This is a genomic window from Streptomyces sp. NPDC048106 (assembly GCF_040706415.1).
In the GTDB taxonomy this organism is placed as follows: domain Bacteria; phylum Actinomycetota; class Actinomycetes; order Streptomycetales; family Streptomycetaceae; genus Streptomyces.
The window spans coordinates 1-57671 of sequence record NZ_JBEZND010000054.1 but is presented as its reverse complement, the minus strand read 5'-3'; the positions used below and the strand labels follow the sequence as shown (position 1 = coordinate 57671).

The following is a 57671-nucleotide window of genomic DNA, read 5'->3' as shown; positions in this document are numbered from 1 at the left end:
CGCCGCCGTGGCGAGCAGCGCCACCGGCGCGCCGGGGCGCCAGGTCAGGACGGCGAGCAGGGCCAGCAGGACGCCGTAGACGAGCGCCATGGGGCCGAGGGCCCGGCGGGGTCCGTGCCGGTCGATCAGGGCGCCGCGCACCGGCATCAGGAAGACCGACGCGGCGCCGAACAGGGACATCACCGCGCCGGAGACGGCGTAGGAACCGGTGGCACGCGTGACGGACAGCAGCACCGAGATCGACACGGTGCCGTAGGAGAGGCGGGCGGTCAGGGCCGCGACGAAGGTGCGGCGGGCGTGCGGAAGACGCAGGACGGCGGCGTACGAGGGCCGCGCGGGAGCATGCGTGGACATGCGGGGGTTCCTCTGGTGGAGGCGGAAAAGGGCATACCGGGGCACGCGAGCGCCGGAATCGTCATCGGCCTCGCGTGCGGGGTACGCCCTATGCCATGAGGAGGAACATGGCACCCAACTTAGCCGCCCGGTACGGGCGTTGGCCAGGCCGCGTCCGCCCGGCCCGGCTCAGCCCGCCGTGAGCCCCGCCACCAGCTCGTCCGCCGCGCGGTACGGGTCGAGCTCACCGGCGACGATCCGCTCCGCGAGCGCGCCAAGGCGCCGGTCGCCGTGCAGGTCCCCGATGCGCTCGCGCAGGGCGGTGACCGCGATGGTCTCCACCTCGCGGGCCGCGCGGGCGCGCCGGCGTTCGGCGAGGACCCCGTGCTCCTCCATCCAGGCGCGGTGCTTGTCCAGGGCCTCGACCACCTCGTCCACGCCCTCGGCGCGGGACGCGACCGTCTTCACGATCGGCGGCCGCCACTCGCCGGGCTTGCGGGCCTCGCCGAGGCCCAGCATGTGGTTCAGCTCGCGGGCGGTGGCGTCGGCGCCGTCCCGGTCCGCCTTGTTGACGACGTAGACGTCGCCGATCTCCAGGATGCCCGCCTTGGCGGCCTGGATGCCGTCGCCCATGCCCGGGGCCAGCAGCACCACGCTGGTGTCCGCCTGGGCGGCGATCTCCACCTCCGACTGGCCCACGCCCACCGTCTCGACCAGGATCACGTCGCAGCCCGCCGCGTCCAGGACGCGGATCGCCTGCGGGGCGGACCAGGCGAGGCCGCCGAGGTGGCCCCGGGTGGCCATGGAGCGGATGTAGACGCCGGGGTCGGAGGCGTGCTCCGACATGCGCACGCGATCGCCGAGCAGGGCGCCGCCGGAGAAGGGCGAGGACGGGTCGACGGCCAGGACGCCGACCCGCTTGCCCTGCTTGCGGTAGGCCGCGACGAGCGCGGAGGTGGAGGTCGACTTGCCGACGCCGGGCGAGCCGGTCAGGCCCACCACACAGGCGTTGCCGGTCAGCGGGGCCAGCGCCGCCATGACCTCCCTGAGCTGCGGGGACGCCCCCTCCACCAGGGAGATCAGCCGGGCCACGGCCCGCGGCCGGCCGTCCCTGGCCTGGGCCACCAGAGAGGAGACGTCCTGCATCACACAGCTCCGTTCACTTCACCGACCTGACGAAAAGGACTCAGGCCTTCGGTACCCGCACGATCAGCGCGTCGCCCTGGCCGCCGCCACCGCACAGCGCGGCCGCGCCGACGCCGCCGCCCCGGCGCTTGAGCTCCAGCGCCAAGTGGAGCACGAGGCGGGCGCCGGACATGCCGATCGGGTGGCCGAGCGCGATCGCGCCGCCGTTGACGTTCACCTTTTCCGTGGAAACACCGAGGTCCTTCATTGACTGCACGGCGACGGAGGCGAAGGCCTCGTTGATCTCGATGAGGTCGAGGTCGGCGACCTCCTTGCCCTCCTTCTTGAGGGCGTTGAGGATCGCGTTGGACGGCTGGGAGTGCAGCGAGTTGTCCGGGCCCGCGACATTGCCGTGCGCGCCGATCTCGGCGAGCCACTCCAGACCCAGCTCCTCGGCCTTGGCCTTGCTCATCACGACCACGGCGGCGGCGCCGTCGGAGATCGGCGAGGAGGTGCCGGCCGTGATGGTGCCGTCCTTGGCGAAGGACGGGCGCAGCTTGGCCAGGGCCTCCACGGTGGTGTCGGGGCGGATGCCCTCGTCCTTGCTGAACAGGATCGGGTCGCCCTTGCGCTGCGGGATCTCCACGGGGGTGATCTCCGCCTCGAACACGCCGTTCTTCTGCGCGGCGGCGGCCCGCTGGTGGGACAGGGCGCCGAACTCGTCCTGCACCGCGCGGCCGATGCCGAGCCGGGTGTTGTGGCGCTCGGTCGACTCGCCCATGGCGATGTGCTCGAAGGAGTCGGTCAGACCGTCGTGCGCCATCGCGTCGATCATCTCGATGGCGCCGTACTTGTAGCCCTCACGGGACTTGGGCAGCAGGTGCGGCGCGTTGGTCATGGACTCCATGCCGCCCGCCACGACGATGTCGAACTCGCCGGCGCGGATCAGCTGGTCGGCCAGGGCGATGGCGTCGAGCCCGGACAGGCACACCTTGTTGATGGTGAGGGCCGGGACGCTCATCGGGATGCCACCCTTGACGGCGGCCTGGCGGGCCGGGATCTGACCGGCGCCGGCCTGCAGCACCTGGCCCATGATCACGTACTGCACCTGATCGCCGCCGATGCCCGCGCGGTCCAGGGCGGCCTTGATCGCGAGGCCGCCCAGGTCGGCCGCGGAGAAGGACTTGAGGGAGCCCAGCAGTCGTCCCATGGGCGTACGGGCGCCCGCGACGATCACCGAGCTGTTCGTTCCAGAAGACATGAGGGTGCGATCCCCTTCCAGCTACGCAGAGCCGAGGAGTGAACGAGGGTTTACTTCGAATGTACTGAGAGTCACTCAGTGCCGTCATCGTCCTGTCGGTGTGATCGCGCGCACGTTGCGTAACCAACGTCGTGGCGCTCCACTGAAACCATGCTGACGCGAATCGACCACATCGGGATCGCCTGCCACGACCTCGACGCCACCGTCGAGTTCTACCGGGCCACATACGGATTCGAGGTGTTCCACACCGAGGTCAACGAGGAACAGGGCGTGCGCGAGGCCATGCTCAAGATCAACGAGACCTCGGACGGCGGCGCCTCCTACCTCCAGCTCCTGGAGCCGACCCGCGAGGACTCCGCGGTCGGCAAGTGGCTGGCCAAGAACGGCGAGGGTGTGCACCACATCGCCTTCGGCACGGCGGACGTCGACGCCGACTCGCAGGACATCCGGGACAAGGGCGTCCGGGTGCTCTACGACGAGCCGCGGCGCGGTTCCATGGGGTCCAGGATCACCTTCCTCCACCCCAAGGACTGCCACGGAGTCCTCACAGAACTGGTGACTTCGGCCCCGGTTGAGTCCGCCGAGCACTGACCGCCGTACATAAGGGCCGGTAGGGTTGGGGGCGGTCGTCCCTGAACGTCTGGGGGCGGCCGCATGCCGGGGTCCGGGTTTCGGGGGACGTGCGTCGGGGCAGCTGACCGTGCTCCGCCGTTGATCTGACACCATTTCCCCGGGGGCCCCGTTCGGCGGTTGGACGTGGCTCGTTGGAGAAGCTGACCAGGGGACGGATGGGACCGCGCAGTGCGGGGCTACGAGAGCCAGGAGCGAGAGCCGGCGGCTGACGTCGACCACCTCTCTCGGTTCGAGGCCGAGATGAAGCGGCTGAGGACCGAGCGGGAGAAGGCGATCCAGCACGCCGAGGACCTCGGCTACCAGGTCGAGGTGCTGCGCGCCAAGCTGCACGAGGCGCGCCGCACCCTGATGACCCGTCCCGCCTTCGACGGCGGCGACATCGGCTACCAGGCCGAACAGTTGCTCCGCAATGCCCAGATGCAGGCGGAACAGCTCCGGCAGGACGCCGAGCGCGAGCTGAGCCAGGTCCGCGCGCAGACCCAGCGGATCCTCCAGGAGCACGCCGAGCAGGCGGCCCGGCTCCAGGCCGAGCTGCACCAGGAGGCGGTGACCCGGCGCCAGCAGCTCGACCAGGAGCTGGCCGAGCGCAGGGCGACCGTCGAGTCGCACGTCAACGAGAACGTGGCGTGGGCGGAGCAGCTGCGCTCCCGCACCGAGCAGCAGGCCCGCCGGCTGCTGGACGAGTCCCGCGCCGAGGCCGAGCAGGCGATGGCCGCCGCCCGCGCGGAGGCCGAGCGGCTGACCCGCGAGGCCCGGGACCGGCTGCGCGGCGAGGCCGAGGAGGCCCGCGCCGAGGCCGAGCAGATCCTGCGCCGGGCCCGCACCGACGCCGAGCGGCTGCTGAACGCGGCGTCCGCACAGGCGCAGGAGGCCACCGAGCACGCCGAGCGGCTGCGCACCACCACGGCCACCGAGTCGGACACCGCCCGCCGGCAGGCGAGCGAGCTGAGCCGGGCCGCCGAGAAGCGGATCGCCGAGGCGGAGGAGGCGCTGCGCAGGGCGCAGTCCGAGGCCGAGAAGCTGGTCACCGAGGCCGAGGAGGCCGCCGCCAGGACCCTGGCGAGCGCCGAGGCGGCCAACGAGACCCGCACCCGCACCGCCAAGGAGCAGGTGGCGCGGCTGGTCGGGGAGGCCACCAAGGAGGCGGAGACCACCCGCTCGGAGGCCGAGCAGCTGGTGGCGGACGCCCGCGCCGAGGCGGAGAAGATCGTCGCCGAGGCCGCCGAGAAGGCGCGTACGGCCACCGCCGAGGAGACCGCGACCCAGCTGTCCAAGGCGGCCAGGACCGCCGAGGAGGTCCTCAACAAGGCGTCGGAGGACGCCCAGCGGACCACCAGGGAGGCCGCCGAGAAGGCCGAGCGGATCCGCAAGGAGGCCGAGGCCGAGGCGGACCGGCTGCGCGCCGAGGCGCACGACATCGCCGAGCAGCTCAAGGGCGCGGCGAAGGACGACACCGAGGAGTACCGCGCCAAGACGGTCGAGCTCCAGGAGGAGGCCCGCCGGCTGCGCGGCGAGGCCGAGCAGCTGCGTTCCGACGCGGTGGCCGAGGGCGAGTCGATCCGCGCGGAGGCCCGCCGGGAGTCGGTCACCCAGATCGAGGAGGCGGCCAGGTCCGCCGAGGAGCTGCTGGCCAAGGCCAAGGCGGACGCCGACGAGCTGCGGCAGAAGGCGACCGCCGACAGCGAGAAGGTCCGCACCGAGGCCATCGAGCGCGCCACGGCGCTGCGCCGGCAGGCCGAGGAGACTCTGGAGCGCGCCCGCGCGGAGGCCGAGCGGCTGCGCGCCGAGGCCGACGAGCAGGCCGGGTCCGTCCGGGCGGACGCCGAGAAGGCGGCCCGGGAGCTGCGCGAGGAGACCGACAAGGCGGTCGAGGCGCGGCGCGCGGAGGCCGCCGAGGAACTGACCCGGCTGGGTGACGAGGCGCAGGAGCGGCTGACGTCGGCCGAGCAGGCGCTGACCGAGGCCCGCGAGGAGGCCGCGCGGATCCGCAAGGAGGCCGCCGAGGAGGCCGAGCGGCTGCGCGCCGAGGCCGCCGAGCGGATCCGGGCGCTCCAGGAGCAGGCCGAGGCCGAGGCGGAACGGCTGCGCACCGAGGCGGCGTCCGACGCGGCCGCGTCCCGCGCCGAGGGCGAGAGCGTCGCCGTACGGCTGCGCGGCGAGGCCGCGGCCGAGGCGGAGCGGCTGAAGACCGAGGCGCAGGAGAGTGCCGACCGGGTGCGCGCGGAGGCGCAGGCCGCCGCCGAGCGGCTGGCCGCCGAGGCGTCCGAGACGCTGGCCGCCGCCCAGGAGGAGGCCGCCCGGCGCCGCCGCGAGGCCGAGGAACTGCTGGGCGCGGCCCGCGAGGAGGCCGACGAGGAGCGCCGGCGGGCCCGCGAGCAGAGCGAGGAGCTGCTGGCCTCGGCGCGCAAGCGGGTCGAGGACGCGGGGGCCGAGGCGGTCCGCCTGGTCGAGGACGCCGAGCGGCGCGCCGGTGAGATGGTGTCCGCCGCCGAGCAGCACGCGCAGCAGGTGCGGGACTCCGTGGCCGGGCTGCACGAGCAGGCGCAGGAGGAGATCGCCGGGCTGCGTTCGGCCGCCGAGCACGCGGCGGAGCGCACGAAGCGGGAGGCCGAGGAGGAGGCCGAGCGGCTGCGGGCCGACGCGCACGCCGAGCGGGAGCGGGCGAGCGCGGACGCGGGGCGGCTGCGGCAGGAGGCGCAGGAGGAGTCCGAGACGGCCCGGTCGCTGGCCGAGCGCACCCTCGCGGAGGCGACGGCGGAGGCCGAGCGGCTGCGTTCGGACGCGGGCGAGTACGCGCAGCGGGTGCGCACCGAGGCGTCCGACGCGCTGGCGGAGGCCGACCAGGCGGCGGCGCGGACCCGGGCGGACGCCCGCGAGGACGCCAACCGCATCCGGTCGGACGCGGCGACGCAGGCGGACACGCTCATCACGGAGGCGCGCAAGGAGGCCGAGCTTCTCCAGACGGAGACGATCGCGGAGGCGGAGCGGCTCCAGACGGAGTCCGTGGCGGAGGCCGAGCGGGTGCGCGCCGAGGCGCGGACGGCCGCCGATCGGCTGGTCGGCGAGGCCACCACGGAGGCGGAGCGGCTGCGGGCCGAGGCCGCCGAGACCGTGGGCTCCGCGCAGGCGCACGCCGAGCGGACGCGGGCCGAGGCCGAGCGGGTCAAGGCGGACGCGGAGGCGGAGGCCGAGCGGCTCGTCGGTACGGCGCGCGAGGAGGCCGAGCGGACCCTGGACGAGGCCCGCAAGGACGCCAACAAGCGGCGTTCGGAGGCGGCCGAGCAGGTCGACAGGCTCATCGGCGAGACCACGGCCGAGGCCGACAAGCTGCTCACCGAGGCACAGCAGCAGGCGCTGAAGACCACGGCGGACGCCGAGGCACAGGCCGACACCATGGTGGGCGCCGCCCGCAGCGAGGCCGAGCGGATCGTCTCCGAGTCGACCATCGAGGGCAACTCCCTGGTGGAGAAGGCCCGGACCGACGCGGACGAGCTGCTGGTGGGCGCGCGCCGGGACGCGACCGCGATCCGGGAGCGGGCGGAGGAGCTGCGCGAGCGGGTCACCGCGGAGATCGAGGAGCTGCACACGCGGGCCCGCCGCGAGGCCGCCGAGACGATGAAGTCCACCGGTGACCGCTGCGACGCGCTCATCAAGGCCGCCGAGGAGCAGCTGGAGAAGGCCCAGGCGAAGGCGAAGGAGATCCTCTCGGACGCCGACTCCGAGGCGGGCAAGGTGCGCATCGCGGCCGTCAAGAAGGCGGAGGGCCTGCTGAAGGAGGCCGAGCAGAAGAAGGCGCGGCTGGTCAAGGAGGCCGAGGAGCTCAAGGCGGAGGCGATCCGGGAGGCGCGGCACTCGGTCGAGGAGGGCAAGCGCGAGCTGGAGGTCCTGGTGCGCAGGCGCGAGGACATCAACGCCGAGATCTCCCGCGTCCAGGACGTGCTGGACGCGCTGGAGTCCTTCGAGGCGCCGGGCGCCGGCAAGGACGGCTCGGTCAAGGCGAGCGCGACGGTCGGCGCCCCCCGTTCGGGTGGCAAGTCCTCGGACGGCTAGCATTCGAGGGGTGTTTCGGTGTCGACTGAGGGCTTTGCCCTGCTTGTTGGCAAGCCCTCTGGCGGTCAGCCACTCAAAAGAGGTGTCATTCTCCAGATCAAACACGTATCCGCTCGATGACACACCGCTTCGGCGCCTAGGATTCCCCCTATCACCTCACCGGTCTCAGTTGACAGGAACCCCATGAGCGACACTTCCCCCTACGGCTTCGAGCTTGTGCGGCGTGGGTACGACCGCGCTCAGGTGGACGAACGCATCTCCAACCTCGTCTCCCAACGTGACCAGGCCAACGCCCGCATCACCGCCCTGGAAAAGCGCATCGAGGAGCTGCACCTCGAAACGCAGAACGCCCAGACACAGGTCAGCGACGCCGAGCCGTCGTACGCGGGTCTCGGCGCCCGGGTCGAGAAGATCCTGCGCCTGGCCGAGGAAGAGGCCAAGGAGCTTCGTGAGGAGGCCCGCCGCGCGGCCGAGCAGCACCGCGAGCTGGCCGAGTCGGCCGCCCAGCAGGTCCGCAACGACGCCGAGTCCTACGCCTCCGAGCGCAAGGCCAAGGCGGAGGACGAGGGCGCCCGGATCGTCGAGAAGGCCCAGGGCGAGGCCTCTCAGCTTCGTGCCGACGCGCAGAAGGACGCGCAGTCCAAGCGGGAGGAGGCGGACGCCCTCTTCGAGGAGACCCGCGCCAAGGCCGCGCAGGCCGCCGCCGACTTCGAGACCAACCTGGCCAAGCGCCGCGAGCAGTCCGAGCGCGACCTGGCCTCGCGTCAGCAGAAGGCGGAGAAGCGGCTGGCGGAGATCGAGCACCGCGCCGAGCAGCTCCGCCTGGAGGCCGAGAAGCTGCGCACCGACGCCGAGCGCCGCGCCCGCCAGACGGTGGAGACCGCCCAGCGCCAGGCCGAGGACATCGTGGCCGACGCCAACGCCAAGGCGGACCGCATCCGTTCCGAGTCCGAGCGCGAGCTGGCGGCCCTCACCAACCGCCGCGACAGCATCAACGCCCAGCTGACCAACGTGCGCGAGATGCTGGCCACGCTGACCGGCGCCGCGGTGGCCGCCGCCGGCACGACGGGCGAGGACGAGCCGGTCTCCCGTGGGGTTCCGGCGCAGCAGTCCCGGTAGGCGCGATCGCCCCGCGTCCCCACAGGGCGCGCCTGTGAGCCCCCTGCTCCAAGTGGCAGGGGGCTTTGTCCCGTTCTAGCGTGGCCGCATGATCGAGCTGGACGGGCTGACCAAGCGGTACGGCGAGAAGACGGCCGTCGACGGTCTGACGTGCACCGTGCGGCCGGGCATCGTGACCGGGTTCCTCGGGCCCAACGGCGCCGGGAAGTCCACGACCATGCGGATGATCCTCGGGCTCGACCATCCCACCGCCGGTGAGGTGCGGATCGACGGCGGACCCTACGACCGGCTGACGGATCCGCTGACGTACATCGGCGCCCTGCTGGACGCCAAGGCCATGCACGGCGGGCGCAGCGCCTACAACCATCTGCTGTGTCTCGCGCAGAGCAACGGCATTCCGCGGCGCCGGGTGGGCGAGGTGCTGGAGACGGTGGGGCTGGTGGCCGTCGCGCGGCAGAAGGCCAAGGGGTTCTCGTACGGCATGGCGCAGCGGCTGGGGATCGCGGCAGCGCTGCTCGGGGATCCGCGGATCCTGATGTTCGACGAGCCGGTGAACGGGCTCGACCCCGAGGGCATCCACTGGATCCGGAACCTGATGAAATCGCTGGCCGCGCAGGGGCGGACGGTGTTCGTCTCCAGCCATCTGATGAGCGAGATGGCGCAGACCGCCGACCACCTCGTCGTGATCGGGCAGGGCCGGCTGCTCGCGGACACCTCCATGGCGGACTTCATCCGGCAGCACGCGCGCAGCTACGTCCGCGTCCGCTCGCCCCAGCGGGAACGGCTCCTCGACGCGCTGCACGAGGCCGGGATCACCGCGGTCTCGGCGGCGGACGGGGCGCTGGAGGCGGAGGGCGACAAGGCCGGGCGGATCGGGGAGCTGGCCGCGCGGCACGGGATCGTGCTGCACGAGCTGAGCCCCCGGCAGGCCTCCCTGGAGGAGGCGTTCATGCGGCTGACGGCGGGGTCGGTGGAGTACCACGCGCAGACGGAGGCCGTCCCCAGAAGCTGGGGCTCCGACTGGCCAGGGGGTACGCCATGACGAGCGCCCAGGATGAACGGGGCGCCCGGACCGATCCGACCCGGCGGACCGCCCAGGTCCTGCGCTCCGAGTGGACGAAGATCCGGTCGGTGTCGTCCACGGGCTGGACCCTCTCGGTCGCCGTCGTGGTCACCATCGGCATCGGCATGCTCATCTCCGCGCTGACCCGGAACGAGTACGACTCGATGCCGCTCCGGGAGCGGCTGACCTTCGACCCGACCTTCATCAGCTTCGCCGGCATGACCCTCGGCCAGCTCGCCATGATCGTGTTCGGGGTGCTGGTCGTCACCAACGAGTACAGCACCGGCATGATCCGGGTCTCCCTGGCCGCCGTGCCGCGCCGCGGCACCTTCCTGTTCGGCAAGATCGCGGTGGCGGGCGTGCTCGCCCTGGTCGTCGGGATGGTCACGAGCTTCGCCACGTTCTTCCTCGGGCAGGCCATGCTCGGCCCCTACCGCGCCGGACTCGGCGACCCCGGGGTGCTGCGCGCGGTGGTGGGCGGCGGGCTGTACCTGACCCTGATCTCGGTGTTCTCCATGGGGGTCGCCGGCATGCTGCGCTCACCGCTGCTGTCGCTCGGCATCCTGATGCCGTTCTTCTTCCTGATCTCCAACATCCTCGCCGCCGTCGACGCCACCCGGAAGGTCGGCCGGTTCCTGCCCGACCAGGCCGGCAGCCGGATCATGCAGGCGGTGCCGCGCGCCGACGACGTCCCCTACGGGCCCTGGGGCGGGCTCGGGATCATGGCACTGTGGGTGATCGCGGCGCTCGCGGGCGGATACGCGGTGCTCAGGCACCGGGACGCGCAGTAGCGCCCGCGACCCACGCGGCGCATTGCCCAAGCTTTACCTTTCTTTGGGCGGAACCGTCAGCGCCCCGATATCCTCCTAACCCTTACGGGGGCGGGTCCCCGCTGTCCTGAACCTTCCGATGGGTGCGGAGCATGATCGAGGCTGTAGGCCTGACGAAGCGGTACGGCGACAAGACCGCCGTGTACAACCTTTCCTTCCAGGTGCGACCGGGAGCCGTGACCGGCTTCCTCGGGCCCAACGGCTCGGGCAAGTCCACCACCATGCGGGTGATCCTCGGACTGGACAACCCCACGTCCGGCCAGGTGACCATCGGCGGCCACCCCTACCGGGGGCTGCCCAACGCTCCCCGCCAGGTCGGCGCGCTGCTCGACGCCAAGGCCGTGCACGGCGGCCGCTCCGCCCGCAACCATCTGCTCAGCCTCGCCCAGTTGTCGGGCATCCCGGCCCGCCGCGTGGACGAGGTGCTGGGCGTGGTCGGCCTCCAGGAGGTCGCCAGGAAGCGCTCCAGGGGCTTCTCGCTCGGCATGGGCCAGCGCCTCGGCATCGCCGCCGCGCTGCTCGGCGACCCCCAGGTGCTGCTCTTCGACGAGCCGGTCAACGGCCTCGACCCCGAGGGCATCCTCTGGGTGCGCAACCTGATGAAGGCGCTGGCGGCGGAGGGCCGTACGGTCTTCGTCTCCTCCCACCTGATGAGCGAGATGGCGCTGACCGCCGACCACCTCATCGTGATCGGGCGCGGCCAGTTGCTCGCCGACATGAGCGTGAAGGACTTCATCTCCGCCAACTCCGCCGACTTCGCGCGGGTGCGCACCCCGGACACCGAGCCGCAGCTGCGCGAGAAGCTCGGGGCCGCGCTCACCGGGGCGGGCGGCCATGTGCTGCCGGAGCAGGACGGCGCGCTGCGCGTGACCGGGCTGCCGCTGCCCCGCATCAGCGACCTCGCGCACGAGGCGGGCGTCCGGCTGTGGGAGCTGTCGCCGCACCAGGCCTCGCTGGAGGAGGCGTACATGCGGATGACCCAGGGCGCGGTGGACTACCGCTCCACCACCGACCAGAAGGCGGGCCTCCAGCAGCCGCTGCCGCCCGGTGCCGAGCCGCCCGTGCCGGTCCCCGGCCAGGGCCAGCCCGGCTGGTACGCCCCGCCGCCGCCCCAGCAGGGCGGGCAGCCCTTCGCCATGCCGGCGGGCGGCCCCGGCGCACCCGCGGGACCGTACGGCGGCGCCCCGGCGGGCGCGTACGGCGCTCCGGGCGCCCCCGCGGGCCCCGGCGCCGCGAACCCGTACGCCCAGCCGGCACCCCAGGCCCCACAGGCTCCGGCCCCGCAGGCCCAGCCCCCGGCCCCCGCCGCCGCCCCCGTTTCGTCCCCCGCCTCCTCCCCCGCCGCCGACCCGACCCAGCCCGAGGACGCCCGATGAGCACCCACCAGCCCCCGATGCCGCAGGCCCCCGCCGCGCCCGACTGGCAGGCGGCGCCCGGCGGCTCGTACCCCGGCTACACCTCGCCGATCCCCGTCGTGCGCACCCACCTCGGGCACGCGGTGGCCTCGGAGTGGACGAAGATCAGGTCGGTCCGCTCGACCATGTGGACGCTCAGCGTCTTCGTGTTCCTCGTCGTGGGCATCGGCCTGCTGACCGGAGCGCTGGTGTCGTCCAACGCCAGTGAGTCCTCGCTGAGCGGCACCAACCCGCTCTCCCTGGGCTTCTTCGGGCTGCTCGTCGGCAACATGTGCGTCATCACGCTCGGCGTGCTGACCACGGCCTCCGAGTACGGCACCGGCATGATCCGTACGACGATGACGGCGTGCCCGAGCCGGGGCCGGGTGCTGGCCGCCAAGGCGATCGTGTTCTTCCTGGTCGCCTTCGTGGTGACGCTGGTGTCGGTCACGTTCGTGGCCGTGCTCCAGACGTCCATGCTCTCCGGCTCCGGCGCTCAGTCGCCCTCCGGCGGGGACTGGTTCCGGGCCACCGTCGGCGTGAGCCTCTACATCGCGCTGCTCGGCCTGCTCGCGCTGTTCGTCGGCTCGGTGATCCGGCACTCCGCGGGCGGCATCACCATCATGATCGGCCTGGTGCTCGCCCCGCTGGTGCTCGCGCTGTTCATGGCCACGGACTCGCTGCACCCGGTGCGCGACTTCCTGTTCGAGTACAGCTTCCCGAGCCAGCTCAGCGTCCTCTACGACAACACGCTCAGCGGCTCCGGGCCCACCGGCTGGGACCCGCTGTGGATCATCGTGGGACTGGCCGCGGCGGCCGGCGCGGGCGCGTACGCGCTGCTGCGCGTCCGGGACGTGTAGCCGGGCCCCCGGAACCTCAGAACTTCGGCGCGTTACGAGACCGCTGCACCCGCGTGGTGCGGCGGTCTCGCGCGTTCCAGCACGCCTTGTGCCAGTGGCGGCGGTCGTCCACGCCCGCGTGTTCCGGCCAGGCCACCACGTGCGGCACCGCGGAGGGGATCATCTGGTCGCAGCCGGGGCAGCGGTAGGTCTTGCCCTCGGCGCTCGCGCCCGCGACATGGCGCACGCTCCACTCCTCGCCCTGCCAGTCCTCCGTGGACTGGAAGCCCCCGTACCGCCCGCTGCGGTCGTCCTCGGCGCTGCCACCGGACGAGTCGGCGGCCTTCGGTCGGTTGCGGCGCGGGGACACGGGACACCTCTCGGGGCTCGGCGGCACTCTTGGACTGCGCCCAGCGTACGCGCCGCCGGGTGGGGTACGCGAAGGCCGCCAACCGGCGCAAGTCCCCCTCCTGAACGGCTGATTCTCCAGACAATCGGCAAATTACCTCGCCGGGCCGTGTCCTGGGCACGTGTCAGACGGTTATGCCGGTGTGGGGGAGCTCCGGGTCGGAGCCGAGAAAGCGGGAAACGCGATGTACGTAGGAACCTTTGTGGTGGGCGCCCAGTTCCCGGGCCAGGCCCAGGGGGAGGCCCTGCACCGGGCGGTCCGCTCGGCGGAGGTCGCCGAGGAGGCCGGTCTCGACTCCGTGTGGCTGGCCGAGCACCACTTCGTGCCGTACGGCACCTGCCCCTCGGCCGTCACCCTGGCCGCCCTGCTGCTCGGCCGCACCCGCCGCATCCGGGTGGGCACCGCGGTCAGCGTACTGCCCACCGCCCATCCGGTCGCCCTCGGCGAGCAGGCCGCGCTGCTGCACCTGACGAGCGGCGGCCGGTTCACCCTCGGGGTGGGCCGCGGCGGTCCCTGGGTTGACCTTGAGGTGTTCGGCACCGGCCTCGACGCGTACGAGAACGGGTTCCCCGAGTCACTCGATCTGCTGCTGCGCTGGCTGCGCGAGCCCGCGGTGGGCGCCCGCGGCGAGCGGTTCGCGTTCCGCGAGGTACCCGTCGTACCCCGTCCCGCGGAGGCCCTGACGGACTCCCCGGGCCCGGAGGTCGTCGTCGCGTGCACCTCGCCGAAGACCGTACGGCTCGCCGCGGAGCGCGGGCTGCCGATGCTGCTCGGCATGCACTCGGGCGACGAGGAGAAGGCCGAGATGGTCGCCCTGTGGCAGCGCTGCGCCCGCGCGGCCGGCCGGCCGCCGGCGGAGATCGCGGCGGCGGCCCATGTCGCGGCCGGGGTCTGCCAGCTCGCCGACCGCCGCGAGGACGCGGCGGAGACCTTGCTCAAGGCGATGCCGGGTTGGCTGAAACAGGGTCTCGACGCGCATGTCACGGTCGACGGGCGCCGGCGCGCGATGCGCGATCCGTACGGCTACACCGAGATGCTCTGCGGGCTGCACCCCGTGGGCACCCCGCGGCTCGCCGGCGACCGGCTCGCGGCCACCGCCGAGCGGACGGGCATCTCCCGCTTCGCCCTGCTGGTCGAGGGCTCAGGCGACCTCGCGGCGACGGAGGAGACCCTGCGGCGCCTGGGCGCCGAGGTACTGCCGCAGCTTCGCTGACAGAAGCCGACAGACAGACCGAGGCACAGACTCACAGACTCACAGACGGACTCACAGAAACACAGACATAGGCGGACGGACACGCACAAGACAACTGGCAAGCCTCCTGGGGGCTTGCCGCCCCAGCACCGAATGCACCTCCCGCGGGTGGAGCGGCAAGCAGGCGACGCGCCGCCCCGGACGCACCGGGGCCACGGGTCAGCAGTCCCGAAGCTCCGGCGACTGGTTCAGCAGCTGGGCCCGCACGGAGGTGAAGCGGGTCAGCGTCTCGTCCACCGAGGCGTCCAGCGGGAACACCGCGACCCGGTGGCAGTTCTGGAAGGCCAGCCGCACGCCGAAGTGCCGTTGCAGCGCGCCGCGGATGGCGTCACTCGCGAGGGCACGCAGCAGCTGGCCACGCGCCTGCTCGTCCGGCGGGGGCGTCTGGTTGTCGGCGAAGGGACCGCCGTCCACCTTCAGCTGGGCCACCAGGGAGCTGATCATCTCCCACGCGTAGGGCAGGGAGGTCCGGACGCAGTCGACGAAGTCTGCTTCGTCGACCTCGCCTCGCTCGGCCGCGTCGAGTAGGGCCGGTGAGACGTCGAGCGACATGGGTTCTCCTCTCGCACCCCCGACGAGCAGGGGTTGCCGGACGGATAAAGGGAGTTCACGCCGACAAACACGCTGAGTACATGGACCGCGACCTCCCGTTCCCTACGGTAGGCAACCGTCGGTGACCACACCACCAGAATGCGTATATGGAACGGTCGGGTTACCCCCACAATCGGCCAAGGATGAACAAGAGTTTCCAGGGACAAAGCAGTGACAAGTGGGGCGATCCACAGGGAGCGGGGCGGGCGAATCGCGAACGGCGGCGGGTGTCGAGTAGCGTTGCCGACCATGCGTCTCGTCATTGCCCGGTGCTCGGTCGACTACGCCGGCCGGCTCACCGCCCACCTCCCCTCGGCGCCGCGCCTGATCCTGGTCAAGGCGGACGGCAGCGTCTCCATCCACGCCGATGACCGGGCCTACAAGCCCCTCAACTGGATGTCGCCGCCCTGCACGCTGAAGGAGGGCACGGGCGAGGACGAGGGGGTGTGGACCGTCGTCAACAAGGCGGGCGAGAAACTGATCATCACGATGGAGGAGATCCTCCACGACTCCTCGCACGAACTCGGCGTGGACCCCGGTCTGATCAAGGACGGCGTCGAAGCGCACCTCCAGGAACTGCTCGCCGACCGCATCGAGACGCTCGGCGAGGGGTACACGCTGATCCGGCGCGAGTACATGACGGCCATCGGCCCGGTGGACATCCTGTGCCGTGACGCCTCCGGCCAGACGGTCGCGATCGAGATCAAGCGCCGGGGCGAGATCGACGGCGTGGAGCAGCTGACCCGCTATCTCGACCTGCTCAACCGCGACCCCCACCTCGCCCCCGTCCGGGGCGTCTTCGCCGCCCAGGAGATCAAGCCCCAGGCCCGCGTCCTCGCCACCGACCGCGACATCGCGTGCCACATCCTCGACTACGACGCCCTGCGGGGCATCGAGGACGACAAACTGCGGCTGTTCTGAGGGCCGGCGCGACGACCGGCGGCGCCGGACCGGCCTCGGACCGGTCCGGCGCCGCCGTTTCTACAGAGGGCTCGGCACCGCCGGATCCGTGTCGGCCGGGGACGCCGTCTCCGTCGCCTCCGTGCTCTGTACCGCCGTCGCCAGGTCCGAGGACTGGGACGAGCCGGTCGAGGGGTCCGTCTCCGTGGGCGTCGGCGTGGTGGGCGTCGGCTTCGTCGGGGAGGGGGAGGACGGGGACGGGCTCGGCGTGGCCGGCCTCGTCGGCCTGGCCGGCCCCGTCGGCGGGGCCGGCGTCGTCCTGGTCGGCGTCGGGGACGCGCCCCCGGTTCCCGTGCCCGTACCCGACGTGCCGCTCGTGCCGCTGGTGCCGGCCGAAGGGCTCGCCGACGCCGGCACCGGGGCGTTCGGCTCGGTGTACGTGCCCCCCGGGGCCGGGGTCGAGGAACTCCCCGCCGGCTGCTGCGGGGGCGCGCCCGTGTCCTGCGCCGGGTCCGCGGTCGTGTCACCCGCGTCCTGGCTCGCGGAGGGGTTGACGTCGGCCCGTCCGGCCGGGTTCTTGTCGTCGGTGTCGTGCGACGTCATGCCCAGCGTCACCACCGTGCCGAGCACCGCCGCGAGCACCGCGCCGGAACCCGCGGCCACCAGGTTGCGGCGGGCGAGACGCCGTATGCCGAGGCCCTTCGCGGAGGGCGCGGCGACGATCTGGGGGGTGACCAGGGTGTTCCGCACCGGCGGTGCCGACAGGACCGGCTCCCCCGCGACCACCGGCACTCCCGGCAGCTCCCCCGCCCGGTCCGCGACCAGCGCCAGCGCCCGGCGGCCCGCGACGGTGCCCCGCTTGTCGGCGAGCGCGCCGCGCAGCCCGATCGACGCCTCCAGCTCCGCGCGGGCCCGGTCCAGCCGTCCCCCGCACAGCGCCAGGATCCCCAACTCATGGTGGAAATAGGCTTGTTCGGGCACCTCGCCGGACTGCAGCGCGGCCTGCGCACCGTAGCGCAGGGCCCGTTCCCAGGCGCTCCAGCGCAGCGCGGCGGCGAACGCGGGCGCGGCCGTGCGGGCGAGCCGTACCGCCTGACCGTCGTCGCCCTCGACCGGCCGCACCACGGCCGCGAGCGCCGCGAGCACCGCGTCGGCCTCCGCGCTCACCCGCTCCGGGGTGACGGAGGGATGCCCGGCCCACCAGGCGTAGTGCTCCGCGGCGGTGCGGGCCCGCTCCGGCGCGTCGTCGCCGTAGCCCGCGGCCTCAAGCTGGGTGCGCACACCCGCCGCGAGCCGGTACCGGGAGCCCGCCGGGGAGACCAGCCCGCAGCTCGCCAACTCCCCCAGGGCGGCGTCGGCGTGCGTGTCGCCGACCAGCGCGGGCAGATGCGCCTGGTGCGGGACCTCGCCCCCGAGGGCGACCGCGAAGCGCAGCGTGGCGCGGGCGGACGCGCTGAGCCGGGAGGCGAGCAGCGGCGCGGGCGCGGCGGCCTCGCCGAGCGAGGGCAGCGGAGCGCTGTCGTCCGCGAACTCCTCCAACGTGTTCACGACGGGCCGGACGTCCTCGAAGACGCCGTACTCGTCCACCGCCCCGGTCTCGGCCCGCAGTTGGTCCCGCTGCCGCAGCAACGCGCCCGCCTGGACGAACCGCAGCGGCAGCCCCTCGGACTCGAACCACAGGTCGCCCGCCCAGTTGGCCTCCTCCTCGGTGAGCACCCGCCCGGCCGCGCGCTCCAGGACGTCCACCCCGCCGGCCCGGTCGAGCCCGCCGAGGACGACCTCCTCGACGTCGGCGTCCGCGGACGGCGCGGGCACGTCCGGGGTGGCGGAGACCAGGAAGGCGCACTCGGGCGTCGCGTCGAGCAGCTCCTCCAGCTCGGCGCCGCCGAACTCGATGTCGTCCACCACGACGACCGCGCCGATCGCCGCGAGCGGCGCCCGCAGTTCGAGCCGCTCGGGGCGGTGGCCGGGGGCGTCGTAGACGGTGTGGAAGAGCTCGTACAGCAGGTCCTCGGCGGTGCGGTGGAGGCCGTCGAGGCGGACCACGCCGTCGGGCGCGAGGTCGTCGCAGTCGTCGGCGACCAGGTCGAGCAGGGCGGTACGGCCGGACCCGCCGGGCCCGGTGAGCCGCACGGTGCGGCCGCGCGCGAGCAGCCGGACCAGCCGCTCCCGCACGTCCTGACGCTCCAGCAGGGGCAGCGGCTGCTGGGCGGGGCCCGGCGGCACCGGGGGCCTGGCCGCGCGCTCGGCCTCGGCGCGCTCGTCGGCGCCGCGCTTGCGGGGGCTGCCCGGGCGCTCGGCCGGCGGGCAGGGCTCGATCTCGCTGCCGTCCACGGGGTTGACGGTCAGCAGCAGATCGCCGGAGACGAGGTGTGCCGTGCGGGCGGGCGCGGGCACGCTCGGGCCGAAGTCGGCGGTGAGGGGGTCCCGGAGCGGGCGTCGGCCGCCCGTGTGTCCGTACTCCTCGGGTCCCGGGCTGATCGGGTCCATGGGTTCAAGCCCCCCATAAGCGTCGTGTGCTCGTGTTACGGCCCCCTCCCGGCCTGCCGCACACCGCACTGTCGCTCCGGTCCGGACCCGCTCGGTCGAGGGCTGCGCGTCAGGCGGGCGACCGAACCCTAAACCTTCGCCAGTATCCACGACAGGGCGGGGTGCCCCGCGGCCCGAGACGTCACGGTCCGACGCGGATTGCCCCTCCGGCCCTGCCTGATCCCATGAACGGCGGCTCACACCCGCGGCAGCGACTCCACCCCGATACCGCCCTCGATCGCGAGGATGCGGTGCAGCCGGGTGGCCACCAACAGGCGCTGCATCTGCGGCGGTACGCCGCGCAGCACCAGGCGGCGACCGCAGCGGCCGGCCCGCCGGTGGGCACCCATGATCACTCCGAGCCCGGTGGCGTCCCAGGAGTCCAGTTCGGACAGGTCGAGCACGAGGTCGCCGGCGCCGTCGTCGACGGCCGAGTGCAGGGCCGTACGGGCGTCCGCCGCGCTGCGGACGTCGAGGCGCCCCCCGACGACCAGCTCGGCGTGGTCGCCCCTGATGTACATATGCGCTCCCCGTTGAGTGCGGTTGTGGCCTACTCCGTATCGATGGTGTGCACCGTCTGACTGAATGCGTGGCGGTGCGGTTGCTGCTTGTAAGCGAACCGATACCGAATTCACCCCTGAGGGTGATGCTCCGGGGGTGAATTCGGTGCCGGGACGCCGCCGGGCGCCGGTCAGTACGTGTAGAAGCCCTGCCCGCTCTTGCGGCCGATGTCACCGGCATCCACCATCCGGCGCATCAGCTCCGGCGGGGCGAACTTCTCGTCCTGGGACTCGGTGTAGATGTTCCCGGTGGCGTGCAGCAGGATGTCCACGCCGGTCAGGTCGGTGGTGGCGAGCGGGCCCATGGCGTGCCCGAAGCCCAGCTTGCAGGCGAGGTCGATGTCCTCGGCGGTCGCCACGCCCGACTCGTAGAGCTTGACGGCCTCCACGACGAGCGCGGAGATGAGGCGGGTGGTGACGAACCCGGCGACGTCGCGGTTGACGACGATGCAGGTCTTGCCGACGGACTCGGCGAACTCCCGCGCGGTGGCGAGGGCTTCGTCGCTCGTCTTGTAACCGCGGACCAGCTCGACCAGCTTCATCATCGGCACCGGCGAGAAGAAGTGCACGCCGACGACCCGCTCGGGACGCTCGGTGACCGCCGCGATCTTGGTGATCGGGATGGCGGAGGTGTTGGAGGCGAGCACGGTCTCCGGGCGCACGATCTTGTCGAGCGTGCGGAAGATCTCGTGCTTGACCTCCAGCTTCTCGAACACGGCCTCCACGACGATGTCCGCGTCCGCGGCGGCGTCCAGGTCGGTGGTCGGGGTGATGCGCCCCAGCGCGGCCTCGGCGTCGGCCGCGTCCAGTTTGCCCTTGCTCACGAACTTGTCGTACGACGCCTTGATGCCGTCGGTACCGCGTCCCAGCGCCTCGTCGGTGACATCGCGAAGGACGACCTCCCAGCCCGCCTGTGCGGCGACCTGAGCGATACCGGACCCCATGAGACCGGCCCCGACGACGGCGAGCTTCCCTGCCACTCCGACTCCCTCTTCCCGCTGTTACCCGCTGTGGACATGTGTGCCTTCGGCGGACGATAGCGCTCCGAAGCGGCCGTGTGACCAGTAAGTAACGCGCGTCACGTCTCATTTGACGGACGTCACATCGGTTCGACTCGCCGGGCGGCCGGGCGGCGCCCGAACACCGATCGACACGTTGCGTGTTCGGACCGATACATATCAGCCACCGGCCGCGGCCGCCATCGCGAGGGGCGCCACCGGTGCGCCGCAGGCGGCCTGACCCCTCGTCAGTACCGCGCCGCCGGAACGGCACGCTCCAGGTGACGAAAAGCCCCCGGCGCCGCCCTGTCGGGACGGCGCCGGGGGTGTGTGGACTGCCCGCTGGGTCTCAGCGGCCGGTGTGCCGCTTCTTGTGGTTGTCGTCGCAGCCGTACTTGCAGGGCTTCTCGGGCTTCTGCTTCTTGTTGACGGTGATGCCGGCCTGAGCCGGTTCGCTCACGACCTGGTTGCCGTCCGCGTCGGTGCCGTGCGCTCGGGCCACGTTGGTGATGACGCACTCCTTGCCGCCGTCACGGCCGTAGCCGTCGCCACCCTTGCCGCTCTTGCCGCTCTCCTTGCACTTGTCGAGGGAGGCGTCGGTGATGGTGAACGTGCCGTGGCAGGTGGTGGAGGCGCCGGGCGCGAGCGTGGTCTCGTCACAGGTGACGCCGGAGACCAGGTCGTCGCTCACCTTCACGTCGTGCAGGGTGGTGGTGCCGGTGTTGGTGACCGTGTAGGCGTACTCCACCTTCGAGCCCACCTTGAACGGGCCCTGGGAGACCACCCGCTTGTGCAGGGTGAGGTGCGACTCCCCGAGGGGGACGGTGACGCTGGCCGCGACGGGCTCGCTGACGGTCTCCTGCCCCTGCGGGTCGGTGCCGTGCGCCCGCGCGACGTTGACGATGACGCACTCGGTGGTGTCGCCGCTGTTCCGGCACGCGTCGATGTCCGCCTGGGTGATCGTGTACGAGCCGTGGCAGGTCGTGGACGCGCCGGGGGCCAGCGAGGTCTCGGCACACGCGACGTCGGTGACCCGGTCGTCAGTCACCCGCACGTCGTGCAGGGTGGTGTTGCCGGTGTTGCGGACGGTGTAGGCGTACTCGACGCGCGATCCGACCCGGAACGGGCCCTCGGAGACCACGCGCTTGTCCAGCTCCAGCCGGGGCTCCGCGATCGGCACGGTGACGCTGGCCCGGGCGGGGTCGCTGACGATCTCCCGGCCCTGCGGGTCGCGCCCGCCCGCCTGCGCCACATTGGTGATGACGCACTCCGTGGTAAACCCGCCCGCCCGGCAGGCGTCGATGTCCGCCTGGGTGATCGTGTACGAGCCGTGGCAGAGCGTGGACCCGTTGGGGACAAGCGTGGTCTGGGCACAGATGACGTCACGGGCGTGGTCGTCCAGGACCATCACGTCGTGCAGGTCGGTGGTGCCGGTGTCGGTGACGGTGTACGTGTAGTCGACCCTCGACCCGACCTCGTACGGGCCGGTCGATGTCACCCGCTTCGTCAGGGTGATGTGGGGCCTCCCGACGGGCAGGGTCGCCTCGGTCTCCGGAGAGGTGATCGTCTGATCGTCCGTCGTGCCCGTCGCCGTGGCGGTGTTGGTCACCGAGCCTTCCGTGCCGTCGGCCTCGGTGATGGTGTAGGTGCCGGTGCAGGTGGTGGTGTCGCCGGGCTCCTCCGCCGGGGCGAGCGTGGTCGCCTCGCAGCTGATGCCGGTGACGCGGTTGTCATGCACCGTGACGTTGTTCAGTCGCGTCCCGCCGGTGTTGCGGACGGTGTAGCGGTAGGTGACCGTCTGCCCGACGGAGTAGGGACCGGGCGTCTGCACCTGCTTGTCGACCTCGATGGCGGGTGGCCGCTGGATCGGCACGTTCTCCGAGGACGGCGGCGAGGTGACCGTCTCGCCGTCCGAACTGCCCGTCGTGATCGCCGTGTTGGCGATGACGCCGGCGGCCGCGTCGGCGGCGGTCACGGTGTAGGTGGCGGTGCAGGTGATGGTCTGCCCGACCGCGAGGTTCGTCGTGGGGCAGGACACCGGGCCGATCTTCGGGTCGTTGACGGTGAGACCGGTGATGTCCGTCGTGCCCGAGTTGGTCACCACGAAGTCGTACGGCACCTGCGAGCCGGGCGCCAGGTCGCCGGGCAGCGGCTGCCTGACCTGCTTGACCAGGTTCAGCCGGGGAAGCGGCGCGGCGCTGTTGACGACCACGTTGCGGATGAGGTGGACGTCGGTGTTCGCTCCGGTCGAGGAGGCGAAGCCGAACTTGAAGGTGGACGGCATGGGCTGCGGCGCGGGCGCGGACAGCACCTGGTGCGGGCCGGTGCCGTCGTTGAAGTCGACGGACACGGTGACCACCGGGTTGGGCGCCGGGGAGATGTGCACGTTCACCCGGCGGCGGTCAGGCTCCAGCAGTTGTTCGGCCTCCTGCGGGGTGACCCCCGGCGGCAGCTCGGTCGTCGGGCCCTGGAGTTGTCCCGGAAGGGTCGACGGGTAGGGCCCGGTGCTGGTGAAGTTGTTGGTCGTGGCGGTCATGAAGCAGTAACCGATGTCGCCGTTGCCCGGTCCGCGCAGGGTGATGACGTTGGGTGCCGGCGGCGGCCAGGACTCCATGGACGGCGAGCGGACCGCGCAGCCGTTGCCGCGGCCCTCCCCGTCCCCGAAGTAGTTGCCGTACACGTCGAGGCCGACGCCCAGATAGCCGTGGTCGACGCCGGGGTGGAAGGGCAGGGCCGGGTTGTTGTTCTCGCGGAGCTGGGCGTAGCCGAGGCTGCCGCCGAAGGCGCCCGGGTGGGTCAGCGAGGCGGCACCGTCGACCAGGAAGAAGGAGATCCCGTCCGCGGGACGGGCCGGGGTGGTACTGCCGTACTGGTACTGGTCGAACGTGGCGTCCAGGCCCTGCCCCGCCGGGATGGCGTGGTTGTACAGCACGGCCGAACTCTGGAAGTGGGCGGCGTCGGTCAGCCGCAGGAAGCCGTGCGGCGCCGCGTTGTTCGGCGGGACCGGTCCGACCGTGTCCGCCGCGCAGCCGCCCAGTGGGTGATTCCCCGACGGCGGCGGCGCGGGCGCGGTCGGCGCACCGGTGAGGCAGGATGCCCCCACGCCCGTGAACTCCGGGGCCGTGGCCTGCGAGAACGTCTCGTTGACCAGGGCGAGCCGACAGCCCGGGGCTGCGGCTGGGCACTGGCCCTGGCACCGGGAGCGGCACTGGCACTGCCGCCCAGCGCCAGGGGCACTCCCGCGCCAACGACGAGGGCCAGCGTCGCCGCGGCGAGTCGTGAAGCGCGCCCGCGCGGCACGGGCCGACCGGGCGACGAAGCGGATCGTTTTCTCCTCATGAACCGCATCAGTAGCAGTCATTTGGCGCACATCTCCGGTTGACAAACTGTCATATGCCTCCAATGGCCGCCGCAACCGACTCCTCTGCCGTAGCCCGGCCAGGACCGGCCGAGACCTGGGACTGTCCGCGCGCCGGGCGCTGGGATCCACCTCCTTCCTCACCCGTCCGACTGAATGCGCCCTAAGTGAGCGCGCGCATACTCTGTGCACTCCTCCTGACCGTCGGCTTCGCCGGGGTGGCCGTGACGGCGGGCACACAAGTGTTCCGGACGGCCGGGGCGAAACTACGCTGAGAACATGGTCAATCTGACGCGCATCTACACCCGGACCGGCGACAAGGGCACCACGAGCCTCGGCGACATGAGCCGGGTGCCCAAGACGGACCTCCGGATCTCCGCGTACGCGGACTCCAACGAGGCCAACGCGGTGATCGGCACCGCGATCGCCCTGGGCGGCCTGGACGAGGAGGTCGTCAGGGTCCTCACCCGCGTGCAGAACGACCTGTTCGACGTGGGCGCGGACCTGTCGACCCCGGTGACGGAGAACCCCGAGTACCCCCCGCTGCGGGTCGAGCAGTTCTACGTCGACCGGCTGGAGGCGGACTGCGACCGCTTCAACGAGCAGTTGGAGAAGCTGCGCTCCTTCATCCTGCCCGGCGGCACCCCGGGCGCGGCCCTGCTCCACCAGGCCTGCACGGTGGTCCGCCGCGCCGAGCGCTCCACCTGGACGGCGCTGGAGGCCCACGGCGACCTCATGAACCCCCTCACCGCCACCTACCTCAACCGCCTTTCCGACCTCCTGTTCATCCTGGCCCGCATCGCCAACAAGGCCACCGGCGACGTGCTGTGGGTGCCGGGCGGCGAGCGCTGAGCAGCGTCTCAGCGGGGCCTGCGGCGGCCCGCTAGCCCGCCGACTTCACCGTCAGGTCGCCGTTGGTCGTCGACAGGTCCAGGCGGTACCGGCCCGCCGGGTCGTCCGAGAAGGCCAGCTTCTTGTCGCCGTTGGTGTTGTCCGCCGATATCCGGTACTTGGCGGGCGGCACCGTGACCGTGAGGCTTCCGCTGGAGGTGCGGGCCTTGATGTCCTGCGGGGTGGCGGCCTGGATCGTCACCCCGCCGTTCGACGTCTTGGCGTCGACGCCGCCCTTGGCGTTCTTCACGGTGACTCCGCCGTTGGACGTGCGCAGCTTCACCGCGCCCGACGCGTCGCGCACCGCTATCCCGCCGTTGCTGGTGTGCACGTCGACCGCGCCGACGCCGTCCAGCGTGAGGCCGCCGTTGGACGTGCCGCCCGTCACGGGGAGACCGGCGGGGACCTTGACGTCGTAGTCGACGCCGCAGTTGTGGCCGCAGCCGGCGAGGGTCAGGACGCCGTCGTCCACCCGGAAGGACGTGCCGCTCGGCTTGTCGCCGTGGTAGTTCACCTTGCGGTGCACGGAGATCGTGGACACGTCCGCCGATGCCTCCACCTTCATTCCGCCGTTTCCGCTGTCGAGGCGGATCGACGTCACCTTCTGGGACACCTTGGCGTCGTCCTCGAAGGTCTTCTGGTCGAGGACCGAGCACGCGGACAGCCCGCCGACGGTGAGCGCGGCCAGAGCCAGGGCAGCAAGAGAACGCACGCGTCGCATGAAGGGTCCCCCGTATACAGCGCATCGAATTCGTTGATCAGTCACAGCGATCGTACGCAGCCCGCCGCCTGGTCTTCGCTGGGGAAAACCCCCCAAAACCCCGGGGGTAAGCAGGAGTTGGATTGGTCCAGACCTATTGACCCGTGGTCCAGACCTTTCTACCCTCGCAGCACCGTGGGCATGAAGGCTCAGTCATGCCCCTGTCACCCCCACCTACCGAGGGAGGCGCGGAATGCGCTTCAGACACAAGGTCGCGGCAGGGCTCGCGACCCTGGTACTCCCCCTGGCCACGCTGGTCGGTCTCGCGAGTCCCGCGCCCGCCGCCCAGGCGGCCGGCGGCGTCACCGCGAGCTTCACGAAGTCCAGCGACTGGGGCACCGGCTTCGGTGGCCAGTGGACCATCAAGAACACCGGGTCGGCCGGCATCAGTTCCTGGACCGTCGAGTGGGACTTCCCCTCCGGCACGTCCGTCACCTCCGCCTGGGACGCCGACGTCACCAGCTCCGGCAACCACTGGACGGCCAAGAACAAGTCCTACAACGGCACCCTCGCCCCCGGCGCCTCCGTCAGCTTCGGCTTCAACGGCGCCGGCCCCGGCAGCCCGAGCAACTGCACCATCAACGGCGGCAGTTGCGACGGCACGTCGGTCCCGGGCGACACCGCCCCGAGCGCGCCCGGCACCCCGACCGCCTCCGGCGTCACCGACACCTCGGTGAAGCTCTCCTGGAGCGCGGCCACCGACGACAAGGGCGTCACGAACTACGACGTGCTGCGTGACGGCAAGACCGTCGCCACCGTGACCGGAACGTCGTACACCGACACCGGGCTCACCGCCGGCACCGACTACTCCTACTCCGTGCAGGCCCGCGACACCGCCGGCCAGACCGGCCCGGTCAGCGGCGCGGTCGCCGTGCACACCACTGGCGGCGGCTCCACCACTCCCCCGCCCACCAGCGGCAAGGTCAAGCTCGGCTACTTCACCGACTGGGGCATCTACGCCCGCAACTACAACGTGAAGAACCTGGTGACCTCCGGCTCCGCCGCCAAGATCACCCACATCAACTACGCCTTCGGCAACATCACCGGCGGCAAGTGCGCCATCGGCGACTCCTACGCCGACTACGACAAGGCGTTCACCGCCGACCTGGCGGTCAACGGCACGGCCGACACCTGGGACCAGCCGCTGCGCGGCAACTTCAACCAGCTCCGTGAGCTGAAGGCCAAGTACCCGAACCTCAAGGTCATCTGGTCCTTCGGCGGCTGGACCTGGTCCGGCGGCTTCGCCGACGCGGCCAAGGACCCGGCCGGCTTCGCCCAGTCCTGCTACGACCTCGTCAACGACCCGCGCTGGGCCGACGTGTTCGACGGCATCGACATCGACTGGGAGTACCCCAACAACTGCGGTCTGACCTGTGACACCAGCGGGCCCGAGGCCTTCAAGAACGTGATGGCCGCGCTGCGCGCCAAGTTCGGCAGCGGCAAGCTGGTCACGGCCGCGGTCTCCGCCGACGGCTCGACCGGCGGCAAGATCGACTCCGCCGACTACTCCGGCGCCGCGCAGTACGTCGACTGGTACAACGTGATGACGTACGACTTCTTCGGCGCCTGGGACGCGCAGGGCCCCACCGCCCCGCACTCCCCGCTCACCTCGTACAGCGGCCTGCCGAAGGCCGGCTTCACCACCGCCGACGCGATCGCCAAGTACAAGTCGGCCGGCGTGCCCGCCTCCAAGCTGCTCATCGGCATCGGCTTCTACGGCCGCGGCTGGACCGGCGTCACCCAGGACACTCCGGGCGGCACCGCCACGGGACCGGCGACCGGCACGTACGAGCAGGGCATCGAGGACTACAAGGTCCTCAAGACGTCCTGCCCGGTCACCGGCACCGTCGCGGGCACCGCGTACGCGCACTGCGGCAGCAACTGGTGGTCGTACGACACCCCGTCGACCATCGCCGGGAAGATGAGCTGGGCCAAGACCCAGGGCCTGGGCGGCGCGTTCTTCTGGGAGTTCAGCGGCGACACCAGCAACGGCGAACTGGTGAACGCCATCAGCAGCAACCTGTGAGACCGCGATAAGTCCTAAGCGACGTTGACGCGCTGACCGGGCGGGGCTGCCTCCAGCCACGCGAGGAAACCGGTCAGCGCGTCTTCGCTCATGGCGAGTTCGAGGCGCGTGCCCCGGTGGACGCAGGCGAGGACCACCGCGTCGGACAGCAACGCCAGTTCCTCCTCGCCCTCGGGCAGCCGGCGCCCGGCCACCTCGATCTGGGCGCGTTCCAGGACGCGGCGGGGGCGGACGGCGTAGGAGAAGACCCGGTACCACTCGATGCGGTCGCCGTTGTAGCGGGCCACGCCGTAGCTCCAGCCCTTGCCGCCCGTATCGGGTTTGTCGGCCACGTCCCAGCGCAGGGAGCAGTCGAAGGTCCCGCCCGAGCGCTGGATCAGCCGGCGGCGCAGCCCGAACAGAAACAGCCCGACCACCACGAGCGCGACCACGATCCCGCACACAGTCAGAGCGAGGACCATCGGCACCGACCTCCTCGTCTCCTAGGTAGGGGAACTGCTTCTACTACTGAGTAATGAAACGGAAAAATCACCTACATCTGCCTCAGCCGCGACCGGCACCGGATTGCTCCGGGCCGGCCGCGGCTGAGTGATGTCAACGTACCGCGCGGCTGGTTCAGCGCGCGGCCGCCGCACGAAGTCGGACGTCCGCGCGACGCTCGGCGGCGGCGTCGCCCTCCGCCTTCGCGCGCTCGAGTTCCCGCTCCGTGCGCTGGACATCGATCTCGTCCGACAGTTCGGCGATCTCGGCCAGCAGGGACAGCTTGTCGTCCGCGAACGAGACGAAACCGCCGTGCACCGCGGCGACGACCGTTCCGCCATCACTCGTACGGATGGTCACCGGGCCCGACTCCAGCACACCGAGCAGCGGCTGGTGACCGGGCATGACGCCGATGTCGCCGGAGGTGGTGCGCGCGACGACCAGGGTGGCCTCGCCGGACCAGACCTGGCGGTCCGCGGCGACCAGCTCGACGTGCAGCTCAGCAGCCAAGGGTGGCTCCTCGGGTCACCACCCGGCAGGGGTGCCGGGTGTTGGGGTCAATTCTAGGGGGCGTTGCGGAGGGGGCGGGACGTGCCCGCCCCCTCAGCCGAGCACGAGGCTCAGGAGACGCCGAGCTCCTTGGCGTTGGCCTTGAGGTCCTCAAGGCCACCGCACATGAAGAACGCCTGCTCCGGGAAGTGGTCGTACTCGCCGTCGCAGATCGCGTTGAACGCGGCGATCGACTCGTCCAGCGGCACGTCCGAACCGTCCACGCCGGTGAACTGCTTGGCGACGTGGGTGTTCTGGGACAGGAAGCGCTCCACGCGACGGGCACGGTGGACGACGAGCTTGTCCTCCTCGCCGAGCTCGTCGATACCGAGGATCGCGATGATGTCCTGCAGGTCCTTGTACTTCTGCAGGATGTTCTTCACGCGCATGGCCGCGTTGTAGTGGTCCGCGGCGATGTACCGCGGGTCCAGGATCCGGGACGTGGAGTCCAGCGGGTCCACGGCCGGGTAGATGCCCTTCTCCGAGATCGGACGGGAGAGAACCGTCGTCGCGTCGAGGTGGGCGAAGGTGGTGGCCGGGGCCGGGTCGGTCAGGTCGTCCGCGGGGACGTAGATCGCCTGCATCGAGGTGATCGAGTGACCGCGGGTCGACGTGATGCGCTCCTGGAGGAGACCCATCTCGTCGGCCAGGTTCGGCTGGTAACCCACCGCGGACGGCATACGGCCGAGCAGGGTGGAGACCTCGGAACCGGCCTGCGTGAAGCGGAAGATGTTGTCGATGAAGAACAGCACGTCCTGCTTCTGGACGTCACGGAAGTACTCGGCCATGGTCAGGCCGGCCAGCGCGACGCGCAGACGGGTGCCCGGGGGCTCGTCCATCTGACCGAAGACGAGGGCGGTCTTGTCGATGACGCCCGAGTCGGTCATCTCCTCGATGAGGTCGTTGCCCTCACGGGTGCGCTCGCCGACACCGGCGAACACGGAGACACCGTCGTGGTTGTTGGCGACACGGTAGATCATCTCCTGGATGAGCACCGTCTTGCCGACGCCGGCGCCGCCGAACAGGCCGATCTTGCCGCCCTTGACGTACGGGGTGAGCAGGTCGATGACCTTGACGCCCGTCTCGAACATCTCGGTCTTGGACTCGAGTTCGTCGAAGTTCGGGGCCTTGCGGTGGATCGGCCAGCGCTCGCCGTCGTACTGCTCGTCGACGTTCAGCACCTCACCGAGGGTGTTGAACACCTTGCCCTTGGTGAAGTCGCCGACCGGCACCGAGATCGGCGCGCCGGTGTCGACGACCGGGGCCTGGCGGACCAGGCCGTCGGTCGGCTGCATGGAGATGGTGCGGACCAGACCGTCACCCAGGTGCTGGGCGACCTCCAGGGTCAGCGTCTTCTTCTCGCCGGCGTTGGCCGGGTCGGCCACCTCGACGTGCAGCGCCTGGTAGATGTCCGGCATCGCGTCGACGGGGAACTCCACGTCGACGACCGGGCCGATGACCCGGGCGACGCGGCCCGTAGCCGTCGCGGTCTCAACAGTGGTGGTCATTTATCGGTCACTCCCCGCGGTCGCGTCGGCCAGGGCGCTCGCGCCACCGACGATCTCGCTGATTTCCTGGGTGATTTCGGCCTGGCGGGCCGCGTTGGCAAGGCGGGACAGCGTGTTGATCAGCTCGCCCGCGTTGTCGGTGGCCGACTTCATCGCGCGCCGCGTGGCGGCGTGCTTGGAAGCGGCCGACTGAAGCAGCGCGTTGTAAATTCGGCTCTCCACGTAGCGCGGCAGCAGGGCGTCGAGGACGTCCTCCGCCGAGGGCTCGAAGTCGTAGAGCGGCAGGATCTCGCCCTCGGACTTCGTCTCCTCGGCGACCTCGTCGAGGCGCAGCGGAAGCAGCCGTGCGTCGAGCGCGGTCTGCGTCATCATCGACACGAACTCGGTGTAGACGATGTGGAGTTCATCCACGCCGCCGTCGGCCGTGTCCGTCTCGATGGCCTCGATCAGGGGCGCCGCCACCTTCTTGGCGTCGGCGTACGTGGGCTCGTCGGTGAAGCCCGTCCACGACTCCGCGACCTTGCGCTCGCGGAAGTTGTAGTGGGCGACACCGCGCCGGCCGACGATGTACGTGTCGACCTGCTTGCCCTCGCGCTCCAGGCGCTCGGTCAGCTGCTCCGCCGCCTTGATGGCGTTGGAGTTGAAGGCGCCGGCCAGACCGCGGTCGCTCGTGAGGAGCAGGACCGCGGCACGGGTCGGGTTCTCCGCCTCCGTGGTGAGCGGGTGCTTGGTGTTCGAACCCGTACCGACCGCCGTGACCGCGCGCGTCAGCTCGGTCGCGTACGGCGTGGAGGCCGCCACCTTGCGCTGCGCCTTGACGACGCGCGAGGCGGCGATCATCTCCATCGCCTTGGTGATCTTCTTGGTCGCGCTGACGGATCGGATGCGACGCTTGTAGACCCGGAGCTGGGCTCCCATGAGTCAGGTCCCTTCCTTACGTCACTTGGCGGCAGCGGCAGGAGTGTCCTCGCCGAGCAGCTTGCCGTCCGAGGTCTCGAACTGCTTCTTGAACTCGGCCACCGCGTCGTCGATCGCCTGGATCGTGTCGTTGGACATCTTGGCGCCCTCCTTGATGGAGGTCATCAGGCCCTGGTGCTTGCGGTGCAGGAAGTCCAGCAGCTCCCGCTCGAAGCGGCGCACGTCCACGACCGGGACATCGTCCATACGACCGTTGGTGCCGGCCCACACGGAGACGACCTGGTCCTCGGTGGCCATCGGCTGGTACTGGTCCTGCTTCAGCAGCTCGACCATGCGCTGACCGCGCTCAAGCTGGGCCTTGGAGGCCGCGTCCAGGTCGGAACCGAAGGCGGCGAACGCCTCCAGCTCGCGGAACTGGGCGAGGTCCACGCGCAGCCGGCCGGAGACCTGGCGCATCGCCTTGTGCTGGGCGGAGCCACCGACTCGGGAGACCGAGATACCGACGTTCAGCGCGGGACGCTGACCGGCGTTGAACAGGTCCGACTCCAGGAAGCACTGGCCGTCGGTGATGGAGATGACGTTGGTCGGGATGAACGCCGAGACGTCGTTGGCCTTGGTCTCGACGATCGGCAGACCGGTCATCGAACCGGCACCCATGTCGTCGGAGAGCTTGGCGCAGCGCTCCAGCAGACGCGAGTGCAGGTAGAAGACGTCACCCGGGTAGGCCTCACGGCCCGGCGGGCGGCGCAGCAGCAGGGACACGGCGCGGTAGGCGTCGGCCTGCTTCGAGAGGTCGTCGAAGATGATGAGGACGTGCTTGCCCTCGTACATCCACTGCTGGCCGATGGCCGAACCGGTGTACGGCGCAAGGTACTTGAAGCCGGCCGGGTCGGACGCCGGGGCGGCGACGATGGTCGTATACTCCAGCGCGCCGTTCTCCTCCAGCGAGCGGCGCACGCCCGCGATGGTGGAGCCCTTCTGGCCGATGGCGACGTAGATGCAGCGGACCTGCTTCTTCGGGTCGCCGGTGCGCCAGTTGTCGCGCTGGTTGATGATGGTGTCGACGGCCAGGGCGGTCTTGCCGGTCTGGCGGTCGCCGATGATCAGCTGACGCTGACCACGGCCGATCGGGGTCATCGCGTCGACGGCCTTGTAGCCGGTCTCCATCGGCTCGTGCACCGACTTGCGCTGCATGACCGTGGGGGCCTGCAGCTCAAGGGCGCGGCGGCCGGACGTCTCGATCTCGCCGAGGCCGTCGATCGGGTTGCCGAGCGGGTCGACAACACGGCCGAGGTAGCCCTCGCCGACCGCGACGGAGAGCACCTCGCCGGTACGCGTGACCGGCTGACCCTCCTCGACGCCACTGAACTCGCCGAGGACGATGGCACCGATCTCGCGCTCCTCGAGGTTGAGGGCGAGGCCGAGGGTGCCGTCCTCGAACTTCAGCAGTTCGTTGGCCATGGCCGAGGGAAGACCCTCGATCTTCGCGATGCCGTCGCCGGCAAGGGTGACCGTACCGACCTCCTCGCGCGAGGCCGCGTCCGGCTTGTACGACTGGACGAAGTTCTCCAGCGCGTCCCGGATCTCCTCCGGCCGGATCGTGAGCTCCGCCATCTGGGTTCCCTGCTCTCCTTGTTGGGCCCGAAGTTTCACTTTGGGGGGATGGGGACTCCCCCCAACAGGAGGTGAATCCTCTGCACGGCCCAACCAGGGCCGTATGTACGTACTGCTATTTCTCGGTATGTCGAGGTGCTGCGTCGCTGTCGCGTCGCCGCTAGCTCGCCATGCGGCGGGCGGCCTCGTCCAGCCGGTCCGCGAGCGAACCGTTGATGACCTCGTCACCGACCTGTACCCGCATACCGCCGACGACGTCGGGGTCCACGTCCAGGTTGAGGTGGATCCGGCGGCCGTAGAGCTTGCCGAGGGCGGCGCCGAGGCGCTGCTTCTGGGTGTCGCTCAGCGGTACCGCCGAGGTGACGACGGCGACCAGGCGGTCCCGGCGCTCCGCGGCGAGCTTGGACAGGGACTCCAGTCCCGCTTCCAGGCTACGACCACGCGGCGCGGCCACGAGGCGCACGACCAGACGCTCGGTGACGGGCTTGGCCCGTCCGCCCAGCAGCCGCTGAAGCAGCTCGGTCTTGGCCCCGGCGCCCGCGGTGCGGTCGGTCAGGGCGGCGCGCAGCTCGGTGCTGGACGAGACGATCCGGCCGAACCGGAACAGCTCGTCCTCGACCTCGTCGAGGTTGCCACGCTTCTCCGCGGCGGTGAGGTCGGCGATGTCCGCCAGCTGCTCCAGCGCGTCCACCAGGTCGCGGGGCTGCGACCAGCGGGCGCGGGCCATCCCGGCCACCAGGTCGGCGGTCGGGCCGCTGACCTGGGTGCCGAGCAGGCTCTGGACCAGCCCGGCCTTGGCCTCTCCGGACTTCGCCGGGTCGGTGAGGACCCGGCGCAGGCCGGCCTCGCGGTCGAGCAGCGCGGTGACGGCCGCCAGCTCGTCGGCGAGCGTGCCCGCGTCCACGGACGTGGCGTCCGTCAGCGCGTCGAGACGCTCCCGTGCGGCTGCCAGGGCCTCGCGGCTCGCTCCGTTCATCGCGCGGCCTCGGCCTTCTCCTCGAGCTCGTCGAGGAAGCGGTCGATCACACGGCTCTGCCGGGCGTGGTCCTCAAGGGACTCGCCGACGAGCTTGCCGGCCAGGTCGGTGGCGAGCTTGCCGACGTCCTGGCGCAGCGTGGACGCGGCGGCCTTGCGGTCGGCCTCGATCTGGGCGTGACCGGCGGCGACGATCTCCTCGCGCTGCCGCTGGCCCTCGGCCCGCATCTCGGCGATGAGGGTGGCGCCCTGCTCCTGCGCTTCCTGGCGCAGCCGCGCGGCCTCGTGCCGGGCCTCGGCGAGCTGGGCCTTGTACTGCTCAAGGACGCTCTGGGCCTCGGTCTGCGCGGCCTCGGCCTTTTCGATACCGCCCTCGATGGCCTCGCGGCGCTCTTCCAGAACCTTGTTGATGTTCGGGAGGAGCTTCTTGGCGAGGAAGCCGAAGACGATGACGAAGGCGATCAGGCCGATGACGAGCTCCGGCCACGGCGGAACGAGGGGATTCTCCGTCTCCGCCGCAAACTGAACCCAAGACTGGGTCATCTCAGTGCCTTTCGTCGATTAGGGCTATCGCTGACGTTCGTCTTACTTGTAGACGAACGGCATGACGAGACCGATCAGGGCCAGCGCCTCACAGAACGCGAAGCCGAGGATCTGGTTGGCGCGGATCAGGCCCGCAGCCTCGGGCTGGCGCGCGAGGGCCTGCGTGCCGTTACCGAAGATGATGCCGACGCCGACGCCGGGGCCGATGGCGGCCAGGCCGTAACCGACGGAGCTGAGCGAACCAGTGACAGCGGCAAGGGTCTGGGACATGCCAGTTCTTCCTTTTCTTTACGGACCGGTGGGGGTTGGCCACCGGACGACCGGGGGTTTCGGGGCGAGGTGGCTCAGTGGTGCTCGGCGAGCGCGCCCTGAATGTAGGAGCAGGTCAGCAGGACGAAGACGTACGCCTGGACGGCCTGGATGAAGAGCTCGAAGGCGGTCATGACGATCGTCATCACGAACGAGACACCGGAGTAGGCGATGCCGATGCCGTTCAGCATGTACCAGCTGGCGATCGTGAAGAGCACGAGCAGCGTGTGACCGGCGAACATGTTCGCGAACAGTCGGACGGCGTGCGTGAAGGGACGGACCAGCAGGTTCGAGAAGAACTCGATCGTCATGGCCAGCGGCAGCACCGGGCCGAGCGACTTGTCGTAGCCCGTGAAGTTCTTGAAGGCCCCGACGAATCCGTGCCGCTTGAAAGTGAGGGAGACCCAGACGATGTAGACGATCGCGGCCAGGACGATCGGGTAGGCGATGATCGCCGTAACCGGGAACTGGGCGACCGGGATGATCGACCAGAGGTTCATCATCCAGACGAAGAAGAAGAGAGAGACGACCAGCGGGACGTACTTCTCGCCTTCCTTCTTGCCGATGGTCTCGTAGACGACACCGCGGCGCACGAAGTCGTAGCCGGTCTCGGCGACCATCTGGAGCTTGCCCGGGATGACCTTGGCCTTGCCGAAGGCGGCCCAGAAGAAGCCCACGATGATGATGGAGCCGAGCAGGGCCAGCAGCATCGGCTTGTTGAAGTAGAGGCCGTTCGTGTCCCCCCAGAGGGGCTCGAAGAGGAACGAGTGCAGGCCGGGAGCAACGGTGTCGAAACCGCACCCGCTGAACAGGTGACAGCTCGTGTCGAAAGCGAGCGTCTGCGTCGGATCAGCACTCACCGCGGGCTCCTTCATCGTGGCGCATAGGTACGGCAACCTCGTTGTGTCGGCGCGGCGTGCGGCCGCGGGTCGGCACGGGACTGGTGTTACGGATGTGGGGGCGGCTGGGGGGCATCTCGCCTCGCGATAGAACAGGCGTCAGCTCAGATGCCCGCGCCCGCGATGCCGCAGTTGGCATCGGACGATAGCAGCATGCCTGCTGCGCCTTTATCCCGGCCCTACCTCTCACGACGAGCGCCCTGTCTTTTCGGGCTTGTCACCCGAGGACGAGGCGTCCGGATCGACGTAGAGGACCTTGGCCTTCATGTGCGCACGCGTCTGGGCGACGATCCACGCGAGGGTGGCGACCACGAGCGTGATGGCGAAGGCACGCGGGTTGAAGAGCGTGGTGTTCTTGAACGCGGCGACGAAGATGACCATCAGCAGCAGCTGAGCCGCGTAGAGCATCAGGCCCATCATCTGGAACAGCTGCGGAAATGACTTGGCGGTGCGCTGGAGCACGTAGAGACCGAGCCCCATGAAGAGGACCACGATCACCGTCGCGACGACAGCCCCGATCGCTCCCTTGCCGCCCGCGACCACACCACTGACGACGGCGGCAAGCGCGCCGACGACAGCCGTGGGTACGGCGGCCTGGGTCAGGATCCGGACGTCAGAAGACGGCATGGCGGCAACTCCGCTTTCACAGGGGGCAGGTGTCGTCATGGACGAGCGTAGTCCCGGGCTGAGTGAACGAGACCTCACACCAATGGACCGTCGCACTACGGTCCTTCGGTTCTATCCGGGGTTCTCGTGAACCGTATCACAAACTATTTGATGAGGTCTTTACCTGGTAGGTGTGCTTGCTGTCACACATGAGAGTGACTCTGCACGTCTGATCAAAAATCGAGCCGCTTTGTCTGGTATTGGGGATCTTTGCTCCCCCACGACTTGGCAATGCTCTCGTCAGATTCTTACCTTGACCGTCTCAGGAACGGTCAGGAAAACGCCTATGGGGGCCGATTGCGGTCGCCCCGTTGACGCCGGACACACCGGCCGTGACGGGAGCGCGCCCCTCGGCGTCCGGCTCGTCCGCGGCGTCCTCCGCGACGCCCTCCACCGCGCGTTCCGCTTCCGCCGCCGCGCGCCGGCGCCGGTACCGGGGCGGCACGAAGCGCTGGGCCCACACCGGCACCCGCGGCGTGAAGCGCGGCAGGAGCAGCAGGACCAGGCCCACCGCGCTGAGGAAGACGACGCCGAGCACGATCCACATGGACGCCGAGTTGACCGAGTAGGCCAGCGCGCCGAAGGCGATCAGCGCCGACCAGAAGTACATGATCAGCACCGCGCGGCTATGCGAGTGGCCGATCTCCAGCAGCCGGTGGTGCAGATGCCCGCGGTCCGCGGCGAACGGCGACTGGCCCCGCCAGGTGCGGCGCACGATCGCCAGCACCAGGTCGGCGGCGGGGATCGCGATGATCGTCAGCGGCATCAGCAGCGGGATGTAGACCGGCACCATCTGGTGGACGGTGGCGCGCTCGGATCCGGAGAACAGGTTCATCACGTCCGGGTCCACCTGGCCCGTGATCGAGATGGCGCCCGCGGCCAGCACCAGGCCGATCAGCATGGATCCCGAGTCGCCCATGAAGATGCGGGCCGGGTGCATGTTGTGCGGCAGGAAGCCCAGGCACATGCCCATCAGGATCGACGCGAACAGGGTGGCGGGGGCGGCGGCCTCGATGCCGTACGACACCCAGACGCGGTACGCGTACAGGAAGAACGCGACCGTCGCGATGCACACCATGCCGGCCGCGAGCCCGTCCAGGCCGTCCACGAAGTTCACCGCGTTGATCGTGATGACGACGAGCGCCACGGTCAGCAGCGTGCCCTGCCACTGGGTCAGCGCCACGTTGCCGACGCCGGGGATGGGCAGCCAGAGGATCGTCAGACCCTGCATCACCATGACGCCCGCGGCGATCATCTGGCCGCCGAGCTTGATCAGGGCGTCGATCTCGAACTTGTCGTCCAGGACGCCGATCAGCCAGATCAGGGCGGCGCCGGAGAGCAGCGCCCTCGGCTCGTTGGACTTCTCGAACACCCAGTTCAGGCTGGTCAGATGGTCGGCGGCCAGCAGGCCCGCGCACAGTCCGAAGAACATCGCGATCCCGCCGAGGCGCGGAGTGGGTTCCCGGTGCACGTCCCGGGCCCGGATCTCCGGCATCGCCCCCGCCACGATCGCGAACTTCCGCACCGGCCCTGTCAGCAGGTACGTCACCGCGGCCGTGATGCAGAGCGTCAGCAGGTATTCACGCACGGGCTTCCCCACAGGTCTCGCTGGCCATCACAGCGTCACAGCCTAGCGGCGGGCGTATATGGATGGGGACTGACGGGTAGCCATGATGGTTGCACATCCCGCTGTGACCGACGCTGTGCCGATGCCGTGCCCTGTGCCGCGGCTACCCCGGATCAGCCCGGATACGGCGGGAACGCCCTGGTCAGCTCGCCCACCTCCGCCCGCGCCCCGGCCGGTTCCGTGTGCCCGCGCGCCACCGCGGCGAGCAGCTTCGCGATCCGCGCCATCTCCGGCTCGCCCATGCCCTGGGTGGTCACCGCGGCCGTGCCCAGGCGCAGGCCCCGGCCGTCGCCGCCCGGCAGCGCGCAGCAGTCCAGGACGATCCCGGCGGCGGCGAGCCGGCCGCGGGCGGTGCGGCCGTCCACGCCGAGCGGCGCCACGTCCGCGGTGATCAGATGGGTGTCCGTGCCGCCGGTGACGACGGAGAGCCCCTGTTCGGCGAGGTGGCCGGCCAGGGTGCGGGCATTGGCGACCACCTGGTGGGCGTACGCCGCGAACGCCGGGGTGGCGGCCTCGCCGAACGCGACGGCCTTGGCGGCGATGGTGTGCATCTGCGCCCCGCCCTGGGTGAACGGGAACACCGCCCGGTCCACCCGCTCCGCCAGCTCGCTCCCGCACAGGAGCATGCCGCCGCGGGGGCCGCGCAGCACCTTGTGTGTCGTCGCGCACACGATGTCGGCGTAGGGCACCGGGTTCGGGGCGGCGCCGCCCGCGACGAGGCCGATGGGGTGTGCGGCGTCCGCGATCAGATAGGCGCCGACCTCGTCGGCGACCTCGCGGAAGAAGGCGTAGTCGATGTGCCGGGGGTAGGCGATGGAGCCGCACACGATCGCCTTCGGGCGGTGGTTGCGGGCCAGGTGGCGCACCTGGTCGTGGTCGATCAGCCCGGTCTCCGCGTCGACGCCGTAGCCGACGAAGTCGAACCAGCGCCCGGAGAAGTTCGCCGGGGAGCCGTGGGTGAGGTGACCGCCGTAGGGCAGGCCGAGGGCGAGGACGGTGTCACCGGGGCGCAGCAGCGCGGCGTACGCCGCGAGGACGGCCGAGGAGCCCGAGTGTGCCTGGACGTTCGCGTGCTGGGCGCCGAACAGCGCGCTCGCCCGTTCCACCGCGAGCCGCTCGGCCATGTCCACGAGTTCGCAGCCGCCGTGATGGCGGGCGCCGGGATAGCCCTCGGCGTACTTGTTCGCCAGCGGCGACCCGAGGGCGGCGAGCACGGCGCGGGACGTGAAGTTCTCCGCCGCGATCAGCTGGAGCGACGTCGCCTGCCGCCGCAGTTCCCCCAGCAGGATCTCGGCCAGCTCCGGATCCTGCTCCCGCAGGACATCGGCCTCGTACGGGGTGATGACCGACATGACGGACTCCGGGCGGTCGACGGTGACGTATCCCCAATGTAGGCCGGGGTCCGGTGCGGTGCGCGGCACCGTGGCGCCCGTGGTGCCGTATGAGCCGCGCCGGCGCCGTCACATCCGCGCGGGCACACCCGTGAGCGCCGTGACGACAGGGTCCAGCGCGTCCCTTATCTCGTCGCCGATGGAGCGGAAGAACGTCAGGGGCGCGCCGTAGGGGTCGTAGACCTCGTCCGCCTCCGCCGTGGGGGCCAGGAGCCAGCCGCGCAGCGCGGCGGCCGCCCGGACCAGGGCGCGGGCGCGCATCACGAGGCCGTCCTCCAGCGGCGGCAGCGTCGCGGGGTCGATCGCGCGGACCAGGCGCGTGAACTCCTTGAGGGTGAACGTGCGCAGGCCCGCCGAATGGCCCATGGAGATGACCTGGGCGCGGTGGTCGCGGGTCGCGGTCAGGACCAGGTCGGCCCGGATGACGTGCTCGTCCAGCAGCTCCCGGCCCATGAAGCCGGCCGCGTCGGCGCCGAAGTCGGCCAGCACGGCCTCCGCGTTGGCCTCCATGGGCGCGCCCTCGTGGCCCCAGGTGCCCGCGCTCTCCACGATCAGCCCGCCGCCGAGCACACCGAGGCGCTCGGCGACGAAATGCCGGGTCAGCCGCTCGGTGATGGGCGAGCGGCACACGTTGCCGGTACTGACGTGGAGGATGCGGAAGGTGTCACGCGGAAACCCGAAGGTGGTCGTCTCCTCCGCGAGGCGCTCCCCGATGCCTATGCCACGCCCCGCTTCAGGGGCCGTCAATTCGCCACCTCAAGGTCGGGTACGACCTTGCGCAGCTCGTCCGCGGAGAGGGCGCCCTCGCGCAGCAGCACCGGCACGTCGCGGGAGACGTCCACGATGGACGAGGGCACGTTGCCCGGGGTCGGGCCGCCGTCGAGGTAGACGGAGACGGAGTCGCCGAGCATGTCCTGCGCGGCGTCGCAGGTCTCCGGCGACAGATGCCCGGTGAGGTTGGCGGAGGAGACCGCCATCGGGCCGACCTCCGTGAGCAGCTCGATGGCGACCGGGTGCAGCGGCATGCGCACGGCGACCGTGCCCCGGGTGTCGCCCAGGTCCCACTGGAGGGACGGCTGGTGCTTGGCGACCAGCGTCAGGGCGCCCGGCCAGAACGCGTCGACCAGTTCCCAGGCCAGCTCGGAGAAGTTCGTGACCAGGCCGTGCAGGGTGTTCGGGGAGCCGATGAGCACGGGGGTGGGCATGTTGCGGCCCCGGCCCTTGGCGGCGAGCAGATCGGCGACGGCCTCGGAGGAGAACGCGTCGGCGCCGATGCCGTAGACCGTGTCGGTCGGCAGCACCACCAGCTCGCCCCGGCGGACGGCGGACGCGGCTTCGCGCAGACCGGTCACGCGGTCGGTCGCGTCGTTGGTGTCGTATCGCCGTGCCATCTAACGGGCCTCCTCGTACACAAACTGCGGGGTTGAAGTCTCGGTGCTGCTCACGGCAGCGCCTTGCGGGCGGTGGCGAACCGCGGCCGGTTGTTGAGGTCGGGGTGATCGGCCGCGTCGGCCCAGCCCCGCTCCTCGGTGAAGATCCACGGCACCTGGCCGCCCTGGGTGTCGGCGTGCTCGATGACGACGACCCCGCCGGGCCGCAGCAGCCGGTGCGCGGTGCGCTCGATGCCGCGGATCAGGTCGAGGCCGTCCTCCCCCGAGAACAACGCCAGCTCGGGGTCGTAGTCGCGGGCCTCGGGGGCGACGTACTCCCATTCGGTGAGCGGGATGTACGGCGGGTTGGAGACGACCAGGTCGACCTGGCCGTCCAGGTCGGGGAACGCGGTCAGGGCGTCGCCCTGGCGCAGGTCGACCCTGGACCCCTCCACGTTCTTGCGGGTCCAGCGCAGCGCGTCCTCCGACAGCTCCACGGCGTGCACCCTGGAGCGCGGCACCTCCTGGGCGAGGGCGAGCGCGATGGCCCCGGAGCCGGTGCACAGGTCGACGATGCAGGGCTCGACCACGTCCATGGCGCGCACCGCGTCTATGGCCCAGCCGACCACCGACTCGGTCTCCGGCCGGGGCACGAAGACGCCGGGCCCGACCTGGAGTTCCAGGTAGCGGAAGTAGGCCCGCCCGGTGATGTGCTGGAGCGGCTCGCGCTGCTCACGCCGGGCGATGACCTCCCAGTACCGGGCGTCGAAGTCCGCGTCCTTCACGGAGTGCAGTTCGCCCCGCTTGACGCCGTGCACGAACGCGGCGAGCTCCTCCGCGTCGGTGCGCGGCGAGGGCACGCCGGCGTCGGCCAGCCGCTGGGTGGCCTGGGCCACCTCTGCGAGCAGCAGGTTCACGCAAGTCCTCCGGAAGTCTGCGAACACACGTCGTATGGGCCTAAGGGCGGCGTCGCCTCACGCGGCCGCGAGCTTCGCCGCGGAGTCGGCGTCGACACAGGCCTGGATGACCGCGTCGAGGTCGCCGTCCAGGACCTGGTCCAGGTTGTACGCCTTGAAGCCGACGCGGTGGTCGGAAATGCGGTTCTCCGGGAAGTTGTACGTACGGATCTTCTCGGAGCGGTCGACGGTGCGGACCTGGCTGCGGCGGGCGTCCGCGGCCTCCCGCTCCGCCTCCTCCTGGGCCGCGGCGAGCAACCTGGAGCGCAGGATACGCAGGGCCTGCTCCTTGTTCTGGAGCTGGCTCTTCTCGTTCTGGCAGGAGGCGACGACGCCGGTGGGCAGGTGGGTGATGCGCACCGCGGAGTCCGTGGTGTTGACGGACTGGCCGCCGGGTCCGGAGGACCGGTAGACGTCGATGCGGAGGTCGTTCGGGTTGATCTCCACGTCCACCTCCTCGGCCTCGGGGGTGACGAGGACACCGGCGGCGGAGGTGTGGATGCGGCCCTGGGACTCAGTGGCCGGCACCCGCTGCACGCGGTGCACACCGCCCTCGTACTTCAGCCGCGCCCACACGCCCTGGCCGGGCTCGGTCTGCCCGCGGGTCTTCACCGCGACCTGGACGTCCTTGTAGCCGCCCAGCTCGGACTCGGTGGCGTCGATGATCTCGGTCTTCCAGCCGACGCGCTCCGCGTAGCGCAGGTACATGCGCAGCAGGTCGCCGGCGAACAGCGCCGACTCGTCGCCGCCCGCGCCCGCCTTGATCTCCAGGATGACGTCCTTGTCGTCACTCGGGTCGCGCGGGACCAGCAGGAGGCGCAGCTTCTCGGTCAGCTCCTCGCGCTGCTGCTCCAGCTCCTTGACCTCGGCGGCGAAGTCGGGGTCGTCGGCGGCCAGTTCGCGCGCGGTCCCGATGTCGTCGCCGGCCTGCCTCCAGGAGCGGTACGTGCCGACGATCGGGGTCAGCTCGGCATAGCGCTTGTTCAGCTTGCGCGCGTTCGCCTGGTCGGCGTGGACCGACGGGTCGGCGAGCTTCGTCTCGAGGTCGGCGTGCTCGGTGACGAGTTCCTCGACTGCCTCGAACATCTTTCGGCTCCTGTACTGCGGTGAAGGGAAGGGGCGGGCGACCAAAAACGCCGGTCCCGGACGCACGCCCTCGCGGACGTACGGCCGTGGACCGGCGAATGGGGGCTCGCTACTTCTTGGAGCCGGCGGCAGCCTTGCCGAAGCGGGCCTCGAAGCGGGCCACACGGCCACCGGTGTCGAGGATCTTCTGCTTGCCCGTGTAGAACGGGTGGCACTCGGAGCAGACCTCGGCCCGGATGGTGCCGGACTCGATGGTGCTGCGGGTGGTGAACGACGCGCCACAGGTGCAGCTGACCTGCGTCTCGACGTACTCGGGGTGGATGTCGCGCTTCAAGGTTTCTCCTAGTGTTCGGGAGGGCGCCGGGTCGCCTCCGCGGGCTGCGGGAGCGTGAACCGGGGCCGACGTACCAGTCTGCCAGGACTGGTGCCATCCCCCCAAACCGGGGGTACGGTCGTTCTATTCCCAGGGGTGCGAGAGGGTCCCCGCGCCTCCCTCAGCCGCTCACCACACCGCCGGCCTCGCCGGTGGCCGTCCCCTTCGTGGCCGCCGCCGGGATCGGGCGGTCGTTCTTCAGCGCGTCCCACACCAGCTGGGCCTTCGCCTTCTCCAGCAGGACCCGGTTCGGGTCGGCCGGGTCGTACCGCACGGGCATGGTGACCATCGTCATGCGCGTGGCGTCGATGCCCTTGAGGCCGTCGGCGAAGTCGATGAGGGAGTTGACCGAGCCGAGGTCGGAGTCGGTGGTGACGGTCTTGGTGGCAGTGTCGGCGAGGTCGTACAGCTTCTTGGGGTCGCTGAGCACGCCGACGTTCCTGACCTGGCCGAGCAGCGCCTTGACGAAGGCCTGCTGGAGCTGGATGCGGCCGAGGTCGGAGCCGTCGCCGACGCCGTGCCGGGTGCGGACCAGGCCGAGGGCCTGCTGCCCGTCGAGGGTGTGCGTGCCGGGCTTGAGGTCCAGGTGGCTCTGCGGGTCGGCGATGGCCCTGGTCGTGGTGACCGGGACGCCGCCGAGGTCGTCGACGAGCTTCTGGAAGCCCGCGAAGTCGACCTCCAGGTAGTGGTCCATGCGGATGCCGGTGAGGGACTCGACGGACTTCACGGCGCAGGCCGCGCCGCCGGTGGAGTACGCCTCGTTGAACATCACGCCGGTCGCCGCCGGGTGCGTGGTGCCCTTGGCGTCGGTGCAGGCGGGGCGGTCCACGAGGGTGTCCCGGGGCACGGAGACCACGCCGGCCTTCTTGTGGCCCTCGTAGACGTGCACGATCATCGCGGTGTCGGAGCGGGCGCTGCCGTCGTCCGTGCCGCCGCCGAGCTTCTTGTTGGAGCCGGCGCGGGTGTCCGAGCCGAGGACCAGGATGTTCTCGGAGCCGTTGTCGACCTTCGTGGGCCGGTCGCCGCCCAGGACCTGGTTGATGTCGATGCTGTGCAGGTTGCCGTTGAGCTTGAGGTACAGGTAACCGGCTCCGGCGCCGCCGAGCACCAGCACGCCCGCGGCCGTCCAGGCCGTCGCCAGCAGGGCCTTGCGGCCGACGCTGCGGGGCTTGCGGCGCCGGCCCTTGCCCCGTCGGCCGGGCTCCTGGGGGCCGGGCTGGGGTATCGCGGGTTCCGGCATGCTCTCGGCGGACACGGCACTCCTAGGGCTCGTCGATCGGTTACCCCCTGCGGTCAGGGTCAGGCGCGGTCATCACCGCTCCATCGTCCCTCCGTGCGGCAGGACGGAGAAACTCGGGACAGCGTTGCACAACGCAGAGTGCCCACCGCGTGCGGCGATGGGCACTCTGCGTAGTCGGCACATCCGGGGATGCGGCGCTCACCTGGTGGTTTGACACTGGTTGTCGTATGTTCCCGACCGGTCACGGAGCGTGCCCCTTGTGGCAAAGGTCTCGTGTCGGGAGCATTTCCGGTGCTCTGTACGACGAAGAGGCCGCCCCCTGGGGGACGGCCTCTGTCAGCGGGTACCGGGGACTCAGTCGCCGTTACCGGGGGTCGGCGTCGTCTTCTGGATCTGCATCAGGAACTCGACGTTCGACTTGGTCTGCTTCATCTTGTCCAGCAGCAGCTCGATCGCCTGCTGCTGGTCCAGGGCGTGCAGCACCCGGCGCAGCTTCCAGACGATGCCCAGCTCCTCGGCGCCCAGCAGGATCTCTTCCTTACGGGTGCCGGACGCGTCCACGTCCACCGCCGGGAAGATGCGCTTGTCGGCGAGCTTCCGGTCGAGCTTGAGCTCCATGTTGCCGGTGCCCTTGAACTCCTCGAAGATCACCTCGTCCATGCGGGAGCCGGTGTCCACGAGCGCCGTCGCCAGGATGGTGAGCGAGCCGCCGTCCTCGATGTTGCGCGCGGCACCGAAGAACCGCTTCGGCGGGTACAGCGCGGTCGAGTCGACACCACCGGACAGGATGCGGCCGGAGGCGGGCGCCGCGAGGTTGTAGGCGCGGCCCAGACGCGTGATGGAGTCCAGCAGCACGACCACGTCGTGACCCAGCTCCACGAGGCGCTTGGCGCGCTCGATGGCCAGCTCGGCGACCGTGGTGTGGTCCTCGGCCGGGCGGTCGAAGGTCGAGGAGATGACCTCGCCCTTGACCGACCGCTGCATGTCGGTGACCTCCTCCGGACGCTCGTCGACGAGGACGACCATCAGGTGGCACTCGGGGTTGTTGTGCGTGATCGCGTTGGCGATCGCCTGCATGATCATGGTCTTGCCGGTCTTCGGCGGGGCCACGATCAGACCGCGCTGGCCCTTGCCGATCGGCGAGACGAGGTCGATGATGCGGGTCGTCAGCACGCCCGGGTCCGTCTCCAGGCGGAGGCGGTCCTGCGGGTACAGCGGCGTCAGCTTGTTGAACTCCGGGCGGCCGCGGCCGTGTTCGGGCGCCATGCCGTTGACGGAGTCGAGGCGCACGAGCGCGTTGAACTTCTCGCGGCGCTCGCCCTCCTTCGGCTGGCGGACCGCACCGGTGACGTGGTCACCCTTGCGCAGACCGTTCTTGCGGACCTGGGCGAGGGAGACGTACACGTCGTTCGGACCCGGCAGGTAGCCGGAGGTCCGGATGAAGGCGTAGTTGTCGAGGATGTCCAGGATGCCCGCGACGGGGATCAGGACGTCGTCCTCGGCGACCTGCGGCTCGGCGATCTCGTCACGGCCACGACGGCCCCGGCGGTCGCGGTAACGGCCGCGCCGGCCACGACGGCCGCCCTCGAAGTCGTCGTCGTCCTGCTGCCGGTCCTGGCGACCGCCCTGCTGGCCCTGCTGCTGACGCTGCTGGCCGCCCTGCTGGTCGTCGCCCTTGCCACGGCGGTCGCGGTCACGGTCACGGTCACGGTCGCGCTCGCGGCCCCGCTCACGGCGGTCGCGGCGGCCGCGGCCCTCGCCGTCACCGGCGTCGCTCTTCGCGGACTCGCCCTGCTGCGCCTCGGCCTTGGCCTCGCCCTTCGCGTCGGCGCGGGTCTCGGTCTTCGCCTCGGCGGCGGCCGTCTCGGCACCGCTCGCGGCGGGGCTGCCGGCCTCGGCGGTGGCACGGCGGCGACGGCGCTCGGTCGGCGCGTCCTCTCCGCGCTCGGCCTCGCTCCCGCGGCCGGTGCCCCCGGCAGGCTGCCCGGGGATCTCGATCTGCTGCTGCGCCTTGTCGGCGGACGCCTCGGACTTGGCCGCCTTCTGCGCGCCGTCGGCGCTCTCGCCGGTGCGGGCCTTGGAGGTGGCCCGGCGCTTCGGCTTGGTCTCGGCGGCTGCCTCGGCCTTGGAAGCGCCGCCCTGGGCCTGCGCCTCCTTGATGACCTCGATCAGCTGGCTCTTGCGCATCCGCGCGGTGCCCCTGATGCCGAGGCCCGAGGCGACCTGTTGCAGCTCGGCCAGCACCATGCCCTCAAGGCCGGTACCCCGGCGCCGCCGGGAGCCGGCACCGGTGGCAGGCGCGGAGGCGTCCGTGGCGGGCGCGGCAGCGGTCTCCTCGACACGTGCGCCCATCAGATCGGTGGTGTCGCTCACGAAGGGTCCTTCCCTGGAGCGGACGTCGGCCTGTCTGGCTCGGCGACCGGTTGTGCTGTCCGGCTACGGTCCTGTCTTCGGTGAACCGTGCCGGGGCGGTGGTCCGCCAACGCGGCGGAAGAAATGTGCGGTGATGGCGCTTCCGCGAGCCGTGGCACCCGGTGTCACGTGGCGTGGTCGCACCTGTTCCGGAGCATGCCCTGCGGCCGGCTCAGTGCTCGCATACGTCGTACTGCCCAGGTACGGCGTGAGGAACACGGAGTGGCGTGGGAGGCTCCCGGAAGAATGTCTGTCCCGGACGGGGACGAGTGGCACCTCGCCATGGTGAGGTCGGGTGCAGACTTGAGATTAACACTACCGGATCCAACAAACATTCCCCCTCTCCAAATCCGGCAACCGTGTGTCAGGTCGCAAGCGGCAGCACGCTCGCTCCCTGCATGTCCAGGTCCAGCCGGTTGGCGGCCCAGCCCTCACCCGCGAGGTGGGAGACCTTGTCGGCGGTGCCGGCGTCGGTCAGGGCCATGACGGTGGGTCCGGCGCCGGAGATGACGGCCGGGATCCCGTCCGCCCGCAGCCTTTCCACCAGCGCGGCGCTCTCCGGCATGGCCGGGGCGCGGTACTCCTGGTGCAGGCGGTCCTCGGTGGCGGGCAGCAGCAGTTCGGGGCGCCGGGTGAGTGCCTCGACGAGCAGGGCGGCACGGCCCGCGTTGGCGGCGGCGTCGACATGCGGCACGGTGCGCGGCAGCAGTCCGCGGGCGGTTTCCGTCAGTACCGGCTTTCCGGGTACGAAAACCACCGGAACGATGGAATCGTCGGGGTCCATTCTGATTGCGCGGGCCGTGCCGGATTCCATCCAGGAAAGGGTGAATCCGCCGAGCAGACAGGCGGCCACGTTGTCCGGGTGGCCCTCGATCTCGGTGGCCAGCGCCAGCAGGGCCGCGTCGTCCAGCCGGGCCTCGCCGCCTATGGTCACGGCGCGGGCGGCCACGATGCCGGCGCAGATGGCGGCGGAGGAGGAGCCGAGGCCCCGGCCGTGCGGGATGCGGTTGGCGCAGACGATCTCCAGCCCGCGGGGCTGGCCGCCCAGCAGGTCGAAGGCGGTGCGCAGGGAGCGGACGAGGAGGTGACGCTCGTCGCGCGGCAGGGTCTCGCTGCCCTCGCCCGCGATGTCGATGTGCAGCCCGGAGTCGGCCACCCGGACGACGACGTCGTCGTAGAGCCCCAGCGCGAGGCCCAGGGCGTCGAAGCCCGGACCGAGATTGGCGCTGGTGGCGGGGGTGCGCACCCGGACGGCGGCGGCTCGGAAGGCTGGACCGGCCATCGCTCGAAGACTCTCCTTGAGCTGCGTGACTGTCAAAGACACTCGATACGTACGTGGAGACCCTCGGCCGCGCAGACGGCGCGGCGTTGCCCCTATGCGCAGTGCATATGCAACAAGCGGGTTCGGTACAGCGTATCGAAGGAAGGTTCAGTAGCGACATAGGGCGCACAGGAGGCGCACGATGCGTGTCGTAAGCCCCTTGTGCACCCTGTCAGGGAAAACCCGGTGTGTCCGGTGCCTCGGGCGGGGCCGAGGCACCGGACACACCGGGGTCAGGCGAGGCCGAGGCGCTCGGCCGCGGTGGCCGCGTCGACCGGGACGGTGACCGGCTGGGGGGCGCCGGCGACGGCCCAGTCGGGGTCCTTCAGGCCGTTGCCGGTGACGGTGCACACGATGCGCTGGCCCGGGTCGACCTTGCCCTGCTCGGCGGCCTTGAGCAGACCGGCGACGGAGGCGGCGGAGGCGGGCTCCACGAAGACACCCTCCTGCGCGGCCAACAGCCGGTAGGCGCGCAGGATTTCACGGTCCGTCACCTCGTCGATGGCGCCGCCGGACTCGTCCCGGGCCGCCAGGGCGTACTGCCAGGAGGCCGGGTTGCCGATCCGGATGGCGGTGGCGATGGTCGACGGGTCCTTGACGATCTCGCCGCGCACGATCGGGGCGCTGCCGGAGGCCTGGAACCCCCACATCCGGGGCTTGCGGGTGGCGACGCCGTCGGCGGCGTACTCCTTGTAGCCCTTCCAGTAGGCGGTGATGTTGCCCGCGTTGCCGACCGGCAGGACGTGGATGTCGGGCGCGTCGCCGAGCATGTCCACGATCTCGAAGGCGGCCGTCTTCTGGCCCTCGATGCGTACCGGGTTGACCGAATTGACCAGCGCCACCGGGTAGTTCTCGCTCAGCGAGCGGGCGAGGGTGAGGCAGTCGTCGAAGTTGCCGTCGACCTGGAGGATCTTCGCGCCGTGCACCAGGGCCTGGCCCATCTTGCCGAGCGCGATCTTGCCCTGCGGCACCAGTACGGCCGAGACCATGCCGGCCCGTACGGCGTACGCCGCGGCGGAGGCGGAGGTGTTGCCGGTGGACGCGCAGATGACGGCCTTGGCCCCCTCCTCCTTCGCCTTGGAGATGGCCATCGTCATGCCGCGGTCCTTGAAGGACCCCGTCGGGTTCGCGCCCTCCACCTTGAGGTGGACCTCGCAGCCGGTGCGCTCGGAGAGCACCTGCGCGGGCACGAGGGGCGTGCCACCCTCACGGAGCGTCACGATCGGCGTGCTGTCGGAAACCGGCAGCCGGTCCCGGTACTCCTCGATGATTCCGCGCCACTGGTGGGTCATTGCTGCTTACTCTCCTTCAACCCGCATGATGCTGGCGACACCCCGCACGGTGTCGAGCTTGCGCAGTGCCTCGACGGTGCCGGACAGGGCGGCGTCGAGGGCCCGGTGGGTGACGACGACGAGGGAGGCCTCGCCGTCCTTGCCCTGCTGCCGGACGGTGTCGATGGAGACCCCGTGCTCGGCGAAGACGGTGGCGACCTGGGCGAGGACACCCGGTTTGTCGGCCACGTCCAGGCTGATGTGGTACCGCGTGACGACGTCGCCCATCGGGGAGACGGGCAGCGCCGCGTAGGCCGACTCGCCGGGGCCGGTGGTGCCGTTGAGCTTGTTGCGGCAGACGGCGACGAGGTCGCCGAGAACGGCGGAGGCGGTCGGGGAGCCGCCGGCGCCGGGGCCGTAGAACATCAGCTGCCCGGCGGCGTCGCTCTCCACGAAGACGGCGTTGTACGCGCCGCGCACGGAGGCGAGGGGGTGGCTCAGCGGGATCATGGCGGGGTGCACGCGCGCGGTGACGGACGCCCCGTCCCGTGCCCGCTCGCAGATGGCGAGCAGCTTGATGGTGCAGCCCATCTCCTTGGCCGAGCGGAAGTCGGCCGCGGTGACCTCCGACATCCCCTCGCGGTGGACGTCGTCCAGGCGCACCCGCGTGTGGAAGGCGATGCCGGCGAGGATGGCGGCCTTGGCGGCGGCGTCGAAGCCCTCCACGTCGGCGGTCGGGTCGGCCTCGGCGTACCCGAGCGCGGTGGCCTCGTCCAGGGCCTCCTGGTAGCCGGCGCCCGTGGAGTCCATCTTGTCGAGGATGAAGTTGGTGGTGCCGTTGACGATGCCGAGGACCCGGTTGACCTTGTCGCCGGCCAGGGACTCGCGCAGCGGGCGGATCAGCGGGATGGCACCGGCGACGGCGGCCTCGTAGTAGAGGTCCCGCCCGTGCTCCTCGGCGGCGGCGTGCAGGGCGGCCCCGTCCTGGGCGAGCAGGGCCTTGTTCGCGGAGACGACGGAGGCGCCGTGCTCGAACGCGGCCGTGATGAGGGAGCGCGCGGGCTCGATCCCGCCGATCACCTCGACGACGACGTCGATGTCGCCGCGTTTGACGAGCGCGGTGGCGTCGGTGGTGACGAGGGCCGGGTCGATGCCCTCGCGCACCTTGGAGGGCCGCCGCACGGCGACGCCCGCGAGTTCGACGGGCGCTCCGATCCTGGCGGCGAGGTCGTCGGCGTGCGTCGTCATGATGCGCGCCACCTCTGAGCCGACAACCCCACAGCCCAGCAGCGCCACCTTCAGCGGACGCGTACGCATCATCCGACCTCGTTTCCTCTTACCGTCTACGGTTGGACCAGTCTCACTCACCGGACGGGAGTTTCTACCCTTCGTCCGGATCCTGAGACGTTTATTTCATTTGCGCGGGGAGGGAAGACCGCAGATCTTCCGTCCCCTCATCATCCGACGTCGAGACGCAGGAGGTCCTCCTCCGTCTCCCGCCGGACGATCACCCGGGCCTCGCCGTCCTTCACCGCGACGACGGGCGGCCGGAGCACGTGGTTGTAGTTGCTGGCCATCGACCGGCAGTACGCCCCCGTGGCCGGTACGGCGATCAGGTCGCCCGGCGCGAGGTCGGCGGGCAGGAACGCGTCCTTGACCACGATGTCCCCGCTCTCGCAGTGCTTGCCGACGATCCGCACGAGCATGGGCTCGGCGTCGCTGGCCCGCGAGACGAGGGCGACGCTGTACTCGGCGTCGTACAGCGCGGTCCGGATGTTGTCGGACATGCCGCCGTCGACGGAGACGTACGTGCGCAGCCCCTCCAGCGGCTTCACGGTGCCGACCTCGTAGAGCGTGAAGGCGGTGGGACCGACGACGGCGCGCCCCGGCTCGACCGAGATGCGGGGCGTGCGCAGCCGCGCGGCCTCGCACTCACGGCTGACGATCTCACCGAGCGCCTTGGCGATCTCGTGCGGCTCACGCGGGTCGTCGTCGCTGGTGTAGGCGATGCCGAGGCCGCCGCCGAGGTCGATCTCGGGCAGTTCGACGCCATGCTCGTCCCGGATGTCCTTGAGCAGCCCGACGACCCGGTGGGCGGCGACCTCGAACCCGGACATGTCGAAGATCTGCGACCCGATGTGGGAGTGGATCCCGATCACTTCGAGCCCGTCGAGCTGAAGCGCCCGCCGCACCGCCTCGGCGGCCTGCCCCCCGGCGAGCGGGATGCCGAACTTCTGGTCCTCGTGCGCGGTGGCGATGAACTCGTGGGTGTGCGCCTCGACGCCGACGGTGATCCGGATCTGCACCTTCTGCCGCTTGCCCAGGGACTGGGCGATGTGGGCGACCCGCACGATCTCCTGGAAGGAGTCGAGCACGATCCGCCCGACGCCGGCCTCCACGGCGCGGGTGATCTCCGCGACGGACTTGTTGTTCCCGTGGAAGGCGATGCGCGCGGGATCCATCCCGGCGGACAGCGCGGTGGCCAGCTCGCCGCCGGAGCAGACGTCGAGATTCAGCCCTTCTTCCGCGAGCCACCGCACGACGGCACGCGAGAGGAAGGCCTTTCCGGCGTAGAACACGTCGGCGTCGGTCCCGAAGGCGGTGCGCCAGGCGCGCGCCCGCGCCCGGAAGTCGGCCTCGTCCATGACGTACGCGGGCGTGCCGAACTCCTCGGCGAGCCGGGTCACGGGGACCCCGCCGACGGTGACGACCCCGTCCTCGCCGCGGCCGACGGTCTGCGCCCAGACCTTGTGGTCGAGCACGTTGAGGTCGGTGGGCGGCGCGGAGTAGTGCCCCTCGGGCAGCACATCGGCGTGACGGGGCCCGGCGGGGTGGGCGGAACGGCTCATGACGGTGGCTCTCAGACTCTCTGTCTCACTCCGGGGGACATCCGCTCTCGGTTCCCTCAGAGATGTTCGGGTGCGTCGATGCCGAGCAGGGACAGGCCGCCGGCCAGCACCGTCCCGGCCGCTTCGGCAAGCGCGAGCCGGGCCCGGTGGGCGGCCGAGGGTTTCTCCTCGCCGATCGGAAGCACACAGGTCAGAAAGGGCAGCACGGCATCCGCGACGGTGACGAGATGCCGGGCAAGCCGGTCCGGGGCACGGTGGGTGGCGGCCGCGGTGAGGATGCGGGGGTAGTCGGCGAGGGGGGTTTGGAGGGGGTGTGGGGAGTCCTGGGTTCGGCGGACCGCGTGGGCGGCGGGGGGCGTCGGCGCGGGGGTGAGGTGCCTCGACGCGGGGGTGAGGGGGCCGGGCTCGGCGAGAGACTTCGGCGCGGCGGCGAGAGGGCCGGGCTCGGCGGGGGGCGTCGACTCGGCGTCGAGGGGGCCGGGCTCGGCGAGAAGCTTCGGCTGGAGGTCGAGAGGGCCGGGCTCGGCGGCGAAGCCCAGGAGTGCGGCGTTGCGGCCGAGGGCCCGGACGCGGGCGTGGGCGTACCGCACCCGGAACAGCGGATTGCTCTCCCGCTGGACGAGATGGTCGGCGGTGATGCGGGGCCGGTCGTGCGGGGCGGGGTGGAGCAGCGCCCAGCGGGCGGCGTCCGGCCCGAGCGGCGCGGGGTCCTCGGGAGCGGGCACGGGCCGCAGATCGACGGGTTCACCGTGCTCTACGGTGGCCCGCCCGCCCTGAGTGGCGACGATCCGTACGACGGCGTCGGCGACGACCTCGGCCCGCACCTCGTACGGCACCCGCAACGCCACGACCTGCCCGGCGAGGGCATCACCATGCCCGTACCTGCCACCGCGTCCACGGATGTCCGTCACGAGCGCCTGAAGCGGATCGACCCGCCGATCGAGCCGGAAGTTGAGGAACCCGGGCCCGGTGACGACGACGTCCCGGACGCCGTCCGCCGCGATGAGCCGGGACCGCAGGATCCCGGCGACCGTGAGCGGCGGCTTCCCGGCCGCGCGGGCGAGCTGGAGCGCGACGTTGGTCGCGTACTCCCCGCACCCCCCGGCCCCCGGCTCGCTCACCACGACCCGCTCGGGCACCGCCACACTCAGCTCCCCCTCGTCCACGGCACAACGCACGGCGTGCAGCACGGTGCGGGAGAGCTCGGCGGGGGTCACGGGACAAGGGTAGGGGAGGAGGGGGGTGGGAAGGCGAGCCGGTTTCCCTGGTGAGACGGGGACCTCGGCCATCCGGGCTCACCGGGGCACGCCCCGCCCGGCTGTGGCCGCCGACACCGCTGGCCCCTCAGACCCACGCCGGCCGCTCACCCGATGGAAACGCCGTCGGCCACCCCATCCGCAAGCCCGTCATCGTCATCATCCCCACCACCATCTCCGCCCCCACCCCCACCCCCACCCCCACCATCTCCCCCTCCTTCTCCACCTTCTCCCCCGTCCCCCTCTCCCCCACGCCCGGTCCGGCCCTGGATCAACTGCTTGACGAGGCGCACGAGTTCGGCAGGTTCGAAAGGCTTGGAGAGGAAGGCGTCCACACCGACGTCGAGGCCGGTCTCGACCTCGTACTGGGTGCAGGCGCTGATGATGGCGAGGGGCAGATGGTTCGTCCGGGGATCGGCACGGAGCCGGGCGGCGGTGCGCAGCCCGTCCAGCCGCGGCATGACGACGTCGAGCGTCACGAGATCGGGCCGCACTTGGTGCACCACGTCCAGACACTCGGCACCATCGGCCGCGGTCACGACCTCAAGCCCTTCCAGCTCAAGGTTGACCCTGATCAGCTGCCGGATGACCTTGTTGTCATCGACAACAAGCACCCGACCCGACGCGCCCGACACAACTCGAGAGTAGGTCCGCCCGAGCCACCGCGTCCGGGTTTTCCCCACTTCCACCCCCTACAGGGGACCCCTCCCCGCAAACGGGTTCCTGATCACCCCACCGGACCTGCTAGTGTTCTACCCGTCGCCAAGAGCACAGCGCTCCACACGACACGCCCCCGTAGCTCAGGGGATAGAGCAACGGCCTCCGGAGCCGTGTGCGCAGGTTCGAATCCTGCCGGGGGCACCCAACATGAGGTGCCCAAAGACCCCGTCACCAGCGGAAACGCTGAGGCCGGGGTCTTCGCGTATATGCAGGCGTGTGCGGTCCGGAGTGGCCGTATGTCGAGGTCTGTGGACGAGGCGTGGACGGGATCTTGGTGCGCCTCCCAGGTGAGCCAGCACATGTGAGGCGAGCAGCCGTCACCCGGCATCCGGCCATTGCTCAGGGAACCGGGGTGGCTCCGAGCCAGCCTGCCGTTCGACTCGTCGCGCGTTCTCACCGCGGAGCGAGGTCAACCACGGCCAGAGATCCGGGATCGGCTGTGCCGAGCACGCCAACCGATGCTCGACTCGGCACCGCTGATACGGGTCTGGCGGACAGACTCCGTAGACGGCCACTCGCCCGTCTGACAGCTCGATCCACCGATGCTCCGCCGGCACCGTGTGGGCCAACGGGTTCATGTCCGGCTCCAGCAACACCCAGTCCTGCTCAAGCGTCGCCACTCGGTCTTGCAAAAGGCCACAGTACGGACAGCGCGACCGCCCGCTGCGCAGCCGGCGTGGCTCCTCCTCCGAATGCCCCATACGGTGAGAGTCGACAGCCCTGCGGCATATTCGTAGAGATGAATTGGACGGAACCTCTGAGCCGTCCGATCGTCAGTGATACAAAAAGCGACGCGGCAGGTGCACTCAGCATCTACCGGCCGCCGACATACGGCTGATATACGGCAATGCCCTCCGCTCGTGTAAGCGGAAAGCATCGGCGTGCTTGCTTGGTCATTCGTATTCGCGCAACAGATCCTCAATCGTGCGGTTGGCGATCTCCTGCCGTCCGTCGATGCACTTGGCGTAACGGCTCAGCAGCACCTCAACACTGTTGCCCGCGCGTTCGGCCACTTCGGTCGGGTCCACCCCGGAGTTGAGCCACGTCGACAGCGCCGAGTGCCGCAGATCGTACGGACGCGCGGCAAGCGGGGAGGCAACCGCGGCCGGCGGAAGCGCCAGCACACGGGCCTCCTGCCAGACGCGGTAGTACGTCGAAGAGCCGACCACTCCCCCGCGCTCATTGGTGAACAGCCGCCCGTCCTCGGCGGTGCCGAAGATATCGAGATGCTGCCGAAGGATGGCGACGAGCTGGGGCGGGATCGGTACGAGCCGGACCTCCTCCGCCGGCCGGTTCTTCAGGCCCCGGTCGTCGTGGGTCTCGCCAGAATCCGTCCACGGCTTGCCGACACTGGGGCGCGTCCTGTTCAGGAGGACCGTCCCCCAGCCAACCTCGGGCAGCTTCACGTCCGCGGCGGTACTCAGGTTGAACTCGTGGAGTCCGGTGCCCGTGACAGTTCTTGATCGTCGCGGTACGACGTCGTCATGCGGTACGCGCATGGGGGCGGGCTGACGCCCAAGGAGCAGGAAAAGCGGGAGCGGGTGCGTCTTGAGGCGGCCGAGCGGTTCGCTCGCGGCGAGAAGACCGAGGCCGTCGCGAGGCAGCTTCGGGTGACGTCGCGGTCGGTGCGACGTTGGCGGAGGGAGTGGAAGGAGGGCGGTGCGGACGCCCTGCGCTCGAAGGGGCCGGTCTCGGTGGAGAGGCTGAGCACTGCGCAGTGGGAGCGGCTGGAGCGGGAGTTGGAGCGCGACCCGCTCGCGCACGGCTGGGACGACGGGTTCCAGGGGTGGACGCTGAAGCGGGTCGGGCTGCTGATCGGGCGGATGTTCCACGTCGGGTACACGATCCAGGGCGTGTGGAAGCTGTTGCGGCGGCACGGCTGGTCCGCGCAGGTGCCCCTGCGGCGGGCGATCGAACGCGACGACGAGGCGATCGAAGTGTGGAAGGCCGAGGTGTGGCCGCAGGTAGAAGGACTGCGACGGACCTGGGCGCTCACATCTGCTTCGAGGACGAGGCAGGCCAGGGGCTGAGGCCGTCGAAGGGACACACCTGGGCGCCGCGCGGAGCCCGGCCGGTGGTGCGGGTGCGCGGCCGCAACCGGGGACGGGTCAACATCGCCGGCGTGGTCTGCTACCACGCCGGACACCGCTCCCGGTTCTTCTTCAAGCTGCACATCCGGCACGGGCGCCGGGGCGAGCCGAAGGCGTTCTCCTGGCGCCGGTACCGCGATCTGATCGTCATGACTCACATCCAGCTCGGCACCCCGGTGGTGTGGTGCTGGGACAACCTGAACATGCACCTGGTGAAGGAGCCGGCCGACTTCGCCGAGGAGCACAAGCACTGTTTACAGATCTTCCAGATGCCCTCCTGCGCACCGGAGCTGAATCCGGCCGAGGGGATCTGGTCGCTCCTCAAGCGGCACCTGGCCGACTTCGCCGCCGCCGACCTCACGCACCTCACCCGCGTGATCAAGCGGAAGCTGAAGAAGATCCAGTACCGGCCCCACCTGGTCGACGGCTGTCTGCCACCCACCGGTCTGACCATGGACGACGACGCGGTCAGACCGCAGGACTCCACGAGTTCAACCTGAGTAGCCTCCTCCCCTCCTGGACCGAGCCGAGACGACACCCCTGGCTCTTCGGACATGTGCCCCTAACCGACGGTGGAGCCAAACGACTGCACAGCGTCTGAAGTGCTGTCAGCGCCTTCTCATACAATAGGAAGATCATCAGGAAGCACGGTGGAGGAGTCGGCAATGGGGGGGCAGTTGCGTGTGGGACAGGTGTATCGCTACGCCACCGGGAAAGATCCCAACCCTGCAGTGCTGGAGGGATACCCCAACTTCCATCATGTAACTCACTCACCGAAGCTCCCGCGGGCCTTGCTCGAGGCCGGCATCAACGGCATGGCGAAGGTGCGCACGCCGGATGGGGAGAGGCGGCCGGTCATTCTCATCCGGTCAAGCCCCTGGAAGGCAGGTACCGAGCAGACGCCTTGGCACGACGTGTTCGACATGGACAACGGGCACGTCCGCTACTTCGGCGACCACAAGGTCACCACTACCGTCGAGCCCGGAAAGACCAACGGAAACGCTGCCCTGCTTGATGCCTTCACTGGGCACCAGGGACATACTCCGGAGGAACGAGCCAGCGCCGTCCCTTTGCTGCTGTTCCGCGCGGTCTCGCGTAACGGCAAGGTCAAGGGGCACGTCGAGTTCTGCGGGCTCGGCATCATCGAGCGGGCCGAGCGTCTGGTCCAGTGGGGCGGCAGCGAGCACACAACGTTCACGAACTACGTTTACGACATAGCCCTCATCGACCTCACCCACGAGGACGACAAGGTCTCGTGGGGATGGATCGGCTCCCGCAGGGACAAGTCCGTGACCGACACGGCGGCGCTCGAACTCGCTCCGCGGGCTTGGCGTGAGTGGGTCAAACACGGGAACTCAGCGCTGCCGAGGCTTCGCCGGCGGGTTGCCCGCGCCAAGGTGACCAAGGTGCCCGAACAGCGACCCGAGCCGAGCACCACCGAGGCCAAGGACCTGGAGCTGATCTACAAGTACTTCGACGGACGCAAGCACGACTTCGAGGCTGTCGCCGCTGCGGTCGCAGCCCGTGTACTGCGCGGTGCTGGCAACAGCTACGTCGAAGGGTGGCTGACGCGGCGGTCCGGAGACGGAGGAGCGGACTTTGTCGGTCGGCTCGACATCGGCAGTGGACTGGCTGGCACTAGTCTCGTCGTCCTCGGACAGGCGAAGTGCGTCAAGCTCGACAGCCTCGTGACCGCCGAGCAGATCGCTCGCGTCGTCGCTCGGCTTAGACGCGGCTGGATCGGCGTGTATGTCACCACTGGGGCCTACTCTGTTCCCGCGCAGACCGAGATGGTCGAGGACCAATACCCGATCGTGCTGATCAATGGATTGGATCTGGCTCGGGAACTCAGGAGCATGGCCCGGGACGATCACGGAGGAGACCTCGAAGCCTGTATCGAGCACATACTGACCGTGCGCGAGACCGCGGTCAAGAACCGGCGCCCTGAAGAAATTCTATTGGAGTAACGCCCAGGCGCTTACGCCTAGTTGAATGAACGGCTGCTGTGGATGAGAAGCATTGCCGTACGCTGACAAGTGGAAACTCAGGCTGCCCAGGCACCCGAGTATGCGAGCCTGGCCCGGATGCCATCTGTCGTGGGGACTGGTGTTCTCCTCCGTCAGCGGGCCCGGCCCGGTGATGTCCCGGGCCGACGGATAATCCCAGGGAAAAGTTTGCAGCCTATCGGCTTCCGAAAAGGTGAATCGGTGGAGCTCTTCACCGGTCTCGGAGACTAAGGGCTGTCCCGTAAATGATCTTTGATGTGCCGGGTGACCTGGTGGTTTCTGCGTCACCCGGCAAGGACGAGGTTGTGCAGGCGGGAGATG

The 57671-nt window shown here is 70.6% G+C and carries 50 protein-coding genes, 1 tRNA gene and 1 pseudogene (1 of these 52 running past the window's edge); 15 read left to right on the top strand and 37 right to left on the bottom strand.

Going from position 1 to position 57671, the window contains the following annotated elements:
• The 3 genes from AB0927_RS36430 to AB0927_RS36420 form a co-directional block, all read right to left on the bottom strand.
• A protein-coding gene (locus AB0927_RS36430) for an MFS transporter (RefSeq protein WP_366672121.1) crosses the window boundary here: on the bottom strand, nt 1-354 show its beginning. 846 nt of this gene lie to the left of the window's left edge; only the first 354 of its 1200 coding nucleotides appear in the window; it begins with the start codon at nt 352-354; its stop codon lies off the left edge, out of view.
• Between the two features lie 168 nt (nt 355-522).
• Complete coding sequence (gene meaB, locus AB0927_RS36425; RefSeq protein WP_366672120.1) at nt 523-1479, bottom strand: methylmalonyl Co-A mutase-associated GTPase MeaB; 957 nt, start codon at nt 1477-1479, stop codon at nt 523-525.
• A gap of 40 nt (nt 1480-1519) precedes the next feature.
• On the bottom strand, nt 1520-2719 hold the full coding sequence (locus AB0927_RS36420; protein ID WP_366672119.1) for an acetyl-CoA C-acetyltransferase: 1200 nt from the start codon (nt 2717-2719) through the stop codon (nt 1520-1522).
• 150 nt (nt 2720-2869) lie between these two features.
• Here AB0927_RS36420 and mce point away from each other — a divergent pair, with 150 nt between their 5' ends.
• The 7 genes from mce (at nt 2870) to AB0927_RS36385 (ending at nt 12668) form a co-directional block, all read left to right on the top strand.
• Entirely contained in the window at nt 2870-3310 is a 441-nt protein-coding gene (gene mce / locus AB0927_RS36415; protein ID WP_366672118.1) for a methylmalonyl-CoA epimerase, read from the top strand.
• Nucleotides 3311-3520: 210 nt separating this feature from the next.
• A complete protein-coding gene (gene scy, locus AB0927_RS36410) occupies nt 3521-7402 on the top strand; it encodes a polarized growth protein Scy (RefSeq protein WP_366672117.1) in 3882 nt (1293 codons plus the stop codon).
• A gap of 183 nt (nt 7403-7585) precedes the next feature.
• Entirely contained in the window at nt 7586-8521 is a 936-nt protein-coding gene (locus AB0927_RS36405; protein WP_366672116.1) for a cellulose-binding protein, read from the top strand.
• 88 nt (nt 8522-8609) lie between these two features.
• Entirely contained in the window at nt 8610-9563 is a 954-nt protein-coding gene (locus AB0927_RS36400) for an ATP-binding cassette domain-containing protein (protein ID WP_366672115.1), read from the top strand.
• Complete coding sequence (locus tag AB0927_RS36395) at nt 9560-10375, top strand: ABC transporter permease (protein ID WP_366672114.1); 816 nt, start codon at nt 9560-9562, stop codon at nt 10373-10375. Before AB0927_RS36400 ends, AB0927_RS36395 begins: the two co-directional genes overlap by 4 nt.
• Nucleotides 10376-10506: 131 nt before the next feature.
• Nucleotides 10507-11790 (top strand): ATP-binding cassette domain-containing protein, encoded by a 1284-nt coding sequence (locus tag AB0927_RS36390; protein ID WP_366672113.1) that lies wholly within the window; start codon nt 10507-10509, stop codon nt 11788-11790.
• Nucleotides 11787-12668: an ABC transporter permease gene (locus AB0927_RS36385; RefSeq protein ID WP_366672112.1), complete on the top strand. Its 882-nt coding sequence runs from the start codon at nt 11787-11789 to the stop codon at nt 12666-12668. Before AB0927_RS36390 ends, AB0927_RS36385 begins: the two co-directional genes overlap by 4 nt.
• Before the next feature lie 16 nt (nt 12669-12684).
• Here the strand turns inward: AB0927_RS36385 and AB0927_RS36380 are convergent, their stop codons facing one another.
• The gene (locus AB0927_RS36380; protein ID WP_366672111.1) at nt 12685-13017 is read right to left on the bottom strand and encodes an ATP/GTP-binding protein; all 333 of its coding nucleotides are present in this window, start codon (nt 13015-13017) and stop codon (nt 12685-12687) included.
• 223 nt (nt 13018-13240) lie between these two features.
• Here AB0927_RS36380 and AB0927_RS36375 point away from each other — a divergent pair, with 223 nt between their 5' ends.
• Nucleotides 13241-14269 (top strand): LLM class flavin-dependent oxidoreductase, encoded by a 1029-nt coding sequence (locus AB0927_RS36375; protein WP_366672110.1) that lies wholly within the window; start codon nt 13241-13243, stop codon nt 14267-14269.
• Nucleotides 14270-14467: 198 nt separating this feature from the next.
• Here the strand turns inward: AB0927_RS36375 and AB0927_RS36370 are convergent, their stop codons facing one another.
• Nucleotides 14468-14860 carry an SCO5389 family protein gene (locus tag AB0927_RS36370; RefSeq protein ID WP_366672109.1) on the bottom strand — a complete coding sequence of 131 codons (393 nt, stop codon included), beginning with the start codon at nt 14858-14860 and terminating at the stop codon, nt 14468-14470.
• A gap of 288 nt (nt 14861-15148) precedes the next feature.
• Between AB0927_RS36370 and nucS the strand changes: the two genes are divergently transcribed.
• The gene (nucS, locus tag AB0927_RS36365) at nt 15149-15820 is read left to right on the top strand and encodes an endonuclease NucS (RefSeq protein WP_366672108.1); all 672 of its coding nucleotides are present in this window, start codon (nt 15149-15151) and stop codon (nt 15818-15820) included.
• Between the two features lie 60 nt (nt 15821-15880).
• Here the strand turns inward: nucS and AB0927_RS36360 are convergent, their stop codons facing one another.
• The 4 genes from AB0927_RS36360 to AB0927_RS36345 form a co-directional block, all read right to left on the bottom strand.
• Entirely contained in the window at nt 15881-18289 is a 2409-nt protein-coding gene (locus tag AB0927_RS36360) for an ATP-binding protein (protein ID WP_366672107.1), read from the bottom strand.
• Nucleotides 18290-18525: 236 nt separating this feature from the next.
• Entirely contained in the window at nt 18526-18849 is a 324-nt protein-coding gene (locus tag AB0927_RS36355; RefSeq protein WP_037656479.1) for an STAS domain-containing protein, read from the bottom strand.
• Nucleotides 18850-19019: 170 nt separating this feature from the next.
• Nucleotides 19020-19868: a 3-hydroxyacyl-CoA dehydrogenase family protein gene (locus AB0927_RS36350; RefSeq protein ID WP_366672106.1), complete on the bottom strand. Its 849-nt coding sequence runs from the start codon at nt 19866-19868 to the stop codon at nt 19020-19022.
• Nucleotides 19869-20235: 367 nt separating this feature from the next.
• Nucleotides 20236-22989, bottom strand: coding sequence for a hypothetical protein (locus tag AB0927_RS36345; protein ID WP_366672105.1), 2754 nt, complete (start codon nt 22987-22989; stop codon nt 20236-20238).
• 534 nt (nt 22990-23523) lie between these two features.
• On the opposite strand from AB0927_RS36345, the gene AB0927_RS36340 reads away from it, so the two are divergent.
• Nucleotides 23524-24096 (top strand): cob(I)yrinic acid a,c-diamide adenosyltransferase, encoded by a 573-nt coding sequence (locus AB0927_RS36340; protein ID WP_366672104.1) that lies wholly within the window; start codon nt 23524-23526, stop codon nt 24094-24096.
• A gap of 31 nt (nt 24097-24127) precedes the next feature.
• Here AB0927_RS36340 and AB0927_RS36335 read toward each other — a convergent pair whose 3' ends face one another.
• A complete protein-coding gene (locus AB0927_RS36335) occupies nt 24128-24856 on the bottom strand; it encodes a DUF4097 family beta strand repeat-containing protein (RefSeq protein WP_366672103.1) in 729 nt (242 codons plus the stop codon).
• A 232-nt stretch (nt 24857-25088) separates the two neighbouring features.
• Here AB0927_RS36335 and AB0927_RS36330 point away from each other — a divergent pair, with 232 nt between their 5' ends.
• Nucleotides 25089-26921, top strand: coding sequence for a glycoside hydrolase family 18 chitinase (locus AB0927_RS36330; RefSeq protein ID WP_366672102.1), 1833 nt, complete (start codon nt 25089-25091; stop codon nt 26919-26921).
• A gap of 14 nt (nt 26922-26935) precedes the next feature.
• Here the strand turns inward: AB0927_RS36330 and AB0927_RS36325 are convergent, their stop codons facing one another.
• The 25 genes from AB0927_RS36325 to AB0927_RS36205 all read right to left on the bottom strand — a co-directional run bounded on the left by AB0927_RS36325 (nt 26936) and on the right by AB0927_RS36205 (nt 53223).
• Nucleotides 26936-27382 carry a DUF2550 domain-containing protein gene (locus tag AB0927_RS36325; protein ID WP_366672101.1) on the bottom strand — a complete coding sequence of 149 codons (447 nt, stop codon included), beginning with the start codon at nt 27380-27382 and terminating at the stop codon, nt 26936-26938.
• Between the two features lie 154 nt (nt 27383-27536).
• A complete protein-coding gene (locus tag AB0927_RS36320) occupies nt 27537-27911 on the bottom strand; it encodes a F0F1 ATP synthase subunit epsilon (RefSeq protein WP_366672100.1) in 375 nt (124 codons plus the stop codon).
• A gap of 110 nt (nt 27912-28021) precedes the next feature.
• Nucleotides 28022-29458: a F0F1 ATP synthase subunit beta gene (atpD, locus tag AB0927_RS36315; RefSeq protein ID WP_366672099.1), complete on the bottom strand. Its 1437-nt coding sequence runs from the start codon at nt 29456-29458 to the stop codon at nt 28022-28024.
• On the bottom strand, nt 29459-30376 hold the full coding sequence (locus AB0927_RS36310) for a F0F1 ATP synthase subunit gamma (protein WP_366672098.1): 918 nt from the start codon (nt 30374-30376) through the stop codon (nt 29459-29461). It lies immediately after the preceding gene.
• Nucleotides 30377-30397: 21 nt separating this feature from the next.
• Nucleotides 30398-31990 (bottom strand): F0F1 ATP synthase subunit alpha, encoded by a 1593-nt coding sequence (gene atpA, locus AB0927_RS36305; protein WP_366672097.1) that lies wholly within the window; start codon nt 31988-31990, stop codon nt 30398-30400.
• Between the two features lie 160 nt (nt 31991-32150).
• Nucleotides 32151-32966 (bottom strand): F0F1 ATP synthase subunit delta, encoded by an 816-nt coding sequence (locus tag AB0927_RS36300; RefSeq protein WP_366672096.1) that lies wholly within the window; start codon nt 32964-32966, stop codon nt 32151-32153.
• Nucleotides 32963-33508, bottom strand: coding sequence for a F0F1 ATP synthase subunit B (locus AB0927_RS36295; protein ID WP_366672095.1), 546 nt, complete (start codon nt 33506-33508; stop codon nt 32963-32965). The genes AB0927_RS36300 and AB0927_RS36295 overlap by 4 nt, the downstream gene beginning before the upstream one ends.
• A 42-nt stretch (nt 33509-33550) precedes the next feature.
• Nucleotides 33551-33778 (bottom strand): ATP synthase F0 subunit C, encoded by a 228-nt coding sequence (gene atpE, locus AB0927_RS36290; protein ID WP_285563327.1) that lies wholly within the window; start codon nt 33776-33778, stop codon nt 33551-33553.
• A gap of 74 nt (nt 33779-33852) precedes the next feature.
• Nucleotides 33853-34692: a F0F1 ATP synthase subunit A gene (gene atpB / locus AB0927_RS36285; RefSeq protein ID WP_366672094.1), complete on the bottom strand. Its 840-nt coding sequence runs from the start codon at nt 34690-34692 to the stop codon at nt 33853-33855.
• Between the two features lie 210 nt (nt 34693-34902).
• Entirely contained in the window at nt 34903-35343 is a 441-nt protein-coding gene (locus AB0927_RS36280) for a hypothetical protein (protein WP_366672093.1), read from the bottom strand.
• A gap of 301 nt (nt 35344-35644) precedes the next feature.
• Nucleotides 35645-36970 carry an MraY family glycosyltransferase gene (locus tag AB0927_RS36275; RefSeq protein WP_366672092.1) on the bottom strand — a complete coding sequence of 442 codons (1326 nt, stop codon included), beginning with the start codon at nt 36968-36970 and terminating at the stop codon, nt 35645-35647.
• Between the two features lie 152 nt (nt 36971-37122).
• Nucleotides 37123-38361: a serine hydroxymethyltransferase gene (gene glyA / locus AB0927_RS36270; protein ID WP_366672091.1), complete on the bottom strand. Its 1239-nt coding sequence runs from the start codon at nt 38359-38361 to the stop codon at nt 37123-37125.
• A gap of 108 nt (nt 38362-38469) precedes the next feature.
• Nucleotides 38470-39147, bottom strand: coding sequence for a protein-tyrosine-phosphatase (locus AB0927_RS36265; protein ID WP_366672090.1), 678 nt, complete (start codon nt 39145-39147; stop codon nt 38470-38472).
• On the bottom strand, nt 39144-39791 hold the full coding sequence (locus AB0927_RS36260) for an L-threonylcarbamoyladenylate synthase (protein ID WP_366672089.1): 648 nt from the start codon (nt 39789-39791) through the stop codon (nt 39144-39146). Before AB0927_RS36260 ends, AB0927_RS36265 begins: the two co-directional genes overlap by 4 nt.
• A gap of 50 nt (nt 39792-39841) precedes the next feature.
• Nucleotides 39842-40687: a peptide chain release factor N(5)-glutamine methyltransferase gene (gene prmC / locus AB0927_RS36255; protein ID WP_366672088.1), complete on the bottom strand. Its 846-nt coding sequence runs from the start codon at nt 40685-40687 to the stop codon at nt 39842-39844.
• Between the two features lie 57 nt (nt 40688-40744).
• Entirely contained in the window at nt 40745-41812 is a 1068-nt protein-coding gene (prfA, locus tag AB0927_RS36250) for a peptide chain release factor 1 (protein WP_366672087.1), read from the bottom strand.
• A gap of 109 nt (nt 41813-41921) precedes the next feature.
• A complete protein-coding gene (gene rpmE, locus AB0927_RS36245; RefSeq protein WP_019326867.1) occupies nt 41922-42146 on the bottom strand; it encodes a 50S ribosomal protein L31 in 225 nt (74 codons plus the stop codon).
• 160 nt (nt 42147-42306) lie between these two features.
• Nucleotides 42307-43440, bottom strand: coding sequence for an LCP family protein (locus AB0927_RS36240; protein WP_366672086.1), 1134 nt, complete (start codon nt 43438-43440; stop codon nt 42307-42309).
• Between the two features lie 339 nt (nt 43441-43779).
• Nucleotides 43780-45798, bottom strand: coding sequence for a transcription termination factor Rho (gene rho / locus AB0927_RS36235; RefSeq protein ID WP_366672085.1), 2019 nt, complete (start codon nt 45796-45798; stop codon nt 43780-43782).
• 403 nt (nt 45799-46201) lie between these two features.
• Nucleotides 46202-47119 carry a homoserine kinase gene (thrB, locus tag AB0927_RS36230; RefSeq protein ID WP_366672084.1) on the bottom strand — a complete coding sequence of 306 codons (918 nt, stop codon included), beginning with the start codon at nt 47117-47119 and terminating at the stop codon, nt 46202-46204.
• Nucleotides 47120-47391: 272 nt separating this feature from the next.
• Complete coding sequence (thrC, locus tag AB0927_RS36225) at nt 47392-48450, bottom strand: threonine synthase (RefSeq protein WP_366672083.1); 1059 nt, start codon at nt 48448-48450, stop codon at nt 47392-47394.
• Between the two features lie 6 nt (nt 48451-48456).
• Entirely contained in the window at nt 48457-49746 is a 1290-nt protein-coding gene (locus AB0927_RS36220; protein WP_366672122.1) for a homoserine dehydrogenase, read from the bottom strand.
• Between the two features lie 140 nt (nt 49747-49886).
• On the bottom strand, nt 49887-51278 hold the full coding sequence (gene lysA, locus AB0927_RS36215) for a diaminopimelate decarboxylase (protein ID WP_366672082.1): 1392 nt from the start codon (nt 51276-51278) through the stop codon (nt 49887-49889).
• 56 nt (nt 51279-51334) lie between these two features.
• On the bottom strand, nt 51335-52495 hold the full coding sequence (gene nrtL, locus AB0927_RS36210) for an ArgS-related anticodon-binding protein NrtL (RefSeq protein ID WP_366672081.1): 1161 nt from the start codon (nt 52493-52495) through the stop codon (nt 51335-51337).
• A gap of 146 nt (nt 52496-52641) precedes the next feature.
• Entirely contained in the window at nt 52642-53223 is a 582-nt protein-coding gene (locus AB0927_RS36205) for a response regulator (protein ID WP_366672080.1), read from the bottom strand.
• A 100-nt stretch (nt 53224-53323) separates the two neighbouring features.
• Between AB0927_RS36205 and AB0927_RS36200 the strand changes: the two genes are divergently transcribed.
• A tRNA-Arg gene (locus AB0927_RS36200) sits at nt 53324-53395 on the top strand.
• A 176-nt stretch (nt 53396-53571) separates the two neighbouring features.
• On the opposite strand, the gene AB0927_RS36195 is transcribed toward AB0927_RS36200, so the two are convergent.
• Both AB0927_RS36195 and AB0927_RS36190 read right to left on the bottom strand, forming a co-directional pair.
• Complete coding sequence (locus tag AB0927_RS36195; protein WP_366672079.1) at nt 53572-53955, bottom strand: DUF6083 domain-containing protein; 384 nt, start codon at nt 53953-53955, stop codon at nt 53572-53574.
• 192 nt (nt 53956-54147) lie between these two features.
• Nucleotides 54148-54663, bottom strand: a pseudogene (locus AB0927_RS36190) (site-specific integrase); the annotation flags it as partial.
• A gap of 75 nt (nt 54664-54738) precedes the next feature.
• On the opposite strand from AB0927_RS36190, the gene AB0927_RS36185 reads away from it, so the two are divergent.
• The 3 genes from AB0927_RS36185 to AB0927_RS36175 all read left to right on the top strand — a co-directional run bounded on the left by AB0927_RS36185 (nt 54739) and on the right by AB0927_RS36175 (nt 57311).
• Nucleotides 54739-55284, top strand: a complete 546-nt coding sequence (locus AB0927_RS36185) for a winged helix-turn-helix domain-containing protein (protein ID WP_366672078.1) — start codon at nt 54739-54741, stop codon at nt 55282-55284.
• Nucleotides 55194-55844, top strand: a complete 651-nt coding sequence (locus tag AB0927_RS36180; protein ID WP_366672077.1) for a transposase — start codon at nt 55194-55196, stop codon at nt 55842-55844. Before AB0927_RS36185 ends, AB0927_RS36180 begins: the two co-directional genes overlap by 91 nt.
• A 165-nt stretch (nt 55845-56009) precedes the next feature.
• Entirely contained in the window at nt 56010-57311 is a 1302-nt protein-coding gene (locus tag AB0927_RS36175) for a restriction endonuclease (RefSeq protein ID WP_366672075.1), read from the top strand.
• The last annotated feature ends 360 nt before the right edge of the window (nt 57312-57671 follow it).

Coding starts and splice junctions, on each gene's coding strand:
- atpE (WP_285563327.1), bottom strand. CDS start 33,778: ATGTCCCAGACCCTTGCCGCTGTCACTGGTTCGCTCAGCTCCGTCGGT.
- AB0927_RS36360 (WP_366672107.1), bottom strand. CDS start 18,289: ATGGACCCGATCAGCCCGGGACCCGAGGAGTACGGACACACGGGCGGC.
- AB0927_RS36280 (WP_366672093.1), bottom strand. CDS start 35,343: ATGCCGTCTTCTGACGTCCGGATCCTGACCCAGGCCGCCGTACCCACG.
- AB0927_RS36390 (WP_366672113.1), top strand. CDS start 10,507: ATGATCGAGGCTGTAGGCCTGACGAAGCGGTACGGCGACAAGACCGCC.
- atpB (WP_366672094.1), bottom strand. CDS start 34,692: ATGAAGGAGCCCGCGGTGAGTGCTGATCCGACGCAGACGCTCGCTTTC.
- AB0927_RS36395 (WP_366672114.1), top strand. CDS start 9,560: ATGACGAGCGCCCAGGATGAACGGGGCGCCCGGACCGATCCGACCCGG.
- AB0927_RS36185 (WP_366672078.1), top strand. CDS start 54,739: ATGCGGTACGCGCATGGGGGCGGGCTGACGCCCAAGGAGCAGGAAAAG.
- AB0927_RS36400 (WP_366672115.1), top strand. CDS start 8,610: ATGATCGAGCTGGACGGGCTGACCAAGCGGTACGGCGAGAAGACGGCC.
- AB0927_RS36375 (WP_366672110.1), top strand. CDS start 13,241: ATGTACGTAGGAACCTTTGTGGTGGGCGCCCAGTTCCCGGGCCAGGCC.
- AB0927_RS36405 (WP_366672116.1), top strand. CDS start 7,586: ATGAGCGACACTTCCCCCTACGGCTTCGAGCTTGTGCGGCGTGGGTAC.
- AB0927_RS36175 (WP_366672075.1), top strand. CDS start 56,010: ATGGGGGGGCAGTTGCGTGTGGGACAGGTGTATCGCTACGCCACCGGG.
- mce (WP_366672118.1), top strand. CDS start 2,870: ATGCTGACGCGAATCGACCACATCGGGATCGCCTGCCACGACCTCGAC.
- lysA (WP_366672082.1), bottom strand. CDS start 51,278: ATGAGCCGTTCCGCCCACCCCGCCGGGCCCCGTCACGCCGATGTGCTG.
- atpD (WP_366672099.1), bottom strand. CDS start 29,458: ATGACCACCACTGTTGAGACCGCGACGGCTACGGGCCGCGTCGCCCGG.
- AB0927_RS36355 (WP_037656479.1), bottom strand. CDS start 18,849: ATGTACATCAGGGGCGACCACGCCGAGCTGGTCGTCGGGGGGCGCCTC.
- meaB (WP_366672120.1), bottom strand. CDS start 1,479: ATGCAGGACGTCTCCTCTCTGGTGGCCCAGGCCAGGGACGGCCGGCCG.
- AB0927_RS36295 (WP_366672095.1), bottom strand. CDS start 33,508: ATGACCCAGTCTTGGGTTCAGTTTGCGGCGGAGACGGAGAATCCCCTC.
- glyA (WP_366672091.1), bottom strand. CDS start 38,361: ATGTCGGTCATCACCCCGTACGAGGCCGATGTCCTGCGGGAGCAGGAT.
- nucS (WP_366672108.1), top strand. CDS start 15,149: ATGCGTCTCGTCATTGCCCGGTGCTCGGTCGACTACGCCGGCCGGCTC.
- AB0927_RS36335 (WP_366672103.1), bottom strand. CDS start 24,856: ATGCGACGCGTGCGTTCTCTTGCTGCCCTGGCTCTGGCCGCGCTCACC.
- AB0927_RS36325 (WP_366672101.1), bottom strand. CDS start 27,382: ATGGTCCTCGCTCTGACTGTGTGCGGGATCGTGGTCGCGCTCGTGGTG.
- AB0927_RS36300 (WP_366672096.1), bottom strand. CDS start 32,966: ATGAACGGAGCGAGCCGCGAGGCCCTGGCAGCCGCACGGGAGCGTCTC.
- thrB (WP_366672084.1), bottom strand. CDS start 47,119: ATGGCCGGTCCAGCCTTCCGAGCCGCCGCCGTCCGGGTGCGCACCCCC.
- AB0927_RS36310 (WP_366672098.1), bottom strand. CDS start 30,376: ATGGGAGCCCAGCTCCGGGTCTACAAGCGTCGCATCCGATCCGTCAGC.
- AB0927_RS36220 (WP_366672122.1), bottom strand. CDS start 49,746: ATGCGTACGCGTCCGCTGAAGGTGGCGCTGCTGGGCTGTGGGGTTGTC.
- AB0927_RS36195 (WP_366672079.1), bottom strand. CDS start 53,955: ATGGGGCATTCGGAGGAGGAGCCACGCCGGCTGCGCAGCGGGCGGTCG.
- prfA (WP_366672087.1), bottom strand. CDS start 41,812: ATGTTCGAGGCAGTCGAGGAACTCGTCACCGAGCACGCCGACCTCGAG.
- AB0927_RS36385 (WP_366672112.1), top strand. CDS start 11,787: ATGAGCACCCACCAGCCCCCGATGCCGCAGGCCCCCGCCGCGCCCGAC.
- AB0927_RS36260 (WP_366672089.1), bottom strand. CDS start 39,791: ATGGCACGGCGATACGACACCAACGACGCGACCGACCGCGTGACCGGT.
- AB0927_RS36330 (WP_366672102.1), top strand. CDS start 25,089: ATGCGCTTCAGACACAAGGTCGCGGCAGGGCTCGCGACCCTGGTACTC.
- AB0927_RS36370 (WP_366672109.1), bottom strand. CDS start 14,860: ATGTCGCTCGACGTCTCACCGGCCCTACTCGACGCGGCCGAGCGAGGC.
- AB0927_RS36340 (WP_366672104.1), top strand. CDS start 23,524: ATGGTCAATCTGACGCGCATCTACACCCGGACCGGCGACAAGGGCACC.
- thrC (WP_366672083.1), bottom strand. CDS start 48,450: ATGACCCACCAGTGGCGCGGAATCATCGAGGAGTACCGGGACCGGCTG.
- AB0927_RS36420 (WP_366672119.1), bottom strand. CDS start 2,719: ATGTCTTCTGGAACGAACAGCTCGGTGATCGTCGCGGGCGCCCGTACG.
- atpA (WP_366672097.1), bottom strand. CDS start 31,990: ATGGCGGAGCTCACGATCCGGCCGGAGGAGATCCGGGACGCGCTGGAG.